Source organism: Ancylobacter polymorphus (assembly GCF_030813495.1).
Classification (GTDB): domain Bacteria; phylum Pseudomonadota; class Alphaproteobacteria; order Rhizobiales; family Xanthobacteraceae; genus Ancylobacter; species Ancylobacter polymorphus.
Map to the genome: position 1 here is coordinate 166,725 of NZ_JAUSUI010000003.1, position 55,371 is coordinate 222,095.

General features: G+C 67.9%; 57 protein-coding genes (1 of these 57 cut by a window edge). 35 read left to right on the plus strand and 22 right to left on the minus strand.

What is annotated here, in order from left to right; all coding sequences use genetic code 11:
- Nucleotides 1-343, minus strand: partial view of a ribulose-bisphosphate carboxylase large subunit family protein gene (locus J2S75_RS08150; RefSeq protein ID WP_307019328.1) — the beginning only. Its footprint begins 917 nt before the window's first position; only the first 343 of its 1,260 coding nucleotides appear in the window; it begins with the start codon at nt 341-343; the stop codon falls past the left edge of the window.
- A gap of 278 nt (nt 344-621) precedes the next feature.
- Between J2S75_RS08150 and J2S75_RS08155 the strand changes: the two genes are divergently transcribed.
- The 10 genes from J2S75_RS08155 (at nt 622) to J2S75_RS08200 (ending at nt 12,754) form a co-directional block, all read left to right on the plus strand.
- Nucleotides 622-2,511: a proline racemase family protein gene (locus J2S75_RS08155; protein WP_307019329.1), complete on the plus strand. Its 1,890-nt coding sequence runs from the start codon at nt 622-624 to the stop codon at nt 2,509-2,511.
- A 41-nt stretch (nt 2,512-2,552) separates the two neighbouring features.
- On the plus strand, nt 2,553-3,428 hold the full coding sequence (locus J2S75_RS08160; RefSeq protein WP_307019330.1) for a transporter substrate-binding domain-containing protein: 876 nt from the start codon (nt 2,553-2,555) through the stop codon (nt 3,426-3,428).
- 85 nt (nt 3,429-3,513) lie between these two features.
- Entirely contained in the window at nt 3,514-4,161 is a 648-nt protein-coding gene (locus J2S75_RS08165) for an amino acid ABC transporter permease (RefSeq protein WP_307019331.1), read from the plus strand.
- 14 nt (nt 4,162-4,175) lie between these two features.
- Nucleotides 4,176-4,997 (plus strand): amino acid ABC transporter ATP-binding protein, encoded by an 822-nt coding sequence (locus J2S75_RS08170; RefSeq protein WP_307019332.1) that lies wholly within the window; start codon nt 4,176-4,178, stop codon nt 4,995-4,997.
- 108 nt (nt 4,998-5,105) lie between these two features.
- Complete coding sequence (gene dapA / locus J2S75_RS08175; RefSeq protein WP_307019333.1) at nt 5,106-6,014, plus strand: 4-hydroxy-tetrahydrodipicolinate synthase; 909 nt, start codon at nt 5,106-5,108, stop codon at nt 6,012-6,014.
- 12 nt (nt 6,015-6,026) lie between these two features.
- Nucleotides 6,027-7,034: a proline racemase family protein gene (locus J2S75_RS08180; protein WP_307019334.1), complete on the plus strand. Its 1,008-nt coding sequence runs from the start codon at nt 6,027-6,029 to the stop codon at nt 7,032-7,034.
- 24 nt (nt 7,035-7,058) lie between these two features.
- Nucleotides 7,059-8,534 (plus strand): aldehyde dehydrogenase family protein, encoded by a 1,476-nt coding sequence (locus J2S75_RS08185; protein WP_307019335.1) that lies wholly within the window; start codon nt 7,059-7,061, stop codon nt 8,532-8,534.
- Between the two features lie 4 nt (nt 8,535-8,538).
- Nucleotides 8,539-10,236 carry a GMC family oxidoreductase gene (locus tag J2S75_RS08190; RefSeq protein ID WP_307019336.1) on the plus strand — a complete coding sequence of 566 codons (1,698 nt, stop codon included), beginning with the start codon at nt 8,539-8,541 and terminating at the stop codon, nt 10,234-10,236.
- 14 nt (nt 10,237-10,250) lie between these two features.
- Complete coding sequence (locus J2S75_RS08195; RefSeq protein ID WP_307019337.1) at nt 10,251-11,261, plus strand: proline racemase family protein; 1,011 nt, start codon at nt 10,251-10,253, stop codon at nt 11,259-11,261.
- 38 nt (nt 11,262-11,299) lie between these two features.
- Nucleotides 11,300-12,754, plus strand: coding sequence for an NAD-dependent succinate-semialdehyde dehydrogenase (locus J2S75_RS08200; RefSeq protein ID WP_307019338.1), 1,455 nt, complete (start codon nt 11,300-11,302; stop codon nt 12,752-12,754).
- 51 nt (nt 12,755-12,805) lie between these two features.
- Here the strand turns inward: J2S75_RS08200 and J2S75_RS08205 are convergent, their stop codons facing one another.
- The 7 genes from J2S75_RS08205 to J2S75_RS08235 all read right to left on the minus strand — a co-directional run bounded on the left by J2S75_RS08205 (nt 12,806) and on the right by J2S75_RS08235 (nt 19,772).
- Complete coding sequence (locus J2S75_RS08205) at nt 12,806-13,909, minus strand: ABC transporter ATP-binding protein (RefSeq protein ID WP_307019339.1); 1,104 nt, start codon at nt 13,907-13,909, stop codon at nt 12,806-12,808.
- A gap of 24 nt (nt 13,910-13,933) precedes the next feature.
- A complete protein-coding gene (locus J2S75_RS08210; RefSeq protein ID WP_307019340.1) occupies nt 13,934-14,734 on the minus strand; it encodes an ABC transporter permease in 801 nt (266 codons plus the stop codon).
- A gap of 11 nt (nt 14,735-14,745) precedes the next feature.
- A complete protein-coding gene (locus J2S75_RS08215; RefSeq protein WP_307019341.1) occupies nt 14,746-15,603 on the minus strand; it encodes an ABC transporter permease in 858 nt (285 codons plus the stop codon).
- A gap of 242 nt (nt 15,604-15,845) precedes the next feature.
- Nucleotides 15,846-16,877 (minus strand): ABC transporter substrate-binding protein, encoded by a 1,032-nt coding sequence (locus J2S75_RS08220; protein ID WP_307019342.1) that lies wholly within the window; start codon nt 16,875-16,877, stop codon nt 15,846-15,848.
- 124 nt (nt 16,878-17,001) lie between these two features.
- Entirely contained in the window at nt 17,002-17,937 is a 936-nt protein-coding gene (locus J2S75_RS08225) for a 2-hydroxyacid dehydrogenase (RefSeq protein WP_307019343.1), read from the minus strand.
- 181 nt (nt 17,938-18,118) lie between these two features.
- Nucleotides 18,119-18,721 (minus strand): HutD/Ves family protein, encoded by a 603-nt coding sequence (locus J2S75_RS08230; protein WP_307019344.1) that lies wholly within the window; start codon nt 18,719-18,721, stop codon nt 18,119-18,121.
- Between the two features lie 106 nt (nt 18,722-18,827).
- On the minus strand, nt 18,828-19,772 hold the full coding sequence (locus J2S75_RS08235; RefSeq protein ID WP_244378352.1) for a LysR family transcriptional regulator: 945 nt from the start codon (nt 19,770-19,772) through the stop codon (nt 18,828-18,830).
- A gap of 89 nt (nt 19,773-19,861) precedes the next feature.
- On the opposite strand from J2S75_RS08235, the gene J2S75_RS08240 reads away from it, so the two are divergent.
- From J2S75_RS08240 to J2S75_RS08270, 7 genes are all read left to right on the plus strand, one after another.
- Complete coding sequence (locus J2S75_RS08240; protein ID WP_307019345.1) at nt 19,862-21,325, plus strand: 4-hydroxyphenylacetate 3-hydroxylase family protein; 1,464 nt, start codon at nt 19,862-19,864, stop codon at nt 21,323-21,325.
- A 12-nt stretch (nt 21,326-21,337) separates the two neighbouring features.
- Nucleotides 21,338-21,829 (plus strand): flavin reductase family protein, encoded by a 492-nt coding sequence (locus J2S75_RS08245; RefSeq protein ID WP_307019346.1) that lies wholly within the window; start codon nt 21,338-21,340, stop codon nt 21,827-21,829.
- Between the two features lie 46 nt (nt 21,830-21,875).
- Nucleotides 21,876-22,298, plus strand: a complete 423-nt coding sequence (locus tag J2S75_RS08250; protein WP_244378347.1) for a RidA family protein — start codon at nt 21,876-21,878, stop codon at nt 22,296-22,298.
- 10 nt (nt 22,299-22,308) lie between these two features.
- Nucleotides 22,309-22,983, plus strand: a complete 675-nt coding sequence (locus J2S75_RS08255; RefSeq protein ID WP_307019347.1) for a DUF1028 domain-containing protein — start codon at nt 22,309-22,311, stop codon at nt 22,981-22,983.
- A gap of 62 nt (nt 22,984-23,045) precedes the next feature.
- Complete coding sequence (locus J2S75_RS08260) at nt 23,046-23,471, plus strand: GlcG/HbpS family heme-binding protein (protein ID WP_307019348.1); 426 nt, start codon at nt 23,046-23,048, stop codon at nt 23,469-23,471.
- Nucleotides 23,468-24,094 carry a glutathione S-transferase gene (locus J2S75_RS08265; protein ID WP_307019349.1) on the plus strand — a complete coding sequence of 209 codons (627 nt, stop codon included), beginning with the start codon at nt 23,468-23,470 and terminating at the stop codon, nt 24,092-24,094. The genes J2S75_RS08260 and J2S75_RS08265 overlap by 4 nt, the downstream gene beginning before the upstream one ends.
- Nucleotides 24,095-24,112: 18 nt before the next feature.
- The gene (locus J2S75_RS08270) at nt 24,113-24,574 is read left to right on the plus strand and encodes a type II 3-dehydroquinate dehydratase (protein ID WP_307019350.1); all 462 of its coding nucleotides are present in this window, start codon (nt 24,113-24,115) and stop codon (nt 24,572-24,574) included.
- Nucleotides 24,575-24,599: 25 nt separating this feature from the next.
- On the opposite strand, the gene J2S75_RS08275 is transcribed toward J2S75_RS08270, so the two are convergent.
- Nucleotides 24,600-25,631, minus strand: a complete 1,032-nt coding sequence (locus J2S75_RS08275) for a 5-oxoprolinase subunit C family protein (RefSeq protein ID WP_307019351.1) — start codon at nt 25,629-25,631, stop codon at nt 24,600-24,602.
- Nucleotides 25,628-26,389 (minus strand): 5-oxoprolinase subunit PxpB, encoded by a 762-nt coding sequence (gene pxpB, locus J2S75_RS08280; RefSeq protein ID WP_307019352.1) that lies wholly within the window; start codon nt 26,387-26,389, stop codon nt 25,628-25,630. Before pxpB ends, J2S75_RS08275 begins: the two co-directional genes overlap by 4 nt.
- An 82-nt stretch (nt 26,390-26,471) precedes the next feature.
- On the opposite strand from pxpB, the gene J2S75_RS08285 reads away from it, so the two are divergent.
- Nucleotides 26,472-27,251 (plus strand): LamB/YcsF family protein, encoded by a 780-nt coding sequence (locus J2S75_RS08285; protein WP_307019353.1) that lies wholly within the window; start codon nt 26,472-26,474, stop codon nt 27,249-27,251.
- Between the two features lie 107 nt (nt 27,252-27,358).
- Here J2S75_RS08285 and J2S75_RS08290 read toward each other — a convergent pair whose 3' ends face one another.
- Together J2S75_RS08290 and J2S75_RS08295 are read right to left on the minus strand one after the other, a co-directional pair.
- Nucleotides 27,359-28,345: a TerC family protein gene (locus J2S75_RS08290; protein ID WP_307019355.1), complete on the minus strand. Its 987-nt coding sequence runs from the start codon at nt 28,343-28,345 to the stop codon at nt 27,359-27,361.
- Between the two features lie 171 nt (nt 28,346-28,516).
- Entirely contained in the window at nt 28,517-28,753 is a 237-nt protein-coding gene (locus J2S75_RS08295) for a hypothetical protein (RefSeq protein ID WP_307019356.1), read from the minus strand.
- A 94-nt stretch (nt 28,754-28,847) separates the two neighbouring features.
- Here J2S75_RS08295 and J2S75_RS08300 point away from each other — a divergent pair, with 94 nt between their 5' ends.
- Complete coding sequence (locus J2S75_RS08300) at nt 28,848-29,768, plus strand: hydrogen peroxide-inducible genes activator (RefSeq protein ID WP_307019357.1); 921 nt, start codon at nt 28,848-28,850, stop codon at nt 29,766-29,768.
- 7 nt (nt 29,769-29,775) lie between these two features.
- On the opposite strand, the gene J2S75_RS08305 is transcribed toward J2S75_RS08300, so the two are convergent.
- Genes J2S75_RS08305 through J2S75_RS08320 form a run of 4 tightly spaced genes read right to left on the minus strand, consistent with a single transcriptional unit; the run spans nt 29,776 to nt 33,231 of the window.
- Nucleotides 29,776-30,615 carry a metal ABC transporter permease gene (locus J2S75_RS08305; RefSeq protein WP_307019358.1) on the minus strand — a complete coding sequence of 280 codons (840 nt, stop codon included), beginning with the start codon at nt 30,613-30,615 and terminating at the stop codon, nt 29,776-29,778.
- Nucleotides 30,612-31,478, minus strand: a complete 867-nt coding sequence (locus J2S75_RS08310) for a metal ABC transporter permease (protein WP_307019359.1) — start codon at nt 31,476-31,478, stop codon at nt 30,612-30,614. Before J2S75_RS08310 ends, J2S75_RS08305 begins: the two co-directional genes overlap by 4 nt.
- Nucleotides 31,475-32,365 carry a manganese/iron ABC transporter ATP-binding protein gene (locus tag J2S75_RS08315; protein ID WP_307019360.1) on the minus strand — a complete coding sequence of 297 codons (891 nt, stop codon included), beginning with the start codon at nt 32,363-32,365 and terminating at the stop codon, nt 31,475-31,477. The genes J2S75_RS08310 and J2S75_RS08315 overlap by 4 nt, the downstream gene beginning before the upstream one ends.
- Nucleotides 32,362-33,231, minus strand: coding sequence for a metal ABC transporter substrate-binding protein (locus J2S75_RS08320; RefSeq protein ID WP_370874109.1), 870 nt, complete (start codon nt 33,229-33,231; stop codon nt 32,362-32,364). Before J2S75_RS08320 ends, J2S75_RS08315 begins: the two co-directional genes overlap by 4 nt.
- A 339-nt stretch (nt 33,232-33,570) precedes the next feature.
- On the opposite strand from J2S75_RS08320, the gene J2S75_RS08325 reads away from it, so the two are divergent.
- From J2S75_RS08325 to mdoH, 3 genes are all read left to right on the plus strand, one after another.
- On the plus strand, nt 33,571-33,834 hold the full coding sequence (locus tag J2S75_RS08325) for a DUF2188 domain-containing protein (RefSeq protein WP_307019362.1): 264 nt from the start codon (nt 33,571-33,573) through the stop codon (nt 33,832-33,834).
- Between the two features lie 172 nt (nt 33,835-34,006).
- Nucleotides 34,007-35,536: an OpgD/OpgG family glucan biosynthesis protein gene (locus tag J2S75_RS08330; protein WP_307019363.1), complete on the plus strand. Its 1,530-nt coding sequence runs from the start codon at nt 34,007-34,009 to the stop codon at nt 35,534-35,536.
- 20 nt (nt 35,537-35,556) lie between these two features.
- Nucleotides 35,557-37,704, plus strand: a complete 2,148-nt coding sequence (gene mdoH, locus J2S75_RS08335; protein WP_370874110.1) for a glucans biosynthesis glucosyltransferase MdoH — start codon at nt 35,557-35,559, stop codon at nt 37,702-37,704.
- On the opposite strand, the gene J2S75_RS08340 is transcribed toward mdoH, so the two are convergent.
- The 3 genes from J2S75_RS08340 to J2S75_RS08350 are packed head-to-tail and all read right to left on the minus strand — an operon-like array spanning nt 37,701 to nt 39,027.
- Nucleotides 37,701-37,838 carry a hypothetical protein gene (locus J2S75_RS08340; protein ID WP_307019365.1) on the minus strand — a complete coding sequence of 46 codons (138 nt, stop codon included), beginning with the start codon at nt 37,836-37,838 and terminating at the stop codon, nt 37,701-37,703. The two genes, mdoH and J2S75_RS08340, sit on opposite strands and share 4 nt — an antisense overlap.
- Nucleotides 37,839-37,896: 58 nt before the next feature.
- A complete protein-coding gene (locus tag J2S75_RS08345) occupies nt 37,897-38,145 on the minus strand; it encodes a hypothetical protein (protein ID WP_307019367.1) in 249 nt (82 codons plus the stop codon).
- A 24-nt stretch (nt 38,146-38,169) separates the two neighbouring features.
- Nucleotides 38,170-39,027, minus strand: coding sequence for a glucose 1-dehydrogenase (locus J2S75_RS08350; RefSeq protein WP_307019368.1), 858 nt, complete (start codon nt 39,025-39,027; stop codon nt 38,170-38,172).
- Nucleotides 39,028-39,173: 146 nt separating this feature from the next.
- On the opposite strand from J2S75_RS08350, the gene J2S75_RS08355 reads away from it, so the two are divergent.
- From J2S75_RS08355 to J2S75_RS08375, 5 genes are all read left to right on the plus strand, one after another.
- A complete protein-coding gene (locus J2S75_RS08355; protein ID WP_307019369.1) occupies nt 39,174-40,118 on the plus strand; it encodes a DUF72 domain-containing protein in 945 nt (314 codons plus the stop codon).
- A 98-nt stretch (nt 40,119-40,216) separates the two neighbouring features.
- Entirely contained in the window at nt 40,217-40,777 is a 561-nt protein-coding gene (locus J2S75_RS08360) for a type 1 glutamine amidotransferase domain-containing protein (protein ID WP_307019370.1), read from the plus strand.
- A gap of 128 nt (nt 40,778-40,905) precedes the next feature.
- Nucleotides 40,906-41,793 (plus strand): non-homologous end joining protein Ku, encoded by an 888-nt coding sequence (gene ku / locus J2S75_RS08365; RefSeq protein ID WP_307019371.1) that lies wholly within the window; start codon nt 40,906-40,908, stop codon nt 41,791-41,793.
- A 5-nt stretch (nt 41,794-41,798) separates the two neighbouring features.
- Nucleotides 41,799-44,366 (plus strand): DNA ligase D, encoded by a 2,568-nt coding sequence (ligD, locus tag J2S75_RS08370; protein ID WP_307019372.1) that lies wholly within the window; start codon nt 41,799-41,801, stop codon nt 44,364-44,366.
- On the plus strand, nt 44,366-44,899 hold the full coding sequence (locus J2S75_RS08375; protein WP_307019373.1) for an MgtC/SapB family protein: 534 nt from the start codon (nt 44,366-44,368) through the stop codon (nt 44,897-44,899). The genes ligD and J2S75_RS08375 overlap by 1 nt, the downstream gene beginning before the upstream one ends.
- Nucleotides 44,900-44,904: 5 nt before the next feature.
- On the opposite strand, the gene ku (J2S75_RS08380) is transcribed toward J2S75_RS08375, so the two are convergent.
- Nucleotides 44,905-45,723: a non-homologous end joining protein Ku gene (gene ku, locus J2S75_RS08380; protein ID WP_307019374.1), complete on the minus strand. Its 819-nt coding sequence runs from the start codon at nt 45,721-45,723 to the stop codon at nt 44,905-44,907.
- Between the two features lie 134 nt (nt 45,724-45,857).
- Here ku (J2S75_RS08380) and J2S75_RS08385 point away from each other — a divergent pair, with 134 nt between their 5' ends.
- From J2S75_RS08385 to J2S75_RS08410, 6 genes are all read left to right on the plus strand, one after another.
- A complete protein-coding gene (locus J2S75_RS08385) occupies nt 45,858-46,175 on the plus strand; it encodes a hypothetical protein (protein ID WP_307019375.1) in 318 nt (105 codons plus the stop codon).
- A gap of 173 nt (nt 46,176-46,348) precedes the next feature.
- Nucleotides 46,349-48,478 (plus strand): VTT domain-containing protein, encoded by a 2,130-nt coding sequence (locus J2S75_RS08390; RefSeq protein WP_307019376.1) that lies wholly within the window; start codon nt 46,349-46,351, stop codon nt 48,476-48,478.
- The gene (locus J2S75_RS08395) at nt 48,475-49,260 is read left to right on the plus strand and encodes an endonuclease/exonuclease/phosphatase family protein (RefSeq protein WP_307019377.1); all 786 of its coding nucleotides are present in this window, start codon (nt 48,475-48,477) and stop codon (nt 49,258-49,260) included. The genes J2S75_RS08390 and J2S75_RS08395 overlap by 4 nt, the downstream gene beginning before the upstream one ends.
- Entirely contained in the window at nt 49,257-49,709 is a 453-nt protein-coding gene (locus J2S75_RS08400; protein ID WP_307019378.1) for a DUF2934 domain-containing protein, read from the plus strand. Before J2S75_RS08395 ends, J2S75_RS08400 begins: the two co-directional genes overlap by 4 nt.
- 167 nt (nt 49,710-49,876) lie before the next feature.
- Entirely contained in the window at nt 49,877-50,083 is a 207-nt protein-coding gene (locus tag J2S75_RS08405; RefSeq protein ID WP_307019379.1) for a hypothetical protein, read from the plus strand.
- Between the two features lie 69 nt (nt 50,084-50,152).
- Entirely contained in the window at nt 50,153-51,514 is a 1,362-nt protein-coding gene (locus J2S75_RS08410; protein ID WP_307019380.1) for an APC family permease, read from the plus strand.
- 12 nt (nt 51,515-51,526) lie between these two features.
- Here J2S75_RS08410 and J2S75_RS08415 read toward each other — a convergent pair whose 3' ends face one another.
- Nucleotides 51,527-52,327, minus strand: a complete 801-nt coding sequence (locus J2S75_RS08415; protein ID WP_307019381.1) for an alpha/beta fold hydrolase — start codon at nt 52,325-52,327, stop codon at nt 51,527-51,529.
- 204 nt (nt 52,328-52,531) lie between these two features.
- On the opposite strand from J2S75_RS08415, the gene J2S75_RS08420 reads away from it, so the two are divergent.
- A complete protein-coding gene (locus tag J2S75_RS08420) occupies nt 52,532-53,458 on the plus strand; it encodes a glutaminase (protein WP_307019382.1) in 927 nt (308 codons plus the stop codon).
- 118 nt (nt 53,459-53,576) lie between these two features.
- Here the strand turns inward: J2S75_RS08420 and J2S75_RS08425 are convergent, their stop codons facing one another.
- The gene (locus J2S75_RS08425; RefSeq protein ID WP_307019383.1) at nt 53,577-53,762 is read right to left on the minus strand and encodes a DUF2735 domain-containing protein; all 186 of its coding nucleotides are present in this window, start codon (nt 53,760-53,762) and stop codon (nt 53,577-53,579) included.
- 442 nt (nt 53,763-54,204) lie between these two features.
- Here J2S75_RS08425 and J2S75_RS08430 point away from each other — a divergent pair, with 442 nt between their 5' ends.
- Nucleotides 54,205-55,239, plus strand: a complete 1,035-nt coding sequence (locus J2S75_RS08430) for a glutamine synthetase beta-grasp domain-containing protein (RefSeq protein WP_244378291.1) — start codon at nt 54,205-54,207, stop codon at nt 55,237-55,239.
- Nucleotides 55,240-55,371: the final 132 nt, after the last annotated feature.

Below are 55,371 nucleotides of genomic sequence, written 5' to 3' on the forward strand. Positions count from 1 at the left end.
CGGAGAACTGCTTCAGTTCGAACAGATTGCCCGCCACCGTCGCCAGCAGGTTCGGCAGCGAGGGACCGAGATTGTCCATCGGCCAGGAAAGGGTGACGCGCGCCCGCTGGATCACCCCGCCTGCGGGATGGCCGGCGCCGGGCAGGGAGGGGGCCTCGGCGGTGCCGACGAGTTCCAGCGCCTCGATGCGGGCGGCGGAGCGCTCCTTCAGTTCCGGCGTCTCGCCGGGAATGGCTACAAAGGTGCCGCTCGACTGTTCGCCCGCCATCGCCTCGGCGGCGCGGCGGGGATCATAGGCGGTTTCGATGAGATAGTCGGCTTCGATCCGGTGGGGCGCGGGCATGCGGCTGTCCTGGCTCGGCACGAAAAGCCGCTCCGCCGCGCGCTTGCGCGCCGCCGCCTCAGCCTTCCGTGCGTTTCCTCAAGCGGTGAGTCTGTGCTCACTCATATCTTGAGATAGTCATTATACCAGTTGCCGAGAGCGCACAAGGGCGACGCTCTCCATTACCGCAACGGCGGGCGAGGGGGTGATTTCCCCTGCCGAACGTCGATTGACTCGTTCAATAAATCCGCATACCGTCTGCGCATGTTCGGTGTTTCTATAAACGGTATGTAGACCGCATGACCCAGCCGGCCGCCCGCTTCCCCTTCTCCATCGGCCATGTCGCCAAGGTGACCGGCATTGCGGTGTCGACCCTGCGCTCCTGGGAAAATCAGGGCCTGCTGACCCCCAGCAAGTCGGCGGGCGGGCATCGTTCCTATGGCGAGGCCGAGATCGAGCGGGTGCGCCGCATCGACCGCATGCGCCGGGTCGACGGCCAGAGCCTTTCCGCCATCCGCCGGCTGCTCGACAGCGAGGAAGAGGCCGCGCCCGCGCCTGAAGGCGAGGCGGCGCCGGTCGCCTTCAACCATCTCGGCGCCCGCGTGCGCGGCCTGCGCCAGGAAGCGGGCATGTCGCTGCGCGAGCTGTCCGAGCGCACCGACATCGCCACCTCGCATCTCTCCATGTTCGAGCGCGGCGTCGCCTTCCTTTCCCCGGCGCGGCTCAACGCCATCGCCGAAGTGTTCGGCCGCACGCTGGCGGAACTGCTCGGCGGCACCAAGGGGCGGGATTTCCCCGTGGTGCGTCGGGGGCAGGGGCGCATCGTCGGCTCCTTCGGCCCCGGCGTCACCATCGAGCAGCTCACCGTCTCGCAGCGGCTGATGGACGCCGAAGTGTGGACCATCGACCCCGACCGCGAGAGCGACGGTTTCTACGCCCATGAGGGCGAGGAACTGATCTATGTGCTGGAAGGCTCTCTGGAGCTCGCGCTCGCCGACCGCGACGCCGAGGTGCTGAACCCCGGCGATGGCGCCTATTTCAACAGCCGCATCGCCCATCGCTGGCGCAACACCGGCCCGGTGCCGGCCAAGGTGCTGTGGATCAACACCGACAGCGACCGCCTTTCCTCAATGAGCTTCGAGCGCACCGACCGCCGGCTCGGCCTCGGCGCCGGCATCGGCGAGGGCATTGGCGAGGGCGCGCTCAGCCTGGAACTGCCCTCGGGCGCGCGCACCTTCCGCGTCATCGAAACCCATACCGAGGGCCATCCGACGCATATTCTCATCGAGCCGCTGGAAGGGCTGGACGCCGACAGCGTCGCCGGCAAGGCCCGCCAGTTTGCCGAGCGCTATGACAGCCTGCGCCCGATGCTGCTGCACGAGCCGCGCGGCCATTCCGGCGCCTTCGGTCTGGTGCCGGTGGCCTCCAGCGCGGCGGATTTCGGCGCCTTCTTCATCTCCTCCTATGGCTATCCGGGCCTGTGCGGTCACGCCATCATGGGCTACACGGCCGCGCTGCGCGCGCTCGGCCGCCTCACCCGCCACAAGCGCTTCACCATCGAGGTGCCGAACGGCATCCTCAGCGTCGAGGTCGGGGTGGACGGCGACGCCGACGCCATCGCCCTCGACATGCCGCCCGCCCTCATTACTGAAGTGGGCCGGCGGGTGGCGATCGACGGGCTGGAACTCGATGTCGCCATCGCCATGTGCGGCGACTGCACCGCGCTCGTCGATGCGCAGGCCGCCGGGCTGACGCTGGAGGCGGGCCATATCGACCGGCTGCTCGCTCTTGGCGAGAGCCTGCGCCGTCATCTCAACGAGGCGCTGCCGCGCCGGCGCGGGGCGCAGCCCAGCGTCGATTCCGTGCTGTTCCACGGCACTGACGAGGCCGGCGCGGTGCGCCAGTTCCTCGCCATTGATCGCCAGAAATTCGACCGCTCGCCCGGCGTCGCCGGCCTTGCCTGCCTGCTCGCCTTGCGCGCCGCCACCGGCGCCGCGCAGCCGGGGGCGCGGCTCGACGCGGTCAGCCTGTTCGGCGGGCGTCTGTCCGGCGAACTCATCACCCTGACCCACGGCGCCGGCGGTGCCGTGGCTGCCACGACCCGGATCACGGGACGCGCGCACCTCAAAGCCGTGGCGACGCTCATCCAGGAGATGGGCGATCCGCTCGGCAGCGGCTTCCTGCGATAGGCCTCGCCTCAACACCAAACCAGAGAACTAGGGAACCGACGATGACCACCGCCTCGTCCCTCCGGCCGTCTCCGGCCGCCGGCTCGCTTTTCCGCTCTTTCGTCCTCATGTTCGTGGGCGCCGTCGTGCTGGCGCTCTCGACCTTCCAGTCCGCCTTCGCCGCCGATCCGAACCTCGTGCTCGACCGCATCCGCAAGAGCGGCGAGCTGCGCGTGCCGGTCATGATCGGCGAGGAGCCCGGCTATATCCGCGACCGCAACACCGGCGCGTGGAGCGGCTTCTACATGGACTGGGCGAACGACATCGCCACGCTGCTCAACGTGAAGGTCGTGCCGGTTGAAACCACCTGGGGCAACCTCGCCGCCGACTTCCAGGCCAATAAGATCGACATTGCCTTCGGCCTGAACCCGAACCCCAAGCGCGGCCTGGTGGTGGACTATCTCAGCGTACCGCTGTTCACCGATGCCTGGGCCATCGTCACCAAGCCGGGCTTCGCCAAGAAGACCTGGGCCGAACTGAACGACCCGTCGGTGCGCATCGTCGTGCAGAAGGGCGGCACGATGCAGGTCGTCGCCGAGGCGCTGACGCCCAAGGCCAACATCATCGTGGTGGAAGACCGCCCGCTCGGCATCATGGAGCTGCAGGCCAACCGCGCCGACGCCATGATCCTCGCCGTGTTCGACGCCATCGACGTGTCCAAGGCGATCAACGGCCAGATCGTGCTGCCGAGCCCGATGCTGCTTAACCCCGCGACCATCGGCATGCGCCGCGAGGAAGGCAATGAGGGCTACGAGAACTGGCTCACCAACTGGGTGAACCAGCAGCGCGCCCTCGGCCTCGCCCAGGGCAAGCTGCGCAAGGCCTTCGAGGCCCGCGGCATCGACCTCTCCGTGCTGCCGGCCGAGTTCAACTTCTGACGTCGTCCCCCTCGTCGACGTTACCTACGGTGCCGGCGCCTGCCGCCGGCACCGGCCTTTCCCTCCCCCGCAAGGTCGCTGCGCCGTGTTCGACTGGTCCGTCATCACCCAAAACGCCCATCTGTTCGCCTGGGGACTGGTCGTCACCCTCGAATACACGGTGATCACCTGCGTCCTCGGCCTGATCGTCGGGCTGCTGATCGCGCTGGTGCAGCTCTCGCCGCTCAAGGCGCTGCGCATCATCGGCATGCTGTTCGTGGAATTCTTCCGCAACGTGCCGCTGCTGGTGTGGCTGCTGTGGAGCTATTACGCGCTGCCGATCTTCGCCGGCATCAATATTTCCAAACAGGCCGCCGGCATTCTCGCCCTCAGCCTCTATGGCGGCGCCTATTACGCCGAGATCCTGCGCGCCGGCATCCAGTCGCTCGACCACGGGCAGGCGGACGCGGCCAAGGCGCTCGGCATGCGCTCCTGGCAGGCGATGCGCCGCATCATCCTGCCCCAGGCGCTGCGGCAGATGGTGCCCCCGCTCGCCGGCCAGACCATCATCCAGATGAAGAACACGACGCTGCTCTCGGTGCTCACGGTGCCGGACCTGCTCTATCAGGCGAGCTACGTCTCCTCCTTCACCTACCGGCCGATGGAGGTCTACACCGTGGTCGGCCTCATCTTCCTCGCCGTTCTCATTCCCTCCAACTATCTCGCGCGCCGGCTCGAGATGCGCCGTCACTGAGAGGGGGCCCCGCCATGACCCGTCTTCCCGCCGACGCCCCCGCGCTGGTCGAAGTGCGCCAGGTGCGCAAGTGCTACGGCTCGCATGAAGTGCTGCGCGGCATCGATCTCACCGTCTATCCCGGCGAGGTGGTGGCGCTGCTGGGCTCCTCCGGCTCCGGCAAGACCACGCTGCTGCGCTGCGTCAACCTGCTGGAACAGCCGACCTCCGGCCGCATCGTCGTCGATGGCTCGGCCATCTTCGACCGGGCGCCGGATGGCCGCGACAATGCCCGCATCAGCGGCCGCGAGGTCGCCGCCATGCGCAGCCGCGTCGGCATGGTGTTCCAGCAGTTCAACCTGTTCCCGCACATGAACGTGCTGGCGAATGTGATGGAAGGCCCCCGCACCGTGCTGGGCGAGGACGACGCCACCAACCGCGCCCGCGCCATGGATCTGCTCGCCAAGGTCGGCATGGCCGAATTCGCCAACCGCATGCCCGGCCGGCTGTCGGGCGGGCAGAAGCAGCGCGTCTCCATCGCCCGCGCGCTGAATATGCGCCCCTCGCTGATGCTGTTCGACGAGCCGACCTCCGCGCTCGACCCGGAACTGGTCGGCGAGGTGCTCAACACCATGATTACGCTGGCCCGCGAGGGGATGACGATGCTGGTCGTCACCCATGAGCTGGGCTTCGCGCTGGAGGTCGCCACCCGCGTCGTGTTCCTGGATCAGGGCGCGATCTGCGCCCAGGGCACGCCGCAGGAGGTGCTGCTGCATCCCACGAATGAGCGCGTGCGCGCCTTCGTCAACCGTTTCCACGCCACCGCCGAGCTGATGCGCCCGCTGCTTCAGACCTGACGCGCCGCCCGGCGCCTTCCGCACCTCAAACGTCCTTTCGCGCGGGGCCGCGTGCCGCGCCACGCCCCCGCTCTGTCCCGACACAGCCTTCCTGAAACGAGACCGCACATGAGCAAGACCAACTGGCAGGGCATCCACAGTGTCCTCGTCACCCCCTTCCTGCCCGAGGGGCCGATCGATTTCCCGCGCTTCGAGGCTCTGGCCGAGGCCAATATCGCCAATGGCGCCGACGGCCTCATCGTCTGCGGCTCGACCGGCGAATTCTATGCCATGAGCGTCGCCGAGCGGGTGAAGCTGTTCGAGGCGACGGTGAAGGTCGCCGCCGGCCGCGTGCCGGTGCTGGCGGGCGTCTCCGATCTTCACACCGATGTGGTGCTGGAACTCACCAAGGCCGCCGAGACCACGGGCTGCGACGGCATCCTCGCTTTGCCGCCGATCTACGCCAAGCCGGACCTGCGCGAGGCCGAGCATTTCTACCGCCGCATCTGCGCCGCCTCCGGCCTGCCGGTCATGCTCTACAACAGCCCGGTGCGTATCGGCGTCAACATCACGCCCGATCTGGTGGCGCGCCTCGCCGAGATTCCGAACGTCGTCGCCATCAAGGATTCCTCCGGCGACATCCAGCAGGTCGCCGAGCTGTGCCAGAAGGTGAAGGGCGAGCTGGCGGTGTTCGTCGGCTATGAGACGATGATCCGCTCCTCGCTGCCGCTCGGCGTGGTCGGCGTGGTCGCCATGGCGCACCAGCTCTCCGGCCGCCTCGTGCGCGCCTATTTCGACGCCTGCGCCGCGGGCGATGCCGCCACCGCCGACCGTCTGGAGCCGGCGCTGTTCGCCATCTACCGCTGCTTCAAGAGCGGCAGCTTCTATGCCGGCATCAAGGCGGCGATGAACGCGCTCGGCCAGCCGGTCGGCATTCCGCGCGAGCCGCTGCTGCCCTTCACCGACGCGCAGCAGGCCAATGTGGCGAAGATCCTCGCCGAGGCCGATGTCGCCGCCCTCATCAACACGCTCGCCTGAACGGACATTCTCATGCGCTCGACCCGCATCATCCAGGGCATCGATTCCCACACCGCCGGCTGCCCGCTGCGCCTCATCACCTCGGGCTTCGGGCCGATCCGCGGCGCCACCATGGTGGAAAAGCGCGCCGACCTGATGAGCCGCGACTGGCTGCGCCAGCTCGTGCTGTTCGAGCCGCGCGGCTCGTTCAACATGCCGGCCGCCGTGCTCACCGAAGCCTGCTCGCCCGACGCCGATATCGGCATGCTCATTCTTGAGCCGGACACCTATCCCCCCATGTGCGGCCACTGCGCCATGGCGGTCGCCACCATCGCCGTTGAGGCCGGCTACATTACCGCGCAGGAAGGCGAGACGCTGGTGCGGCTCGACACCCCGGCCGGTGTCGTCCCGGCGCGGGTCAAGGTGGAGAACGGCCGCGCCGTCGCCGTCACGCTGGAGATGCCGCTGAGTTTCCTCTACCAGCGCGACGTGTTCGTCGAGACCAAGAGCTTCGGCAAGGTGCGCGCCGACATCGCCTTCGGCGGCGATTTCTACCTCATCGTCAAGGGAGCCGACCTCGGCCTCGACCTCACCACGGACAATGCCTGGGCGCTGGTGAGCGCGGCGGCGGAGCTGCGCGCCGGGCTGAAGGACATTCCGGTCCAGCACCCCACGCTCGCCCATGTCAACGAGATCTACCAGATCGAGATCGTCGGCGAGGGTGACGGCGTGAGGTTCGACGGCAAGAATGTCGTGGTGTGCCCGCCGACCGTGATCGACCGCTCGCCCTGCGGCACCGGCACCGCCTCGCGCATGGCGATGCTGCACGGCAAGGGCGAGCTGAAGGTGGGCGACATTTTCCGCCATGCCGGCATTCTCGACACGGTGTTCACCGGCGAGATCCATGGCGAGGCCACCGTCGGCGACCTGCCGGCGATCCGCTGCACCGTCACCGGCTCGGCCTATCTCACCGGCAGCTTCAACTTCTTCCTCGATCCCAATGACCCGTTCCAGCAGGGCTTCCGCCTGACCGGCGTCTGAGGAAACGGGTTCAAGGAGAGGCTCATGTCCCACGATTTCGACCCGAACGGCGTCGCCGTCCTCACCGATCACCTGATCGACGGGCGGCGTCTCGCCGGCGACGGCGCGGAAATCGCGCTCATCCGCCCGTCCGACGGCGCGGCGATCGGCACAATCCGCGCGGCGGATGAGGCGCTGGTGGACGCGGCGATGCGCAGCGCCGCCAAGGCCCGCACCTCTTCCGGCTGGGCGAGCGCCACGCCTCTGGAGCGGGCGCGGGTGCTGAAGGCATGGGCCGATCTCATCGACGCACGGCGCACCGAGCTCGGGCGGCTGGAAGCGGCGACGACGACCCGGCCGGTGGCCGATGTCCTCACCCGCGACCTCGTCCGCGCGGCCGGCGCCGTGCGCTATTTCGCCGAATGGGCCGACAAGATCGAGGGCTCGCTGATCGCCGGGGCGAACAGCGGCACCACCTTCCTCAAGCCCGAACCCTATGGCGTCATCGCCTCGATCGCGCCGTTCAACTTCCCCGCCATCAACGCCATCTGGAAGTCGGCGCCAGCGCTGGCGACCGGCAATGCGGTGGTGCTGAAACCCTCCGATCTCACGCCCTCCTCGGCTGTCATGATCGCCGAACTCGCCATCGAGGCGGGGCTCCCCGCCGGCCTGTTCAATGTGGTGCAGGGCGCGGGGGCCACCGGCTCGGCGCTGGTGCGCCACCCGCTCACGGGCAAGATCACCTTCACCGGCTCCTCCGCCACCGGCGCGCGGGTGATGGCGGATGCGGCGATGACCGGCACCAAGCCGCTCACGCTGGAACTCGGCGGCAAGACGCCCCAGCTTGTCATGGACGACGCGCATGATCTCGACGCGCTCGCCGCCACCATCGCCGGCGGGTTCCTCGCCAATGCCGGGCAGGTCTGCACCGCCGGCACGCGGCTGATCGCGCCGCGCCGGCTGCTGGACGAACTCACCGACAAGATCATCGGCCTCGCGCAGGCGCGCATCGCCGGCCCCACCTGGGACACGCGGGCAACCCTGCCGCCGATCATCAGCGAGAAGCAGGCGGCGCGCATCGACCGCATGCTGGCCGAAACGGTGGCCGATGGCGCCACCGTGCTCACCGGCGGCCGGCGCTGCGCCACTATGAATGCGGGCGCCTATGTCGAGCCGACCGTGCTCGCCGGCGTGCCCGACACATCGGTCGGTTTCCGCGAGGAATTCTTCGGCCCGGTGCTGTCCGTCTACGCCTATGACGACGAGGACGAGGCGCTGGCGATGGCCAACCATCCCAGCTACGCGCTCGCCGCCAGCCTCTACACCACCAGCGCCGCCAAGGCGCTGGCGCTGCCCGCCCGCCTCAACGCCGGCACGGTCTGGGTCAACGGCCATGGCCGCCAGCCCGATTTCGCCACCCCGCAGGGCGGCTTCGCCGGCTCCGGCTTCGGCAAGGAAATGGGGCGCGCGGGGCTTGAGGGCTTCCTGCGCTTCAAGACCGTCTGGCTCAACCACGGCTGAAAAAATGTCCGAACACGCATATGACTACATCGTCGTCGGCGGCGGCGCGGCGGGAGCCGTGCTGGCGAGCCGGCTGTCGGAAGCCTCGAACCTCAAGGTCGCGCTGATCGAGGCCGGGCGCGACACGCCGCCCGGCCTTGAGCCGGCCGACACGCTCGACGCCTATCCGATCGTCGCCTATTTCAACCGGCTCTATCACTGGCAGAACCTGTCCATCCACCTCAACGACCCCAAGCCCGGCGCGGCGGGGCGGCGTTATGAGCAGGCGCGGGTGATGGGCGGAGGCACCTCGATCAACGGCCAGTTCGCCTTTCGCGGCGTGCCCTGGGACTATGAGCACTGGCGCGAGGACGGCGCCGAGGGCTGGGGCTGGGACGATGTGCTGCCCTATTTCCGCAAGCTGGAAACCGACCTCGATTATGGCGACAGCCAGCTGCATGGCAGCCACGGCCCGCTGCCGCTGCGCCGCATCCCGGAAAAGGACTGGTCGCCCTTCGCGAAAACCGTGGCGAAGGTGCTCGACAAGCAGGGTGTGGCCAATATCCGGGACCATAACGGCGTCTTCGACGACGGCTATTTCCCGATGACCATCAACAATGTGGACGGCCAGCGCGTCTCCACCGCCCGCGCCTATCTCACCCGCGAGGTGCGCGCCCGGCCAAACCTCACCATCCTTCCCGAAACCGAGATGACCGAGCTGCTGTTCGAGGGAAGCCGCGTCACCGGGCTGAAGGCGACGGGGCCGCAGGGGCCGGTGATCCTCAACGCGCGCGAGGTGATCCTCTCCACCGGCGCGCTGCAGACGCCGGCCCATCTCCTGCGCGCCGGCATCGGCCCGGCGGCGCATCTGAAGGAATTCGGCATCGACGTGCGGGCGGACCGGCCCGGCGTCGGCCAGAATCTGCAGGACCACCCGATGGTGGCCTTCGCCGCCTATCTGCCGAAAGCCGCGCGCCTGCCCGCCAGCCAGCGCCGCCACATCCAGCTCGGCTATCGCTATTCGTCCGGCCTGCCGGACACCACGCCGGGCGACATGTTCGTGCTGCCCTCCAATCGCGCCGCCTGGCACCCGCTCGGCCGGCGGCTGGCCTCGATCCTCGTCTGCGTCAACCGGCCCTATTCCACCGGCGAGGTGAAGCTGAACGGCCGGGACGCCGCGACCGCGCCCTTCGTTAATTTCCGCCAGCTCTCCGACGAGCGCGATCTCGCGCGGCTGGAGGACGGCATGCACCGGCTCTGGGGCATCGTCACCGATCCGGCGATGGAGGGGGTGATCGAGAGCATCTTCCCCGCCACCTTCTCCGAGCGCGTGCGCAAGCTCGGCGCGGTGAGCCGCACCAACTGGTTCATGACGCTGATGGCCGCCGGCATCATGGGCACCGGGCCGCTGGCGCGCAAACTGATGATCGAAAACGTCATCACCCCCGGCCTCAAGGCGCGCGAGATGATGGGCGACCGCGAGGCGCTGCGCGCCTGGATCCGCGAGAATGCCTGCGGCAGCTGGCACGCCTCCGGCACCTGCCGCATCGGCCGCCCGGACGATCCGCGCGCCGTGGTCGACCGCGCCGCGCGGGTGATCGGCGTCGAGGGGTTGCGCGTGGTCGATGCGTCGATCATGCCGGCTGTCATCAGCGCCAACACCATGCTGACGACGATCATGGCCGGCGAAAAGATCGCCGACACCATCAAGTCCGGCCATTAGGGCAGAGGAACGACATGGCGATCCGCCGCTGGATTTCCACCATTGACAGCCACACGGCGGGCCACCCCACCCGCGTCGTCACCGGCGGCGTGCCGCCGCTCAAGGGCGACACGGTGGAGGCGCGGGCCGAGGATTTCCGTGCCCGCTTCGATTCCCTGCGCACCTTCCTGCTGCATGAGCCGCGCGGCCATGCGGCGATGGTCGGCGTGGTGATGACGGAAAGCACGCGCGCGGATTTCGGCGCCTTCTTCCTCGGCAGCTACAAATATCTTGAGATGTGCGGCCACGCGACGATCGGGCTCGCGGTGACGCTCGACCATATGGGGCTGATCGGCCCCTCCGATGTGCCGCACAGCTCTTTCACGCTGGAAGTGCCGGCCGGCATCGTCACCGTGCATGTGCGCCGCGAACAGGGGCTGGTCGCGGCCGTCACCTTCGAGAACGTGCCGGCCCATGTCGCCGCCTGCAATGTGCCGGTCAGCGCCGCCGGCGTGAATGTCAGCGCCGATGTGGTGTGGGGCGGCAATTGGTACGGCCTCATTGCCGCCCGCGCCGCCGGGGTGGAGCTGGCGCCGTCCGGCGTCTCCCACGCCATGGCCGTGGGCGCGGCGCTGAAGGCGGCGCTGAATGCCGGCATCCACGAGGGGCGCGTGCCGGGCGCCGCCCGGCCGGTCGATTCCATCCTGTTCTACGAGACCGAAGCGGACGATCACGGTCTGGTCAGCCGCCAGCTTGTGGTGCTGGAATCCAACAAGTTCGACCGTTCGCCCTGCGGCACCGGCTCCTCGGCCCGGCTGGCGCAGATGGTGGCGCGCGGCGAACTCGGCCTCGACCAGCCCATCCGCACCCGCAACATTCTCGGCGTCGATTTCACCGCCACTGCGCGGGCGGTCGCCGACGAGGCTGGCGCCCGACAGGCCGGCGCGATCGCGCCGCATATTGTCGGCCTCGCCCATATCACCGGCGAGCACCGCTTCGTGCTCGCGCAAGGCGACCCGCTGGCGGATGGATTCCTCTGCCGCTGACGCCCGCACGCCCTTATTCCGGCCCCCTGGAGACGATGATGACCGACCTTTCCACCTATGATGAAACCATTGAGCTGCTGATCGACGGCACCTGGTGCCAGGGCTCCGAGGGCAAGAGCGAGGCGCTGGAAAACCCGGCGACCGGGGAGACGCTGGCCACCGTGCCGCATGCTTCCGACGCCGATCTCGCCCGCGCGCTCGACGCCGCGCAGCGCGGTTTCAAAGTGTGGAAGGCGATGACCGCCCAGTCGCGCTACACGCTGATGATGAAGGCGGCCGATCTCATCGAGGCGCGCAAGGAGCGCATCGGGCGCATCCTGACGCTGGAAAACGGCAAGCCTCTCGGCGAAGCGGTGCCGGAAGTCCAGTTCGCCGCCGACGCCACGCGCTGGTATGCCGAGGAAGGCAAGCGCGCCTATGGCCGCATCGTGCCCGCCCGCATGGCCAATGTGCGCCAGATGGTGCTGAAGGAGCCGGTCGGGCCGGTGGTGGCCTTCGCCGCCTGGAACTTCCCGTCTTCCAACGTCATCCGCAAGATCGCCGGCGCGCTCGGCGCGGGCTGCTCGATCATCATCAAGCCGGCGGAAGAGACCCCCGGCACGGCGGTCGCCATCGCCCGCTGCTTCCAGGAGGCCGGCCTGCCGGCGGGCGTGCTGAACGTGGTGTTCGGCGCCCCGGCGCATGTGAGCCGCGTGCTGCTGGCCTCGCCCATCCCCAAGGCGGTGACGCTCACCGGCTCGACGGCGGTCGGCAAGGAAATCGCCCGGCTCTCGGCCGATACGCTCAAGCGCTGCACCATGGAACTGGGCGGCCATGCGCCGGTCATCGTCCATGGCGATGCCGATCTCGATCTCGCCGCCCGCACGCTGGTGGCGTTCAAGTTCCGCAATGCCGGCCAGGTCTGCACCTCGCCGACCCGCTTCTTCATCCAGGAGCAGATTTACCAGCCCTTCGTCGCCCGCTTCGTCGAACTGGCCTCCGCGCTGAAGGTCGGCAACGGCCTCGACGCCGGTACGAATATGGGCCCGATGATCGCCCGCCGCCGCCTCGCGGCGATGGAGGAGCTGGTGAACGATGCCGTCGCCAGGGGCGCGAGCCTGAAGCTGGGCGGCACGCGCGTCGGCAATCAGGGGCATTTCTTCGCCCCCACCGTTTTGGCCGACGTGCCGGCCGAGGCCGCCATCATGTCGAGCGAGCCGTTCGGCCCCATCGCCCCGCTCACCTCGTTCTCCAGCTTTGACGAGGTGATCGAGCGGGCCAATGCGCTGCCCTATGGCCTTGCCTCCTTCGTCTTCACCCGCTCCGGCGCGCTCGCCGCCCGCACCGAGGAGGCGCTCGACGCCGGCCTCGTCGGCGTCAACCACATGGCGGTGTCGACGCCGGAGACGCCCTTCGGCGGCGTCAACGAATCCGGCTATGGCTCGGAGAGCGGCATTGAGGGGCTCGACGCCTTCCTGCGCACCAAGTTCGTCACCGAACTCGCCGCGCTCTGAGGCTCTGCTTTCGGGGCGGATCGTCCGCGGTCCGCCCCCTCACGCCCCCGCTCACCGCGCCGCCAGCAGCACGGCCTCGCCGAGATCGAACACCAGCGCGATCGGCGCGCCGACAGGGTGCGTGCCGACAATGTCCGCGCCGGTCACCCGGGTCTCGATCAGGCCGAGCCCCTCCATCTCCACGCGCGTGATGGTGTGCGAGCCCTGATAGATATGCGCCGCCACCACGCCGCGCAGGATGTTGGGCCCTTGCTCCCCCGGGCGCGCCGGGCGCACATGCTCCGGCCGCAGGAAGGCGCGCACCTCGACGCCATGGGTGAAGTCCCAGTGCGCCGGTGCCGCCGCGCTCAGCCGCCCCGCGCCGGGCAGCACCAGCGCCGCCTCGGCGCCCGCGCGCTCATAGCGCGCCACGGGCAGCGCGTTGATCTCGCCGATGAAGGAGGCGACGAAGCCGTTGGCCGGGGTGCGGTAGAGTTCCACCGGCGCCGCCACCTGCTGCACCTCGCCGCGATTCATCACCACGATGCGGTCGGAAAGGCTCAGCGCCTCGCCCTGGTCATGGGTGACGAAGATGGTGGTGAGCCCGGTCTTGCGGTGCAGCTCCGACAGCTCGACCTGCATCTGCGCCCGCAGATTCTTGTCCAGCGCCGAGAGCGGCTCGTCGAGCAGCAGCACCTTGGGGCGGATGACGATGGCGCGGGCGAGCGCGACGCGCTGGCGCTGGCCGCCCGAGAGCTGGCTCACCCGCCGCTCCTCGAAGCCCTCCAGCTTCATCATCGCGATGGCGCGGCGCACCTCGACGGCGATGTCCGCCTTCGGCAGTTTCCGCATGCGCAGGCCGAAGGCGATATTGTCGAACACATTCATATGCGGGAACAGCGCATAGGACTGGAACACCATGCCGATATCGCGCCGGTAGGGCTCCACATCGGTGATGTCGACACCATCGACGACGATCTTGCCGGCGGTGGGGGTGAGGAAGCCGGCGATCATGCCGAGCAAGGTCGACTTGCCGCAGCCGGAAGGGCCGAGCAGCGTCAGGAACTCGCCCTGGCCGATCTTCAGCGACACATCGGCGACGCCGACCGCGCTGCCGAATTCCTTGCGGACGCGGACAAGCTCGACGGCGGCGGGGGCGGGGCTGGTGGCGTTCATAAGCGTCGGCTCTCCGGCAGGCGGTCAGTGCGTGTCGATCGCCAGCACCCGGCGCAGGCCGAAGGCCCGGTCGGCGATGAACATGATGAGCGTGGTGGTGATGATCAGCATCGCCGAGACCGCCGAAACGGTCGGGTCGGCATATTCGCGGATGTAGTTGTACATCGCGACCGGCAAGGTCTGGGTCCGGCTGCCCGTGACATAGAGCGAGGCGGTGAACTCGGTGAGCGAGAGCACGGCGGCGATCAGCCAGCCGCCCGCCATGCCCGGCAGCACCAGCGGCAGTTCGATCCGGGTCAGCACATGGAAGGGCGAGGCGCCGAGATTGGCAGCGGCGCGGGCGAGATCGGGGTCGATGGCGGCGAGGCTGACATAGACCGCCCGCGTCACGAACGGCATCACCAGCACCATATGCGCCAGCACGATCATGGCGTAGCCCTGCTGCAGCTTGAACGCCCCGCCGAGCAGCAGGAAGCCGAAGCCCAGGGTGAAATGCGGGATGATGAGCGGCGACCACAGCACCGCCTCCAGCACGCCGCGGCCGCGAAAGCTGTAGCGATAGACCAGCCAGGCGAAGGCCGAGCCGACGATCAGCGCGGCCGTCGAGGCGAGCGAGGTGACGATCAGCCCGTTCTTGAAGGCGCTCTGGAAGTCGGGATAGGTCAGCGCCTTCTCATACCAGGCGAAAGACACCCCCTCGGGCGGGAAGGCGAGGATCTCGGTCGGGTTGACCGAGGTCATCAGCACCACCAGCGTCGGCAGCGTCATATAGGTGAGGATGGCGACGACGAGGCTCCAGAAGCCGAATGAGCGCAGGCGTGTCACGGGCGTTCTCCTCAGCGCACTGCCAGCCGCTTTTCCAGCCGGCCGGTGAGGGATTTCATCAGCACGAGGCTGCCGAGCGCGGCGATCAGCGCGATCACGCTCAGCGTCGCGGCGAAGGGCAGGTTCAGCACCGAGAAGCCCTGGAGATAGACGAGGTTGGAGATCATCAGCACCTTGCCGCCGCCGATCAGCTGCGGGGTGGAAAAGGCGCTCATCGTCCAGGCGAACACCACGACGAGGCCGGAGAGGATGCCCGGCAAGGTGAGCGGCAGGGTGATGCGCCAGAACACCGCGCCGGGGCTGGCGCCGAGATTGGCGGCGGCCTTCTCGCAGTCGCGGTCGACATGGCTGATGGCGGTGGCGAGCAGGATGATCATGACGGGCATGGAGAACTGCACCAGCGCCACCACCACGCCGAGCCGCGTGTACATGATCTGCAGCGGCAGATCGATCAGCGAGAGCTTGCGCAGCACGGAGTTGATGAAGCCATCCGAGCCCAGCATCAGCATCCAGGAGAAGGTGCGCACGATCTCGCCGGTGAACAGCGGGGTGATGGAGAGCGAGACCAGCAGCGAGCGCACCCAGTCGCGCTTGGCCCGCACCAGCGCATAGGCGACGGGGTAGCTCAGCAGCAGCGAGAAGATCGCGGTGAGCAGGCTGATATAGAAGGTGTCGAGCAGCACCCACCAGTAAATGGGCCGGTTGATGCGGGTGAAATTCTCCAGCGTGAAGCCGCCGACATTCAGCGAGCCGGGCACGAATTCGCGCACGCTGTACTGCAGCACCTCGAACAGCGCCGCCGCCAGGATCACCGCCGTCAGCACGGCGGGGGCGAGAAAGGTGAGGAAGAAGGGGCGGCGCTGGATCATGACTTTCTGCCGTCATCCCGGACGACGCGACGCGTCGATCCGGGATCGTGGGAAATGAGAACGGGGACCTCGAAGGACGCAGGCCCGGCCCGCCCTACCAGATGGCATCATCCCGGACGGCCGGAGGCCGATCCGGGATCGCAGGGGCGTCCGGGCACGCCCGGCTTTGAGGACCATCCCGGCTCGTCGGCTGCGCCTCCGGCCGGGATGACGCCCTATCGGACCGTGCCTGCGCCCGGCCTTTAGTGCATCATGTTCTCGGTGAACCACGCCTTCCACTGCGGCAGCAGGGTGGCGTAGGTCTTGTCCTCAAGCACGATGGTGCCCTTCTCGATCGCTTCCTGGCTGGTGAAGATGCCGGGCAGCTTGGCGATGGCGGGGTCGAGCTTGGCCTCGGCCGTCAGCGGCGAGCATTTGTGGAAGTTGCACAGCTGCGCCAGCATGGCCGGCTCCAGCGCGATGTTGAGGAACTGCAGCGCCAGCTCCTTCTTCTTCGAGCCGGCATTGATGCCCCACACATCGGTGCCCGCCACCGCGCCTTCCTTCGGCACGTCGATCTCGACCGGCATGCCGAGCTTTTCGAGGTGATAGCCATTGATGTTGAGCAGCACCTGCACCGGGGTCTCGCCCGTGCGCATCAGGTTCTGGCTGGTGGCGTCCGACTGGTAGAACGCCTTGATGTTCTTCTTCAGCTCCAGGAGCTTGGGCTTCACCTTGTCCCATTCTTCCGGCTTCACCCCGGCAAGGCGGGTGGCGGCGATGATGATGTGGCTGGGATCGAAATCCGGCAGGCCGAGCTTGCCCACCATCTCCGGGCCCCACAAATCCTCCCAGCTGGTGATCTTGAAGCCCTTCGGCATCAGGTCGGTGCGGAAGGCCGGGGTGTAGACATAGACATAGTCCGCCACCGTGTAGTCCGAGCGCTTGGCCATCGGGTAGAGCTTGGCGGCGTTCGGGATCTTCGACCAGTCGAGCTTCTCCATCAGCCCGTCGGAATGATAGAGATAGCCGACATGGGCGGTGGTGTTGATCAGGTCGGATTCCGGATTGTCGCGCGCCACCTTCGCCTTGGCGAGCCGGTCCAGCGTGCCGCCGGTGATGTATTCCACCTCGACGCCGGTGCGCTTGGTGAATTCCTTGCCGATGATCTCGACGCCGGCCTTCCAGTTGCCGCCCCAGGTGCTGACCACCAGCTTTTCCTGGGCCGATGCGGGAAGGGTGGCCCCGGCGGCCATGACGGCCAGGGCACCCAGTGCAATGCACAGCTTCTTCATGTTCCACCTCTGTGATTGGGGCGGCGGGCCGCCCGGATGTTCTGGCCGCGCGCCTTCAGGCGGGCGCGCTTTGCGCAGTTTCGGGACGCGCGCGAGTGCCGCGCGCGAAACTCGGTCGGCCGGCTCAGTAGCCGCGGCCGGGATCGACCTCGTGCAGCGGCGGCAGCCCGGCCCGCACGCGGCGTATGCTCTCGGCGACATCCCGCGCCGCCAGGACAGGCACGGTGATGCTGGCCATGTGCGGGGTGATCAGAACATTATCGAGGCTCCACAGCGGATGGCCCTTGGGCAGCGGCTCGGTCTCGAACACGTCGAGCGTGGCTTCGCCCACCTGCCCCGAGCGCAGCGCCGCGATCAGCGCGGCCTCGTCCACGACGGCCCCGCGCGAGGCGTTGACGAACTTCGCGCCCTTCGGCATCAGCGCGAATTCGGCGGCGCCCAGCAGGCCGCGCGAGTCCGGTGTCAGCGGCAGCAGGCTGACGATGATCTCGTTCTGGCTTAGCACCCGTTCCAGCCCCGCGCGGCCGGTATGGGAGGCGACGCCGGGTATGTCCTTCGGCGAGCGCGACCAGCCGCTGACCGTGAAACCCATGCTGGCCAGCATGCGCGCCGCCGGCCCGCCGAGTTCGCCAAGGCCGAGCACCGCCACCTTGATCTCGGAGAGGGCGCGCGGGTGGACATACTCCCATTCGCCGCGCCTCGTGGCGCGCTCGAACACCGGGATGTCGCGGGCATAGCGGGTGACGGCGAAGACGACATAGCTCGTCATCATCGCCACCATGCCGGGATCGGACAGGCGGGAGAACTTCACCGGCACCAGATCGTCGCGGCGCACCAGCGCATCGACCCCGGCGCCAAGATTGGTCACGAGCTGGAGATTGGGAAAGCGGGCGAAAAAGCCCTTCGGCGGCAGCCATGCCAGGGCGTAGCGGATCTCGGCCGCGTCGCCGACCTCGGGGTCGACGCGGAAGTCGAGATCCGGCAGTTCGGCGGCGAGTGCCGCGCGCCAGGCCCCGGCATCGTCCACCGGGCTGTAGAACACCAGTGCATCCCGGCTCATCGCAGCGCCTGACGCAACGTCGCGACGCCATGGCCACGCGTGGCCGGCCCATGCCGTCGGGCATGTTCCTGCTTCATCGATCCCGTCTCCGAAGGTCTTGTTGTTTTTCCTGTCAGGAAATGTTGCGCTGCGGCGCTTGGATCGAAAAATACTTTTACCTGTTACATAACATAGGCAAAAACTATGCAGCTTCGCCCCGTGCCCCGGTGGGGGTGAGGAAGGCCACCACCGCCTCGCCGTTCGGCTCGCCGCTGACGCGCAAGGTCTGCGCCTCCCGCGCCAGCAGGGTCTCGCCCGGCCGCACCAGCACCGCGCCGGCGGCGTCGCCCACCTGCCAGGTCCCGGTGACCGCATAGAGCATCACCATGCCGCCCTCGGGCGCGGCGAGCAGCGGGCCGTTGCCGGCGGTGGCCGGCATCACCTGCGCATGCCAGCGCCCGCGCCGCGTCATCACATTCAGCACTTCGGCCGGCCCCTCGGCCAGCACCGAGCGCGGCTGCAGCGCGCTGTCGAAATAGAACGGCTCCAGCCGCGCCAGCGCTCGCGTCTCCTGCGCGAAGGCGAGGGCGAGCGGGTTGGTGCTGAGCCGGGTGATGTGGCGGTCAATGCCGGGGAAGGCGGAGAACGGCCCTTCCTCGACGATGGGCGCCCGGCTGATGCGCACATCGAAATCCGCATGCGCCGCGCCGTCGGGCAGCAGCAGCACGTCCTCGGTGATGCCGCCGCCATTCTTCCACGGCACGCGCCGATACTCCGACGGTCCGATCACCCGCAACGCGCCCATGCCTCGCCCCTCCACTCATCGCCCCAAGCTCTAGAGAGCCGTCGGCCCCGGAGGCAATCGGCGCGGGAAACAGTTTGCGGATGCACTGGATAGGCGGCGCCTATGGCTAGCGCACCGTGGCGCGCGGCGAGAGCGTGCCGGGGGCGAAGATGCCGCCGGGCGCGAACGCGTTCTTCAGATGGCGCGCGAACACTTCCACCGCCGGGCGCGGGGTTTGCCGGCGCAGGCGCAGGCTCACCAGCCGCACGGGGGGAAGGCGGTCGGTGAGCGGCACCGAGGCGACGCGACCGCCATCATGGGTGATCTGCGTGCGCGGCAGCACGTTCTGGATGGTGTAGCCGCGCCCATGGCCGACGAGGCCGCGCGTCAGCTCATAGGCGCGGGAGCGGAAGGCGATTTGCGGCTCCACGCCCACGGCGTGGAACAGGCCCATGAAATAGTCGCGCGAATGCGGCAGGTCGAGCAGGATGAACGGCTCGTCGCGCAGATCGGCGAGGCTGATGCGCTCGCGCTGCGCCAGCGGATGGTCCGGGTGCAGCACCGCATAGGGCGGCAATTCGGCCAAAGGCTCGGCCATCACCTCCTCCGGCCGGGCGAATTCATAGGACAGCGCCATCTCCGTGCGGCCGGAAATCACCGCGTCGAGGATCAGCTGCTGGTCGCCCTCGTCGAGGCTCACCGTGATGCCGGGATGGGTGCCGGCGAAGGTCGAGAGCAGGCCGGGCATGAAATGGGTGGCGATGGTCCAGAAGCAGCCCACCGCGATCTCGCCGCGCACCTCGTCGGCCATGGCGCGGGCGTTCTGGCCGAAATCGCGCGCATGGTTCAGCAGCAGCCGCGCCTCGTTGATGATGCGGGTGCCGGCGATGGTGGTCGTCACGCCTTTTGCATGGTGACGCACGAACACCTGCACCCCGTACTCCGCCTCGAACTGGGCGATGGCCGCCGAGATCGAGGGCTGCGAGACGTTCAGATGCCGCGCCGCCTCGGTGAGATTGCCGAAATCGGCCGTGGCCACGACGTAGCGCAGCGCGCGCAGCGAGATGTTCATCAGGTTTTTCTATGCCGAGAAATGAATCAAAATATTTTACCGATCTACGGGCCCAACGCAATATTTCCTGACAGGAAAAGGATGCTTCAATGATCCGCACAGGGCAGGACTATCGGCAGGGTCTTCAGGACGGCCGCGAAATCTGGATGGACGGCGAGCGGGTGAAGGATGTCACCACCCATCCCGCCTTCAAGCCGATCGTCGATGTGCGCGCCCGCATGTACGACATGGCGCATGAGGCGGCCTATCAGGACCGCCTCACCTATGTCGAGGAGAACAAGCGCAACACCATCTTCTACAAGCCGCCGCGCGAGACCAAGGACTGGACCGACAAGGTCGAGGCGGTCGATCTCGTGATGAAGGACATTGGCGGCGTCGTCACCCGCGTCGGCGACGAGACCATCGGCGAAGTCTGGTCGCTGATCGACGGCCGCGACGTGCTGGCCGAGTTCGACCCGCGCTTCGCCGACAATGTCGACAGGCACGTTCAGAACATCTTCGACAACGACATTTTCCACATCTCCGCCAACACCGATCCCAAGGGCGACCGCTCCCTGCCGCCGCAGGAGCAGGACCCCGACATGATGGTGCATGTGGTCAAGGAGACCGATGCCGGCATCGTCATTCGCGGCGCGAAGTACGAGACCGCCGCCGCCTATGCCGACCAGGCCTTCCTCAAGCCCACCGTCGGCGCCTGGACCAATGAGACGCTGTCCGACTATGCGGTGGGCGGCATCATCTCGATGAGCGCGCCGGGGGTGAAGCAGATTTGCCGCTCCTCCTTCGCCGGCCGCACCAGCCCGCAGGATTACCCGCTGGCGAACAGGTTCGACGAGGTCGAATCCCTCGTCATCTTCGACAATGTGCTGATCCCGTGGGAGAATGTGTTCTTCTACCGCCACACCAAGGCGGCGCAGTACATCCGCGCCACGCTGCACCGTTACTCGGCGTTTCCTTACGTCCATCGCCTGCTTTATGTCGCCGACATGATGATCGGCGCGGCGATGTGGAACGCCAAGCAGACCGGCCTCGACAAGCTGCAATCGGTGCGGGAGAAGCTGGCCGATCTCGTCTGCTACCGCGAGGGCATCAACGCCCATCTCACCGCCTCCATCGCGCTGGCGGAAAAGAGCCCGGGCGGGCTGCTCATGCCCAACCAGTCGCTGCTCTATGCCGGCCGCGTGCATGGCTGTTCCAACCTGCCGGCGATGATGCACATTGCCCGCGAATTGTGCGGCGGGCAGATCTGCGTCACCCCGAACGCGGCTGCCTTCCATAATGCCGGCTCGGGCGACTGGCTGAAGAAGTTCTACACGCTGAACAAGCAGTGGGAGGCGGAAGACCGCCGCAAGCTGCTGGCCTTCGCCCGCGATCTGCTCAATTCCGACTATGCAGGGCACCGGCTGACCTTCGTGCAGTTCGCCCAAGCCCCGCATTTCAACCATCTGAACGCGGTCTATAACGCCTTCGACTTCTCCGGCCCGCTGGATTTCGTCCGCAAGGCTGCCGGCCTGTCGGACAAGGTGACCGGCAAGGTCGCCGGCACCAACTGAGGAGCGATGCCGATGCACGCCATCGACCCCGCCGCCTTTCGCCACGCTATGGGCCGCACCGCCGCGGGCGTGACCGTGGTGACGAGCGACGGGGCGCATGGCCGTGTCGGCGTCACCGTCTCCAGCCTGTCCTCGCTCTCGCTGGAACCGCCCTCGGTGCTGTTCTGCCTGCACCGCGACAGCCGCTGCCTGCCGGCGCTGCTCGCCAATGGCGTGTTCGCGGCGAATATTCTTGCGCAGGGCCAGCAGCGCGTGGCCGACAGTTTCGCCGGGCTGGTGCCGGAACTGCGCGAGGACCGCTTCGGCGCGGGGGAGTGGGACGGCCTCGCCACCGGCGCGCCGCTGCTGCGCGGCGCCCTGTGCCGCTTCGACTGCCAGCTGGCCAATGTGTTCGAGCATGGCACCCACCGCATCGTCGCCGGTAATGTGGTGGCGATGGAAACCCATGCCGAACACCCGCTGGTCTATTCCAACCGAAGCTACCGCCGGCTCGAAGTGGCGTGAGCGATGGACGCCTTCTGCCTTTTCCTCTCCAGCAAAGAGTCCCTTCATGCCGACGCATAAGCGCATCCGCCCCTTCAACACCAAGCAGACCTATCCCGAGCAGAAGCTGAACAACGACCTCTCGCAGGGGGTGGTGGCGCGCGGGACCATGGTGTTCCTGCGCGGGCAGGTGGCGCAGGACCTCGACACGCGCGAGAGCCTGCATGTGGGCGACGCCGGCGCGCAGACCGCCAAGGCGATGGCGAATATCAAGATGCTGCTGGAAGAGGCGGGCAGCGAGATGGGCCATATCTGCCGCATCGTCGTCTACCTCACCGATATCCGCTATCGCGAGGCGGTGTATCAGGAGATGGGCAAGTGGATGGAGGGCGTGTTCCCCTGTTCCACCGGCCTCGTCGTGCCGGCGCTGGCGCGGCCGGAATGGCTGGTCGAAATCGAGGTCACCGCCGTCATTCCCGACGCGGCGTGAGGGCGCGCTTATGACCTTCTCCATCTCCGCCCGCTGCCCCCGCACCGGGCAGTTCGGCATCGCGGTGTCGTCTTCCTCCCCGGCGGTGGCGGCGCGCTGCGCCCATGCCCGCGCCGGGGTGGGGGCGGTGGCGACGCAGAACATCACCGATCCGACCCTGGGGCCGAAGGGGCTTGACCTGATGGCGTCCGGCCTTTCAGCGCCGGAAGCGCTGGCGCGGTTGAAGGCGGAGGGGGCGCATATCGACTACCGGCAGATCGCGCTCATCGACGCCGAGGGCCGCACCGCCGGCTTTTCCGGCGCGAAGACGCTCGGCACCCACCACATCGCCGAGGGCGAGAACGTGGTGGCGGCCGGCAACCTCCTCTCCTCGCCGCTTGTGCCGCAGGCGATGGTCGATGCCTTCTCCGCCGCTCAGGGACCCCTCGGCGACCGGCTGGTCGCCGCCATGAAAGCGGCGCTGGCGGCCGGCGGCGAGGAGGGGCCGGTGCATTCGGTGGGCATGTTGATCGTCGACACGGTGGCGTGGCCGGTGGCGGACCTCCGCGTCGATTGGCACGAGACCGATCCCATCGGCGCGCTGGCCGATCTGTGGGAACTGTGGAAGCCGCAGATGGACGCCTATGTCACCCGCGCGCTCGATCCCTCCACCGCGCCTTCCTATGGCGTGCCGGGGGATGAGTGAGCGCGCCTCGCAGCACGCAGCCCTCTCCGCCAGCCCCCCTCAAGCCAGCCCCGCGAGGCCCCATGTCCGTTACCCGCCCGGCCCTGAAGCTCACCCATGAGGGGGCGCTGAAAATGCTCGCCGCCGCCGTCGCCAAGGCGAGCGCGATGGGCGTGCCGCAGAACGTCAACATCGTTGACGAGGGCGGCAACCTCCTCGCCTTCGTGCGGATGGACGGCGCCAAGCTGCTCTCGCGCGAGACCTCGCTGTCCAAGGCGATCACCGCCGCCTCGCACCGCCAGCCGAGTTCCCGGCTGAACCCGGCCGACGAGATCAAGCTCTCGCTCGCCGCCGGCCAGCGGCTGACCAATCTGGAAGGCGGGCTGCCCATCATCATCGACGGCGTCTGCGTCGGCGGCATCGGCGTCGGCTCGGGCAAGGGGGCGGAGGATGTCGAGGTGGCGCGCGCCGCTTTGGCCGCCATCGGCGCGGAGGACCAGATCCCGTGAAGCTGCTGCACGCTCCCACATCGCCCTTCGTGCGCAAGGTCATGGTCGTCGCGCACGAGACCGGCCTCGCGGACCGTATCGAGATCGTCTTCAACGCCGCCAGCCCGCTGCAGCGCGACCCGGCGCTGACCAGCCTCAACCCGCTCGGCAAGATTCCGGCGCTGCTGCTCGACGACGGCACGGTGCTCTATGACAGCGCGGTGATCTGCGAATATCTCGCCGACCTCGCCGGCGACACCGCGATCTTCCCCACCGGCCCGGCGCGCTGGCCGGCGCTCACCCTGCAGGCGCTCGGCGACGGCCTGCTCGATGCCGCCGTCGGCCTGCGCTATGAGAACGTGATGCGGCCGGAGGCGCTGCGCTGGCCGGATTGGACGCGGGCGCAGATGGCGAAGATATCCGGCGCGCTCGATGCCATCGAGCAGTCTGTCCACACCGGCCCGATCGGACACACTGTCCACCACATCGGCCTCATCAGCCTCGGCTGCGCGCTCGGCTATCTCGACTTCCGCTATGCGGATTTGCAATGGCGCGAGGGCCGACCGGCGACGGCGGAATGGTTCGCGGGCTTCGATGCGCGCCCCGCCATGGCCGCCACCCGCCCGCGCGAGCGCACGGCCTGACATCTTCCGGAAAAGGCGTTGATTATCATGAGCTTGTCGCCCGTCCGCCTATTCGTGCTCAACGGCGCCAACACCAATCTTTACGGCCTCGACCCCACCGGCCCCTATGGCGCGCTGACGCTGGAAGATATCGCGGAAGATTGCCGCGCGCGGGCAAAAGTCCTTGGCGGAACAGTCGATTTCCGCCAGTCGAACCATGAGGGCGTGCTGGTCGACTGGATCCAGGAGGCCCGCACGGCGGCGGATGGCATCGTCATCAATGCCGGCAGTCTCTCCTACACCTCCATCGCCCTGCTCGACGCGCTGTCAGCGGTAAAAAGGCCGACGTTTCAAGTACATGTCAGCAATGTGTTCACGCGCGAGCCCTTCCGCCATCATGCCCCGCTGGCGGCGGCGGTAACGGGATGCATTATCGGCCTCGGCTCGAGCGGCTATGGCGTCGCCGTGGAAGCGTTGATCGCGCATATCCGGCGGAGATAAATCCTGTAATATCAGTGTTATACGCCTATATTCCGCTGACGGCGCCGGAGATCAGGTTGGCGCCGTAGAGCGCCTCAAGATTGAGACCGGCCCCTTCGCGTACCGGCACCATAGAGGCGATCAGCCGTTGCATCTCTGCCTCCGCCGCCCGCCGCGCCGCTTCCGCTTCCGCTACGCTCACCGCCCTGAAGCGCAGGGTCGCGCCCGGCAGCAATCGGCCGGCACGCGGCAGGTCGGCGGAGATGATGGTGGCGATTTTGGCATAGCCGCCAATGGTTTGGTGGTCGGCCAGCAGCAGGATCGGCAGGCCCGAGCCCGGCACCTGAACGGCGCCGGTGACGATGCCATCGGAGGCGATATCGGCGCCGCCACGGAACGTCAGCGGCGTCCCGTCGAGCCGCATTCCCATGCGGTCCGCCTCGCGCGAGACGCGGTAGGGGGTATGGAAGAAAGCCTCCAGCGCCGCCTCGGTGAAGGCGTCCGCCTGCGGGCCCGGCACGGCGCGCAGCGTCACCTCGGTCTCGGCCACGGGCGGGGAGGGCAGGGCAAGGCAGGGGCCCAAGTCTCTGACATTGCTTAGGTTCAACCGATCTCCTGCCGCCAGGGAGCGCCCTTCATGGCCACCGAAACCGCCCTTGAGATCGGTTGACCGCGAGCCGAGGACGGGCGGCACGTCTATCCCGCCGGCAAAGGCAAGCACCGCGCAGCCGGATCCGGCAAGCGCGCCGATCCGCACCCGCGCGCCCTCCGGCACATCGATCGCCCGCCACGCGCCGTAGCGCTGCGTTTCGCCGCCAATCGTCACCTCTGTGTCGGCCGATGCTCCAGCCAGCGCCATCCGCAATGGTCCGCCGGAGACCTCAAATGCCGGGCCAAGCAGGCGAATTTCCAGCGCTGCCGCCCCGGTCGCATTGCCCACCAGCGCATTGGCGAGCCGTAGAGCCATGCTGTCGAGCGCGCCGCATACCGGAACACCATAGGCCTGGAAACCGATGCGGCCGAGGTCCTGCACCGTGCTCTGCAGGCCGGGCTGGAGGATGCGAAAGTGGCGGGTCACGTGGAAAGCCCTTCGGTGTCAGGGACATAGCGTCCCTGCGCCACCGCCTCGGCGATGGCGGCATGGGCGTCGGCATCCACCGGCACGAACCGCACCGCGTCGCCCGGCGCGAACAGGGTCGGCGGCGCCTTGCCGGGGTCGAAGAAGCGCAGCGGCGTATGGCCGATGAGATGCCAGCCGCCCGGCGATTCCACGGGATAGATGCCCGTCATGCGCTGGGCGATGGCGACCGAGCCCGCCGGTACACGCACGCGCGGATTCGTCCGTCGCGGCAGGTCGAGCGATGCCGGCAGGTCACCGAGATAGGCGAAGCCGGGCAGGAAGCCCTGCGCATAGACCCGGTAGAGCGTGCCGGCATGAAGGGCGATCACCTCCGCTTCGCTCAGCCCGGTCGCCGCCGCGACCTCGGCGAGGTCCGCCCCGCTCGCGCCGCCATAGAGCGCCGGTATCCGCCAGATGCGGCCGGCACCGGTGCTTGTCGCCCCGTCCAGTTCAAGGTCGCCAATAAGCTGTTGCAAAGTCTCCGCATTTGTCGTGAGCGGGTCGTAATGCACCAGCAGTGAGCGGAAGCTGGGAACGGTCTCCACCAGCCCTTCCGGCGGGGCGGCGGCCAAGAGCGTGGCGGTGCGGTGGACGAGCGCGTTGATCGCGGGGTCGATGCGCTCCCCGAACTCGACCGCGAAGGCGGTGTCGCCGGCCGGCAGGAAGCGTGCCCGCGCACCCAGCCGCCGTACCCTCATCGCCGTGCCGTCCCCCATTGGTGCCTCCGCCGCGTTCCGCCCTGAAAGGCTCTGTCGTATAAGGACTTCAACGCGCCGGCATCAGCCCTGTGGAGCTTCCGTGACAAAACGCATCAACATCAATGCCGATCTCGGCGAGGGCTACGGGCATTACGCCATCGGCAATGACGACGCGATCCTTGAGATCGTCAAGAGCGTGAACGTCGCCTGCGGCCTGCATGCCGGCGACGCGACGATCATGCGCGATGTGTGCCTGAAGGCGAAGGCGAACGGCGTCTCCGTGGGCGCGCATCCCGGCTTCAACGACCTCTGGGGTTTCGGACGCCGGCAGATCCGCATGAGTGCGGACGATCTCGAATATCTCGTCGCCTATCAGCTTGGCGCCTTGGCCGGCATGGCGGCCTATGCGGGGATGAAGGTCACGCATGTGAAGCCGCATGGCGCGCTCAACAATATGTGCGCGGTGGAGCGGGACTATGCCCGCGCCGTCGCCCGCGCCATCAAGGTGGTCGACCCCTCGCTCTATTATCTCGCTTTGTCCGGCACGGAGATGGAGAGAGCGGCGGTCGATCTCGATGTGCCGGTGGCGCGCGAAGCCTTCATTGACCGGCTCTATGAGGATGACGGCAACCTGCGCGCGCGCGCCCATGGGGATGCGATGATCCGCGATCCCGCCGTCGCGGCGGAGCGTGCCGTGCGCATGGTGCTGGAGGGCGAGATCGTCTCGGTCAACGGCAGGCGCATGCCGACCCGCTTCGATTCGCTCTGCCTCCACGGCGATGAGCCTTCCGCTCTCGCTGTCGCCACGGCCTGCTGCGAGGCCCTGCGTGCGGCCGGGGTCGAACTGGTGACGCTGCCGGAGATGATGCGGGCCGAGTGACACCCAATCGACGTGGCAAAGGCCGGGCGCGCCGCCGCTATGCGGCTTCCGGCCCGGCCCCCTGAAGGCGTCGAGGAAGGCCGGCGCGGGAGCGCCGGCCTTCCTCGTTAGTGCGCGCCAAGCGCGTTCTTGCGGGTCTTCCACAGCGAGAAGACGATGCCGCCGGCAATCATCGCCACCGTCACGCCGAGCGAGATCGCCGGGTCGAGCTTGCCGTAATAGTAGTTCCAGAAGATCTTGCCGCCGATGAATACCAGCACGAGCGCCAGAGCGTATTTGAGGTATTCGAAGCGGTGCACCATGGCGGCCAGAGCGAAGTAGAGCGCGCGCAGGCCGAGGATCGCCATGATGTTGGCGGTGAAGACGATGTAGGTGTCGGTGGTGATGGCGAAGATCGCCGGCACCGAGTCGACCGCGAAGATCAGGTCGGCGATGTTGATGACCACCAGCGCCAGGAACAGCGGCGTCACCCACAGCACCATCTTGCCCGTCACCGGGTGCGGCTGGCGCACGATGAAGCGCTGGCCGTGCAGCTGCGGGGTCACGCGCAGCACGCGGGAGAGCAGGCGCACCAGCGGGTTCTTGGAGATGTCCTGTTCGCCTTCCTTGACGATCAGCATCTTGATGCCGGTGCCGATGAGGAACGCGCCGAACAGCAGCAGCACCCAGTCATATTCCTGCACCAGAGCCGCGCCGACGCCGATCATCAGGCCACGCAGCACGAGCACCGCAATGATACCCCAGACGAGGGCGCGGTACTGATAGATGCGGGGAATGGCGAAATAGCTGAAGATCAGCGAGATGACGAAGACATTGTCGATCGACAGCGCCTTCTCGATCGCATAGCCGGTGAAATACTGCATGCTGGCGTCGGCGCCGCGGGAATACCACACCCAGCCGCCGAACAGCACGGCGACGAGGATATAGAACAGCGAAAGCCTCAGGCTCTCGGCAATGCCGAGTTCCTTCTCGCCCTTGTTCAGCACGCCGAGATCGAAGGCGAGCAGGATGAAGACGACGGCGAGGAAGCTCAGCCAGAGCCAGGCGGGCGTGCCGACGATGTCGGCGGTGATCAGCGCAATCAATGTGTCCATGGGGTCCTCGGTTCAGGCTCCACGGCGCGCGACGGCACGCCGAGCTGCGGCGCCGGGGAAGGCGACGCAGCTCGTTCGTGCGGACATGCGGGGAGCATGGGTGGATTGAGGGCCGACATGGCGGCGGTGCCGTCAGAGGGACCCGGACCTCAGCTGGGGCGAAAGGGAAGGTCAGCGCAGGCGCGGGAGGGCCAGATCGGTGAAGCGCCCGGGGCGGCGCGTGGCCCGCACCTCGGCCCTCTCGCGCCCTTCGCGGCGCAGATAGTCGATCTGGGCGAGAATCTGGCGCTTGATGCGCTTGAGCGCCATCAGGCGTTCGCCATCCGGCTTCTCCCGGCGACGCTCCGCCGCGAGTTCGACATCGAGCAATTGGCTCCGGGTCGTCAACGACTTGAGGAACTGGTCCACGTCAACCTCCTTTCAACGGGGACAAGATGGCGTGGACGCGACCATAGTTCCAATGCATAGTCTTAATAGTATCGATAGCCAGGAGCTATGAGGCTTGGCCTTCCGTCCGACCCATCGCCAGTTGGAATATGCCGTGGCCCTCGCCGAGACCGGTCATTTCGGCGCGGCGGCGCGTCGCTGCCATGTCTCGCAACCCACGCTTTCCGTGCAGATCGCCCAGTTGGAAGCGCAGCTCGGCACCCCGCTGTTCGACCGCACGCCCGGCCGGGTGCAGCCCACCGCCATCGGGATGCGGGTGATCGAGGCGGCGCGCTCCGTGCTGCTGACGCTGGATGACATTGTGGCGGTGGCGGCGAGCGGGGCGCGAAATCTCGGCGGGCTGATCCGGCTCGGCGTGGCCCCGACCTTCGGCCCCTATTTCCTGCCGCATCTGCTCTCGCCCCTGCACGCCCGTTTCCCGTCGCTGCAGATCTACATCAAGGAGGAGCGCCCGGCGGCGATCCTGCGCGAGGTGGTGTCGGGCGCGCTCGACTGCGGCCTGGGGCCGGCGCCGGATTCCGGCCACGCCGTTACCTTCCGCCGGCTGTGCCGTGAAACCATTTTTCTCGGCGTGCCGAAGGATCATCCGCTCGCCGCGCTCGGCCATGTCGATCCACAGGCGCTGCGCGGCGAGAGGCTCCTCACCCTGGGGCGTGGGCATCATCTGTTCGAGCGCACGCGCCAACTCGCGGCGGCCTGCGGGGCCGAGATGCGGGAGGATTATGAGGGCACCAGCCTCGACGCGCTGCGCCAGATGGTGCTGATGGGCATGGGAATGTCGCTGTTTCCCGAGCTTTACGCCCGCTCGGAATTCCGCATGGAGGACGACATCGCCCTGCTTACCCTCGATGGCTGGCCGGCCAGCCGGGAGATGGGCTATTTCTGGCGTGCCGGTAACGGGCGGGCGGCACAGTTCGAGGAACTGGCGCGCGAGAGCGAGGCGACCTGCGCCACGCTCGGTCTCGGTTCCCGGTGAGCCCCGCTCAGCCGGCCTCGCCCGCCTCGATCCGGCGTGTCTTCAGCGAGGCGCGCAGCAGCGCGGCGATGAACACAACGCTCATAAGCAGCACGATGGTCGGCGCCGGGGCGCTGTCGAGGAAGAAGGAGAGATAGACGCCCAGCAGCGAGGCGATCACCGCCACCGCCAGCGCCGCCGCCAGCATGGCGCCGAAGGTGCGGGTGAGGAGAAAGGCGATGGCTCCCGGCGCGATCAGCATGGCGATGGCGAGGATCAGCCCGACGGCGGTGAGCGCGCCGACAATGGTGAGCGAGATGAGGCACAAAAGGCCGTAATGCAGCCACCCGACCGGCAACCCGACGGCGCGCGCCTGCACGGGATCGAAGGCGTGCAGCAGGAAGTCGCGCCACTTCAGCGCGATTACGGCCGCCACCACGGCGGCCACCAGCGCCGTCTCGCCAATATCGCGCCAGGAAACGCCGAGCATGTCGCCGAACAGGATATGGTCGAGATGCACCTCGGACTGGATCTTCACATAGAGCACCAATCCGACGCCGAACATGCCGGAGAACACGATGCCCATCACCGTGTCCTGCTTGATGCGGCTATTGTCCTTGAGATAGCCGGTCGCCACCGCGCAGAACATGCCGGCGGCGAAGGCGCCGAGCGCCAGCGGCAGGCCGACGATATAGGCCAGCACTACGCCGGGGAAAACGGCATGGGAAATGGCGTCGCCCATCAGCGACCAGCCCTTCAGCACCAGGAAGCAGGACAGCAGCGCCATCGGCACCGCCACGAGCCCGGAGATGACGAGCGCGTTGACCATGAAGTCGAACTGGAACGGGGTGAGCAGCGTCTCGATCATGTGGACGCCTCCGAACTCATGGCTTCCGCCGCCCGCCGCCGCGCGGCCAGCATGCCGTGCTTGGGCGCGAAGACGAAGGCGGCGAGGAAAACCGCCGTCTGCAGAACCACGATGATGCCGCCGGTGGCGCCGTCGAGGAAATAGCTGGCATAGGCGCCGAGAAAGCTGGTGCCGGCGCCGATGACGACGGCGATCGCCAGCAGGCGGGGGAAACGGTCGGCCAGCAGATAGGCGGTGGCGCCGGGCGTCACGACCAGGCAGATGACAAGGAAGGCACCCACGGTCTGCAGCGCAGCGACGGTGGACGCCGCCAGCAGGGTGAAGAACAGGATCTTGAGCGCCGTGGGCTTGAGGCCGATAGAGCGCGCATGCGCCTCATCGAAGAACACCGCCATCAGGTCGCGCCACTTCACCAAGAGGATGGCCAGCGAGAGCGTGCCGATGATCGCCAATTGCAGCGTGTCCTCCGGCGTGATGGTGAGGATGTTGCCGAGCACGATGGTCTGGATGTTCACCGAGGTCGGCGACAGCGAGACCATGAACAGGCCCAGCGCGAAGAAGGAGGAGAAGATCAGCCCGATGATGGCGTCCTCCCGCAGCTTGGTGCGCTGGTTGAGGAACAGCATCGCCGCCGCCGCCAGCCCGCCGGAAAAGAAGGCGCCGATGGCGAAGGGCAGGCCGAGCATATAGGCGCCGGCGACGCCGGGCACGATGGCGTGGGACAGCGCGTCGCCGATCAGCGACCAGCCCTTGAGCATGAGATAGCAGGAGAGGAACGCGCAAACCGCGCCGACAAGGGCCGAGACCCACATGGCGTTGCGCATGTATTCGTAACCGAAGGGTTCCGCCAGCAGGGCGATCACGGGGCGTTCTCCCGCGTGCGGGGCGCGCATTCGCCCTTCTCGCCGTAAAACACCAGCGGGCGCTCGTCGTCCGTCAGCACGGCGAGCTGGCGGCTGTCGTCGTCCGCGTGCAGCCCCGCGCCGCTCAGCACGAAATGGCGCAGCACGCCGCCGAAGGTCTTCTCCAGATTGGCCTCGGTGAAGGTCTCGGCCGTCGGGCCATAGGCGAGCACGGTGCCTTTCACCAGCACGGTGCGGTCGCAGAATTCCGGCACGCTGCCGAGGTTGTGGGTCGAGACCAGCATCACCCGCCCCTCGTCGCGCAGCGCGCGCAGCAAGGCGATGATCGCCTCCTCGGTCTTCACGTCGACCCCGGTGAAGGGTTCGTCGAGCAGGATCACCTTGGCGTCCTGCGCCAGTGCGCGGGCGAGGAAGACGCGCTTCTTCTGCCCGCCGGAGAGTTCGCCGATCTGCCGCTTGCGGAACTCGCTCATATTGACGCGGGCCAGCGCGTCCGTGACCGCCGCCCGGTCGGCGGCGCGGGGAATGCGCATGAAGCCCATATGGCCGTAGCGGCCCATCATCACCACGTCTTCCACCAGCACGGGGAAGTTCCAGTCCACTTCCTCGCTCTGCGGCACATAGGCGACGAGGTTGCGCTTCAGCGCCTCGGCCACACTGGCGCCGAGAATGCGGATCTCACCCGAGGCAAGGCGCACGAAGCCCATGATCGCCTTGAACAGGGTCGACTTGCCCGAGCCATTGACCCCCACCAGCGCGGTGATGGTGCCGGTGGGGATGGTGAAGCTGGCGTCGCGCAGGGCGGTGTGGCCGTTGCGATAGGTCACCGAGACGTGGCGGACGGCGAGCCCCTCGCCGGCGCTGGATAAGGCAAGCGGGGCATTCATTGCGACAACCCCTTGGCGAGGCCCTTTTCCAGCGTGCCCGTGGTGACGGTGAGAAGGTCGATATAGGTCGGCACCGGGCCGTCCGCCTCGCTCAGCGAATCCACATAGAGCACGCCGCCATAGAGCGCGCCGGTCTCCCGCGCCACCTGCTGCGCCGGCTTGTCGGAAACGGTGCTTTCGCTGAACACGGCGGGAATCTTGTTGGCGCGCACGGCGTCGATCACCTTGCGCACCTGCTGCGGCGTGCCCTGCTGGTCGGCGTTGATCGGCCAGAGATAAAGCTCCTTCAGCCCGAAATCCCGCGCGAGATAGGAGAAGGCGCCCTCGCTCGACACCAGCCAGCGCTTGTCGGCGGGAATGGCGTCGAGCTCGGCGCGGATCGGCGCGACGGCGGCCTCGATCTTCGCCTTGTAGGCGCTCGCATTGGCCGCGTAGGTCGCGGCATTCGCGGGGTCGTATTTCATGAAGGCGTCGCGGATATTGTCGACATAGATCAGCGCATTGGTGGGCGACATCCAGGCATGGGGGTTCGGCTTGCCGCTATAGGGCCCCTGCGAGATGCTGATCGGATCGACGCCGGCGGAGACGACGACGCTGGGCACACCCTTGAGATTACGGAAGAACTTCTCGAACCAGAGTTCGAGGTTCAGCCCGTTCCAGAGGATCAGCTGGGCGCCCTGCGCGCGCTGTATGTCGCCGGGCGTGGGGGCGTAGTTATGAATTTCGGCGCCCGGTTTGGTGATGGATTCCACCACCGCCGCGTCGCCGGCCACGTTGCGCGCCATGTCGGCGATGACGGTGAAGGTGGTCACCGCCTTGAATTTCGGCGCCGCCGGCGCGCTTTCCTGCGCTGCCAGGCCAGTCATACCGGAGGCAACGATACCGGCCGCCACCAGGCTCCGCAGAACCGCCCGTCTCGACCCGTGCCACATGCCCGTCTCCTCTTGCGAATGAGTTGCAAGATCATATTAGGGCGCGAATCGGAATATGCAACTGCGAATGAGTTGCAGAAATGGGGGCCCGACGGACAAGGGCATCAGGATCGCAGCAGTGTGATTTCCGGTGACACGTTCCGCTGTCATGATCGCAGCGAGCCACATCATCGTTTGAAGTGGAACGATTGGCGGGGCCCCTTCGAGGCATGAAGATCTGGACTGCCGGAACCGCGAACCCGGCTGCTCGGTTAGTTCGCGGGAGGATCATCCATGAGCCACATTCGCTACGAGATCGTCGAGCATGACGGGGGCTGGGCCTACAAGCTCGGCGACGTGTTCTCGGAAACCCATCCGACCCATGAGTCGGCCCTCGCCGCCGCGCGCGATGCCGCAGCACGGCAGTCGATCTCCGGCGAAACCCGGCCCATCGCCTATCAGGACCGCAGCGGGCGCTGGCATGAGGAGGTCGCACAGGGCGGCGATCGCCCCGAGGTGGAAGTCGAGGATACCGCCAAGGATGCCCCGCGCGTCTGAGCCGTGATCGTGGCGGCGGTCCCGCCGCTCGGCTCGCTGCGGAACGGCTTTCCCCTGCACCGCCGCCCGGCCGCGTAAATCTGCCGCACCGCACAAATCCGGGAACCCTTGGCGCCGTTGGCACTTGTCTCGGCGGGAAGGGCGTGCCGCCCTGGAACGCGCGAGGTCAGGCATGCATCGACGTCACCTGTTGCTGGGAATGGGGCTCCTGGCGATGGCGCCGGTGCCGTTCGCCCGCCTCGGCATCAGCGAAGCGTTGTCGGATGAGGAGGACCAGGTCGCGCCATTCGACGCGCAGACCGTCCGACAGCTGGCGCGCGAGATGGCGGCCAAGCCTTATCGGCCCGCTGATGGCCGGTTGCCCCGTCCGCTCGACACTCTCAGCTATGATGATTACCGCAACATCCGCTTCAATGCCGAGCGGACGCTGTGGCGCACGGAGAGCACGGGCTTTCAGGCCCAGCTCTTTCACCGCGGCTTCCTGTTCCGCGACCGTGTGGATGTGTACCAGGTGGCCGACGGCAAGGCGCACCGCATTCCCTACGACCCCGGCCTGTTCCGCTTCGAGCACGGCGTGCCGCAGCCGCCGGACCGGGCCGATCTCGGTTTCTCCGGCTTCCGCCTGCACGGGCCGATCAACCGCCCGGATTATTTCGACGAGATCGCCGCCTTTCAGGGCGCCAGCTATTTCCGCGCCGTCGGCAAGGGGCAGGTCTATGGCTCTTCGGCGCGCGGGCTGGCGGTGAAGACCGGCGATGCCGGTGGCGAAGAGTTTCCCGCGTTCCGTGCCTTCTGGCTGGAAAGGCCGCGCCCCGGCGTCGACTCGCTGGTGATCCACGCCCTGCTTGATAGCCCCAGCGCGACGGCCGCGCACCGCTTCACCATCCGCCCCGGCGACGAGACGCTGATGTCGGTGGAGATGACGGTTTATCCGCGCGTCGACATTGATCAGGTCGGCATCGGCGCGCTCACCAGCATGTTCATGTTCGGCCCCAATGACCGCGATGGCATCGATGATTTCCGCCCCATGGTGTGCGACGCCAACGGCCTCGCCATCGCCACCGGCAGCGGCGAGCGGCTCTGGCGGCCGCTCTCCAATCCGCAGCGGCTGCAGATTTCCTCCTTCGCCGTTTCCGATCTCCGGGGCTTCGGCCTCATGCAGCGCCAGCGCTCCTTCTTCGACTATCAGGACCTTGAAGCGCGCTATGAGCGCCGGCCGAGCGTCTGGGTCGAGCCGATCGGCGACTGGGGCGACGGCTCGGTGATGCTGATCGAGATACCCACGCCCGAAGAGGTGCACGACAACATCGTCGCCTTCTGGCGCCCGCGCGAGCCGCTGCGCAAGGGGCGGGAATACAGCACCACCTATCGCCTGCACTGGGGCTGGTCCGGCCCGGACCGTTCGGATGTCGGCCGGTTCGTCGCCACCCGGGTCGGCGGCAATAGCGACCGTCGTTTGTTCGTGCTCGACGTGGTCGGCGACAAGGTGAAGGAACTGCCAAGGGAGAATCTTGCCGCACGCGTCACCTCCGGCAGCGGCGAGGTTCGCGATGTGGTGCTGCAACAAAATCCCGAAACCGGCGGCTGGCGCATCTCCTTCGTGCTGGAACCGCGCGGCGCCACATTGGCCGAACTGCGCGCCGATCTTGTGCACGGCGAGGAGCGTCTGGCCGAGACCTGGGTCTATCGGTGGACGGCGTGAACCGGCCCGCCTCGCGCGCGATGCCATGCCGCACCGGCGTCGGCGCGGATGCCGCCCCGGCATTGCCGCCGGAATCGCCGCTGGCCATGCCGGTCCAGCCGCTCGGGCGGGTGCCGCGCGCGCCAGCGCCGGGACCGCGCACAGCGGCACTGTTTCTGCGCCGTGCCTTCGTCCTCGGTGGCGCGGGGGCGCTGACCGTGCTGGCGGCGCATGAGATGTATCTCGTGCTGGATGTCGGCGGCGTCACCCTGCTTGAATATCTCGTGCTCTGCCTGTTCGTGCTGCTGTTCGCCTGGATCGGCTTTGCCTTCACCAATGCGGTGCTTGGCCTCTCCAGCCTCCTGCGTCGCGCGGACGGATCTCTCGGCATTGCCCCTGAGGGGCCGCTGCCAGCCCTCAGCGCGCGTCATGCGCTGTTGCTGCCCATCTATAATGAGGAGCCCAGCCGCGTGCTGGCCGGGCTGGAAGCGACCTGTGAATCGCTCGGCGCCACCGGGGCAGGGGCGCAATTCGACGTGTTCATCCTCAGCGATACGACCGATCCCGATGTCTGGGTCGCCGAGGAAGCCGGCTTTCTGGCGCTGCGTGCCCGATGGGGCCTCGACGGTGGCCTGTTCTACCGCCGCCGCCCCCGCAACACCGGCCGCAAGGCCGGCAATATCGCGGAATGGGTGACGCGCTTCGGTGGCGCCTATGAGAGCTTTCTCATTCTCGACGCCGATAGCGTGATGACCGGCGCGTGCATCCTGCGCCTCGCCGCCGCGATGGAGGCCAACCCGCGCGTGGGGCTGATCCAGACCCTGCCGGTCATCGTCGGTGGACGAACCCTGTTCGCCCGGCTGCAGCAATTCGCCGGGAGGCTTTACGGCCCGCTCATCGCCCATGGACTCGCCAGCTGGAGCGGGCCGGAGAGCAATTACTGGGGCCATAACGCCATGATCCGTACCCGCGCCTTCGCCGATGGCGCGGGCCTGCCGGAACTCAAGGGGCCCAAGCCCTTCGGTGGCCATATCCTCAGCCATGATTTCATCGAGGCGGCGCTGATGCGCCGGCGCGGCTGGGGCATGCACATGGTGCCCTGGCTGGAAGGCTCTTATGAAGAGGGTCCGCCGACGCTGACCGATCTCGCGGTGCGCGACCGGCGCTGGTGCCAGGGCAATCTCCAGCACATCGCCGTGCTGCCGGCGCGTGGGCTGCACCCGGTGAGCCGGCTGCACCTTCTTACCGGCATCGGCTCCTATCTCACCGCGCCGCTGTGGCTGGTGATGCTGCTGGCGGGGCTGGCCACGGCCCTGCAGGCGCGTTTCGTGCCGCCCGACTATTTTCCGTCCGGCTTCTCGCTGTTTCCGGCGTGGCCGGCGCAGGATCCGGTGCGGGCTGTTCAGGTGTTCATCGGCACCATGGCGGTGCTGCTGCTGCCGAAACTGTTCGCCTATGGCGCTCTCGTCGCTTCCCGCACCGACCGGCGGGGCTTCGGTGGCGGGGCGCTCACTTTGGCCAGTGTGCTGACGGAGACGCTGATCTCCGGCCTTCTTGCGCCTGTGACCATGTTCACCCAGTCCATGGCGGTGATGGGCATCCTGGCCGGGCGCGACGGCGGCTGGCAGCCGCAGCGCCGCGACGATGACCGCATCGACACAGCCTCGGTGGCGCGGTTCTTCCTGCCGCATACGCTGGCGGGGTGGTTGCTTGGCGCCGCCGCGCTCAGCATCTCGCTGCCGCTGTTTCTCTGGATGACTCCCGTCGTGCTCGGCCTCGCTCTCGCCATTCCGCTGGTGCTGTGGACCGGTGGTCCGCGGGCGTCTCTGGCGGCTTTGTTCCGCACGCCTGAAGAGCGCGAGCCGCCGCCTGTGCTGCGGCGGGCGCGGGAGCTGCGGCAGGCCGCCACGCCCGCCGCTCCAACGGAAGCCGTTGCCCGTCTCGCGACCGCGCCGGAGCTGCTGGCTTTCCACCGGGCCCAACTCACCGATGGCGAGAGGCGGCGTGGCGACTACACGCCGGAACGGCTGATCGCCTTGGCGAAGATCGCGGATGCGGAAAGCCTTGAAGCCGCGCTCGCGGCGCTTACCCCGCGCGAAAAAGCGGCGGCGCTTGGCGATTTCCGCGCGCTCGACGCGTTTCTGGCCTTGGCTGGCAGCCCCGGCCTGCGGGCCGGCGCCGTGCTTTAAAGCGGGCTCTTGCGGTCGACCTTCTCTTCGGGAAGTTCGATATCCTTCGCCTGCCGGCGGCGCTTCGACTGGTTCATGGCATAGGCGAGGGCGCCGAGCAGCAGCAGCACGCCGATTCCGAACATGATCTCCATTGCAGAACCTTTCCGGTGAGGTGAAGCGGCGCCGGAACGACCGGCGCGCGCCGCTCTGTCAGCCTTCGGCCGGTGACGGCCGGGCGGTGTCCTCGACGCCGAGCATGCTGCCGCCCGCGCCCGGCACCGTGATCGTCACGTCATAGCCGTCGCGAATGGCGTTGGTGGCGGCGGCGACCGCCGCCTCGAAGGCGGCTTCCTTGCTGGCATAGGCCATTCCCGCCTCGCCGTCGGTTTCGACCCGCCACGCGCCCTCGCTGCCGCGCAGGACATAGGTGGCGGAGCCCGTGGCATCTTGCGTCTGCATCGCGCTCTCCTCCGTCAGTGTGGGTCAGATCATCGGCGCGCCGCCGGTCACCGCGATGGTGGCGCCGGAGACGTAGCTGGACAGCGGATCAGCCAGCATCACATAGGCGGTGGCGAGCTCCGCCGGCTGGCCCGGGCGCTTCATCGGCACCTGCTCGCCGAACGCCGCCACCTTCTCCGCCGGCATGGTGGCGGGGATGAGCGGTGTCCAGATCGGCCCCGGCGCTACCGCATTGGCGCGGATGCCTTTTTCCGCCAGCAACTGGGCGAGCCCGGCGGTGAAATTCTGGATCGCGCCCTTGGTAGTGGCATAGGCCAACAGGCTGGGATTCGGCTTGTCGGAATTGATCGACGCGGTGTTGATGATGGCGCTGCCGGGCTTCATGTGCGGCACCGCCGCCTTGGTGAGATAGAACATCGCGTGGATGTTGACCTTGAAGGTCAGGTCCCATTCCTCGTCGGGAATCTCGGTGATGTCGTCGAAGGTCGCCTGATGCGCGGCATTGTTGACGAGGATGTCGATACGGCCGAAGGCCTCGACCGCCCCGTCCACCAGCGCGCGGCAATGGTCGGCATGCTGGATGTCGCCCGGCACCAGCACCGCCTGCCGGCCCGCCTCGCGCACCAAGGCGGCGGTCGCCTCGGCGTCCTCATGCTCATCGAGATAGGAGATCAGCACATCCGCGCCTTCGCGGGCATAGGCAAGCGCGACGGCGCGGCCGATGCCGCTGTCGGCGCCGGTGATGAGCGCCTTCATCCCCTCCAGCCGGCCCGAGCCCTTATAGCTCTCCTCGCCATGGTCGGGGCGCGGCGACATCGCCTCGGTTCGGCCGGGCATGGGCTGCTGCTGTTCCTTGAACGGCGGGCGCGGGTGATCGAGCATGGACGGCTCCTCCTGCTGTCATCGGTGATGAGTGGTTTGAGGGCCAACGAAGGCGGGCCGCGTTGGTTCCGGGGCGGGCAGCGGAACCGGGGGCGGGGCGAAGGGCTTGGCAGGGGGCTTGGACAACCCCTTGCGAGCAAAGGCCCATGTCTGCGACACGCGCGCCTGAAAAGCCCGGTGCCGGCCCCACCCGCCCTCGCGCGGCGATCCGCATCGGCGTCTCCGGCTGGACCTATGCTCCCTGGCGCGGCCATTTCTACCCCAAGGGCCTGACCCAGGCGCGCGAGCTCTCCTATGCCGCGCGCCAGTTCCCGGCGTTGGAGATCAACGGCACCTTCTATGGCCTCCAGCGGCCGGAGGTGTTCGAGCGGTGGGCGCAGGCGACGCCGGACGTTTTCGTCTTCGCGGTGAAGGGCTCGCGCTTCATCACCCACACCAAGCGCCTGCGCGACGTGCGCCTGCCGCTGGCGAACTTCCTCGCCTCCGGCCTGCTCAATCTCGGCGCGAAGATGGGGCCGCTGCTGTGGCAATTGCCGCCGACGCTGCGCTTTGATCCCGCCCTGATCGGCGACTTCCTCGCCCGACTGCCGAAGGACACCGCCGCCGCCGCCCGGCTTGCCAGCCAGCATGATGCACGGGTCGACGGCCGCGCCGTCGTCCATACCGACGCGGCGCGCCCGCTGCGCCATGCGGTGGAAATCCGCCATGAGAGCTTCCGCACGCCGGCCTTTGTCGATCTGCTGCGCGAACATGGTGTCGCTCTCGTCTGCGCCGACACGGCCAAGTGGCCGCGGCTGATGGATCTCACCGCCGAGTTTGCCTATTGCCGCCTGCACGGATCGGCCGAGCTCTATCGCTCGCGCTATCCTGACGACGAACTCGCCCTGTGGGCGCGGCGCATCGCTGCCTGGGCCGAGGGGAAGGCGGCACCGGACGGTGATTTCGCCGGGGCGCCGACACAGGACCGCCGCCGCCGCGAGGTGTTCGTGTTCTTCGACAACACCGACAAGCGGCACGCGCCCGAGGATGCCCGCCGCCTCATGGAGATGCTGGGCCTGCGCTTGGAGGCGGGGGAGGAGCCTGCGGGCTGAGCGGCCCCTGCGGCCGCCTTGGTGGGAACCTCGGGGGGAGGGCGGACGTTCGCTCCCTGACGGGCCTGGGGGCGACGACACTGCAAGGAGACATTCCCATGGCGAAAATCGCCGAAGCGCGCATCCTCATCATTTCCGCCAACGGTTTCGAACAGTCGGAACTGATGGTGCCGCGCGACGAATTGCGCGCCGCCGGCGCCCGTGTCGAAGTGGCGAGCCCGGACGGCAAGACCATTCGCGGCTGGAAGGGTGAGGATTGGGGCGAGAGCGTCGAGGCCGACACCGCGCTCGGAGCGGTGAAGCCGCAGGACTATGACGCGCTCGTCATTCCCGGCGGCCAGATCAACCCGGACCTGTTGCGGGTCAACAAGGAGGCGATGGCGATCGTCCGCGCCTTCCTCGACAGCGGCAAGGTGGTGGCCGCCATCTGCCACGGCCCGTGGCTGCTGGTGGAAGCCGACGCCGTGCGCGGGCGCACCGTGACCTCCTACGCCTCGATCCGCACCGATGTGAAGAATGCCGGCGGCAACTGGGTCGACCGCGAGGTGGCGGTGGACAAGGGCATCATCACCAGCCGCTCCCCCGCCGATCTCAAGGCCTTCGTCGCCAAGATCATCGAGGAGATCGGCGAGGGCCGGCACGAACGCAAGGTGGCGTGACCTTGCCCGGATGAGGATCGACAGGCGGGCGCTGCGGCGCCCGCTTTGCTGTGTGGGGAGGCGGAACGCGCGGGCGCAAGCGGCGTTAGTCGCCAGGCACCGCACCCTTTTTGGGCAGAGAGGCAGGCATGGCTGCGCGCGCGACATGGAAAGGTTATCTCCGGCTTGGCGAACTGGTGTGCGGCGTCGGGCTCTACACGGCGGTGAGCGCCAGCGACCGGGTGAGCCTGCACATGGTCAACCGCAAGACCGGCAACCGCCTCTCCCGCCGCTTCGTCGATTCGGACACCGGCGAGGTGGTCGAGCGCGATGAGCAGGTGAAGGGTTACGAGGTCGATTCCGGCGATTTCGTCGTGCTGGAACCGGACGAGATCGCCGAGGTGACGCCGAAGGGGGACAAGGCGCTGACCATTGAGAGCTTCCTGCCCTGCCATGAGGTCGACGACCTCTATTTCGACCGTCCCTATTATCTGCGCCCGGTCGACGGCGCCTCCGAAGCCAGCTTCGCGGTCATTCGCGAGGGGCTGCGGAAGAAGAAGGTGGCGGCGGTCGCCAGCGCCGTGCTGTTCCGCCGCCCGCGCAGCCTGCTGATCCGCGCCTATGACGAGGGCATCATCGCCACCACGCTGCATTACGATTACGAGGTGCGTTCGGCCGAAGAGGCGTTCGAGGACATCGCCGAGATCAAGATGGAGCCGGAAATGCTCGATCTTGCCCGCCACATCATCGACACCAAGTCCGGCCGCTTCCAGCCCGAGACCTTCGACGACCGCTATGACGACGCGCTGGCCGAACTGGTGAAGGCGAAGATGGAGGGCCGCACGATCGCCCCGCCGAAGAAGCCGGCTGCCAAGGTGGTGAGCCTGCTCGACGCGCTGCGCGAGAGCGCGGGGCTTTCGGGTGACAACGCGCCCGCGGGCAAGAAGAGCGGCGCCGGAAAGGCCGCTGCAAAGGCCGAGCCGAAAAAGCGCGCCGCCCGCAAGACCACCCGCGCGCCCACCCGCAAGGCCGGGTGAGCATCATGGCGCTGGAGGTCTACCGCCGCAAGCGCGACTTCACCCGCACGCAGGAGCCGGAGGGCAGCGAAAGCGCCAGTGCCGGCCATGCCTATCTGATCCAGAAACATGCCGCCCGGCGCCTGCATTACGACCTTCGGCTGGAAATGGACGGCGTGCTCAAGAGCTGGGCCGTGACCAAGGGGCCGAGCCTGGTCCCGGGCGAGAAACGCCTCGCCGTGCATGTGGAAGACCACCCGCTCGACTATGGCAGCTTCGAGGGTACGATCCCCAAGGGCGAGTATGGCGGCGGCACCGTCATGCTGTGGGATACCGGCAGCTGGGAGCCGGTCGGCGATCCCGCGCGCGGCTACAACAAGGGCCATCTCGAATTCGCGCTGCACGGCGAGAAGCTCAACGGCCGCTGGCATCTGGTGCGGATGGGCAAGCGCCGGGGCGAGAAGGCGGACAATTGGCTGCTGATCAAGGCCGAGGACGCGGCCGCCCGGCCGGAAGGCGCGCCGGATATTCTTGAGGAAAGGCCGGACTCGGTGAAGACCGGCCGATCCCTCGACGCCATCGCCAAGGGCGAGGCGCCGGCCGATCCGCCCGGCGCTGCCGAGCCGAAGGCAAAGCCGCGAAAACCCTCCCACGCCCGCATCGCGTCCAAGCCTAAGGCGGCGCCCCACGCGAAGATTACCGTGGCGGCAGGGAGCCCAGCGCCGCCACCCGCCTTCGTCGAGCCGCAGCTGGCGACGCTGGTGGCCAAGGCACCGGTGGGCAAGAGCTGGATCCACGAGATCAAGTTCGACGGCTATCGGCTTCAGGCGCGGATCGACAAGAGCGCCAAGGGCAAGGGGCGGGTGAAGCTGCTCACTCGCTCCGGTCTCGACTGGAGCCCGCGTTTCGGCCCCGCTCTGGTGGCGGCGCTGGAGGCGCTGCCCGTTAAGGACGCGCTGATCGACGGCGAACTGGTGGTGGAGAACAGCGCCGGCGTGTCGAATTTCAGCCTGCTGCAGAAGGATCTCGCCGAGGGTCGCACCGACCGCTTCGTCTATTACGCCTTCGACCTGCTGCATCTCGACGGACGCGACCTCACTGGCGACCCGCTCAGGCGCCGCAAGGAGATGCTGGAACAGTTGCTGGCCGAGGCCGGGGACGGCCTGCGCTACAGCGAGCATCTGGCGGAGGATGGCGATGCCATGCTGCGCCATGCCTGCCGGCTCAGCCTGGAGGGGCTGGTATCGAAACGGGCGGACGCCCCCTATCGCCCCGGCCGCGGCAAGGAGTGGGTGAAGTCGAAATGCGCCTTCCGGCAGGAATTCGTCATTGGCGGCTTCACGCCTTCCACGGCGCAGAAAAATGCCATCGGCTCGCTCGTGCTTGGCGTCCATGAGGCCAGCAAGCTCGTTCCCGTCGGTCGGGTCGGCACCGGATTCTCGCGCGATCTGGCGCGCGACCTCCATGCCCGTTTGGCAAAGATTAGCCGCGACCGCAGCCCTTTTGCCCAGAAGCTGACGGCGGAGGAACGGCGCGGCCTCACCTTCGTCGTGCCCGAACTCGTGGCCGAGGTGGAGTTCCGCGGCTGGACCGGCGACCAGCATCTGCGCCACGCCGCCTTTCGCGGCTTGCGCGAGGACAAGCCGGCGCGCGAGATCGTCCGCGAGACCCCCGTGGAGGGCGAGGCCATGGCTGCGAAAAGCGACGCGCCGCGTTCGCGGGTGAAGCTGACCCATCCCGACCGCATCTACTGGCCGGCGGAGGGCATCACCAAGCAGGGCCTCGCCGATTACTACGCCGAGATCTGGCGCTTCATCGCCCCCTTCGTCGTCGCCCGGCCGCTGGCGCTGCTGCGCTGTCCGGATGGCATCGAGGGACAGGCCTTCTTTCAGAAGCATTCCTGGCGCGGCATGAACAAGGCAATCAAGGTCAGCAAGGACAAAGACGGCGAGGAGCTTCTGCATATTGACGATCTCGACGGGCTGATCGCCCTCGTCCAGTCTGGCGCGCTGGAAATCCATCCCTGGGGCGCGCCGCTCATCGATATCGAGCGGCCGGACCAGCTCATTTTCGATCTCGACCCCGGCGAGGCCGTGGGCTGGGACGGCGTGGCCGCTGGCGCACGCGAAATCCGCGCCCGGCTGGAGGCGCAGGGCCTGCCGGCCTTCGTCAAGACCTCCGGCGGCAAGGGTCTGCATGTGGTGGTGCCGCTGGAGCCGAAGGCCACCTGGGAGACCGCCAAGCCTTTCGCCAAGGCGCTGGCCGATGCCCTGGCCGCCGACGACCCCGACCGCTACATCGCGGTGGCCACCAAGGCCCGCCGCAAGGGGCGCATCTTCATAGATTACCTGCGCAACGGGCGCGGCGCCACGGCGGTAGCGGCCTATTGCCCGCGCGCGCGGCCCGGCGCCGGCGTTTCCATGCCGGTGGCGTGGGATGAACTCGATGCGCTCACCGGCGGCGCTCAGTTCACCCTCGCCGAGGCGCCGGCCCGGCTCGCCAATCTCGACATCGACCCCTGGGCCGATTTCCGCGCCGCGGCCGTGCCTCTTCCGGAGGTCCGCGCCGGCAAGGGCCGGGGGAGGAAAGCCTGATGGAAAGGCTGCCGCAAGCGCTCTGGCTGACGCCGGAGGAGATCGAGAACCTGCTGCGGCTGATGGCGGCCGCCGCCTGCGGCATGATCGTCGGTATCAACCGCGACCTGCGCGGCAAGCCGACAGGCATGCGCACGCTCGGGCTGGTGGGGCTTGGGGCGGCGCTCATCTCGCTGTCCGCCCTGCAGGTGGAGGGGATGGAAGGCCATCCGGACGCCACCAGCCGCGTCGTTCAGGGCATCGTGCAGGGCGTGATGACCGGCATCGGCTTTCTCGGCGCCGGCGTCGTGTTGCGCGACCGCACGCGGCTGGAAGTGCACGGGCTCACCACCGCGGCCGCCGTGTGGGTGACAGCGGCGCTCGGCGTCGCCTGCGCGATCGCCTCCTGGCATCTGGTGTTTCTGGCGCTGGCGACCACGATCGGGCTTCTCGTCACCATGCTGCCGCTGGAGCGGCTGGTGGAATCGCGCAGCCCGCCACCCCCGCGCCGCGCGCGCCCGCTCTCCGAGGAAGACGACGAACCCCCACGCTGACAGGCCTAGCGGGTCCGCTTGGCGCTGCCGCTGCCGCGCTCGGCGGCAAGGCTTTTCTTCAGCGCATCCATGATGTTGACGACATTGGTCGGCGTGTCTTCTTCGTCCGCTTCGGTGCGACGGCGCCGTGCCGGGCGCTTTTTCTTCTTCGATGCGATCAACTGCTTGAGATTGTCCTGCAGCGGGTCATGCACCAGCGCGGCATCCCAGCCTTGCGTGCGCTTGTCGATCAGCTTGCCCACCAGGGTGACGAGATCGCCATCGGCGTTTTCGTCGATGTCGTCGAAATAGCCCTCCGGCCGGCGCAGTTCGTCGGAATAATGCAATGTCCACAGCACGATGCCGCGCCCGCGCGGCTCCAGCATCACCGGGCGCTCGCGCCGGTGCAGCACCACGCGCGACAGCCCGACCTTGCCGGTGGCGACCATCGCCTCGCGGATCACGGCGAAAGCCTCCTCGCCGACGGGATCGTCCGGCATCAGGAAATGCGGGGTATCGTACCAGATCCACTCCACGGTATCGGCGGGCACGAAGGTCGCGATGTCGATGGTGCGGTTGCTCTCCAGCGCCACCGAGTCGAGGTCGTCATCGTCGAGAATGACATAGCGGCCCGGCTCGCGCTCATAGCCCCGCGCCTGGTCGTCGGCCTCCACCGTCTTGCCGGTCTCGCCATCGACATAGACCCCTTCCACGCGGTTGCCGGTCGCCCGGTTCAGCGTGTGGAAGCGGATGCGCTCGGCGGCGCTGGTGGCAGGGGCCAGCACCACGGGGCAGGTGACCAGCGAGAGCTTGAGATAGCCTTTCCACAGGCCGCGCGGCGCCACTGAACGTCCCCCGATGTGTGGTGTCTTCGCCAACAATCGCTGGGCCGCTCCGAGGTTCCGGCGGCTGAACCGATTACGTCGCGGTGCGTTGATCGTCGGACGCCGACCATTGTCCGGCGCCCAAGGAGACGATCATGGCGGAGACCGAGCGCCTGCGCGGCGATATCGACGCGGGCCGGACCCACGACAAGGTGCCGTTTCCCGATCCGGCGGCGGCACCGCTCGGCACGGATGACGAGGCGGCCGGGGCGCCGGCCGGGCGTGAGCGCCGGGCCATGGCCGCCCAACCGCAAGGGGCTTCCAGTGCCGGCGGCGGCACGGATGAGCGCGGCCGGCCGTATGACGACAAGGGCACGACCGTGCCGGGCATTTCCTTCGTCACCGCCGTGGTCGGCCTGCTGCTGGTGGTGGTGCTGGGCGCCGGTGTCTTCGCCGCCATGATGATGGGCTGAGCCTTCTCCGTCGGCCCGATCCCGCCCCGGCCTACCTCCCTCCGGGAACCGCAGGGGCGCCTCCTCGGTTAGCGCAGGTTATTAGCCCCCGAGAATGCGAGCCGATGTCCGTCAGCCAGAACCTGCGACAAGACGTGCGCCTGGACCAAAATCCCGAAGCGATCGAAAGCGCCATGGCCGCCCAATCCATGCCGGAAGGGCCGAACTCGCCCGGGCGGCAGGGGTCCGGTCCGGTGCTGGAGGTCGGGCGCAATGTCTGGCGCGTGGCGGAGGCCGAGCGCGCCCGCGTGCTGGTGGACGGTGCTGCCTATTTCGGCGCGCTGCGGGCGGCGATGCTGGAAGCGCGCGAGACCATCCATATCGCCGGCTGGGACCTCGACAGCCGGATGAAGCTGGTGGGCGAGAACGGCACCGCCGAGGACGGGCTTCCCGAGACGCTGTCGGCGTTTCTTTCCGCTCTCGTGGCCCGCAACCCGCGCCTGCGCATCCGCCTGCTGCTGTGGGATTATTCTGTCATGTTCGCGCTGGAGCGGGAACTGGCGCCGATCCTGTCCTTTCTCTGGGCCACGCCGAAGCAGATCGAACTGTGCCTTGACGACGAACTGCCGATTGGCGCCTCGCACCACCAGAAGATCGTGGTGATCGACGATTCCCTCGCCTTCTCCGGCGGGCTGGATATCACCGGCCATCGGTGGGACACGCCCGCCCATACGCCCGGCGACGCGTTGCGGCGCGACCCGCTGGGCGCGCTCTACGAGCCGTTCCATGACGTGCAGATGGCGGTGGACGGCGAGGCCGCCGCCGCGCTTGGCGCGCTGTTCCGCGACCGCTGGCAGCGCGCCGCCTCAGAGCGGCTGAACCCGGCGCGGGCGCGCGGCGATCGCTGGCCGCAGATAATGTCGGTCGACTTCACCCATGTCGCCATCGGCATCGCCCGCACTCTGCCGGCCTATGACGGCGCGGCGGGCGCGCGTGAGGTGGAGACGCTGCTGTTCGACATGATCGACAGCGCCGAGCGCATGATCTATGTCGAGAACCAATTCATCACCTGCGAGCGCTTCACCGAACGGCTGGTGGCGCGGATGAAGGCGCGGCCCGAACTCGAAGCGCTGATGGTGACGCCGAACATCTACCGCTCCTGGATCGAGCAGCAGGTGATGGGCGTGCCGCGCGAGCGGCTGCGGGCGCGGCTGGAGCAGGAAGGCTTGTCGGAACGCGCGCGGCTGGTCTTCCCGCAGGTGACCGCCGGAGACGCCACGGTCGAGGTTTTCGTCCATGCCAAGGTGCTCATCGTCGACGACCGCCTGCTGCGCATCGGCTCGGCCAATATCTGCAACCGGTCCATGGGTTTCGACAGCGAATGCGACCTCGTCATTGAGGCCCGCAATGCGCGCGAGCGGCAAGGGGTGGCGGCGATACGCGACCGGCTGCTCGGCGAGCATATCGGCCGCGCGCCGGAACAGGTGGCGGAACTTCTCGCCCGCGAGGGGCTGATCGCCGCCTCGCGGCGGAACACGGCGGGCCGGTGCCTTGTGGACCTGCCCCCGGTCGCCGCCGATCTCGCCCTGCCTCAGATCAGCGCGCTCGCCGACCCGCCGGAGCCGCTCTATGACGAGCGCGCTTCCGAAGGCGGCACGCGGCGCAAATGGCCGATCGCCGCCGCCTTGGCGGGCCTCGCCGTCCTGGCGGCGCTGGTGATCGCCTGGGCCAACTCCCCCTTCTCGGAGCCGGACCGCATCATCTCCGCCCTCGACAACATGGCCGACCGCCCCTGGGGCGCGGCCATCGTCGTCGGCATCTATGTACTGGGCGGGCTGGTAGTGTTCCCCGTCTCGGTTCTGATCGTCGCCACGGTTGCGGTTTACGGCGGCTGGACCGGGGCGCTGCTCGCCGGCCTCGGCGCGCTAGCGAGCGCGCTGGTGACGTTCCTGATCGGTCGGCAACTCGGCGCCGGCGTGGTCCGCCGCTTCATCGGGCCGCGCATCAACCGCATCCGTCGCGGCCTGGCCAAGCAGGGCATCCTCACCGTGGCGACGATGCGCATGGTACCGGCGGCGCCGTTCACCTTCATCAATCTCGTCGCCGGCGCGGCCGGGTTGCGGCTGGTGGATTTCGTGCTCGGCACCGCGCTGGGTCTCTTGCCCGGGCTGGTGGTCCTGAGCGCGCTGGGACATCAGATCGTCGAGGTGATGTCCAACCCGACGCTGGGACGCGTGGCGCTGCTGATCGGCTTTGTCGGGCTATGGATCGCCTGCTCGCTCGGGCTGCAATTCCTCGTCGCCCGCCTGCGGAGGCCGGCGTGAACGCGGCGCCGCCCGCGCGCCTGCGGCTGATGACGTGGAACATCCATGGCGGCGTGGGGCCCGACCGCCGCTTCGACCTCGATCGCATCGCGGCGCTGATCGCCCGCCACCAGCCGGATATCCTCGCGTTGCAGGAAGTCGATACGCGCGGGCGCGGCATTGCCTGCCTCGCGCCATTGGAAGGGCTGGGCATCGGTCATTTCGCGGAAGCGCGCACGATCGCCGTGCCCGACGGCCATTACGGCCATGTGCTCTATTCGCGCTGGCCGACGCACGACACCGTGTTGCACGACCTCTCCGTCCGTCGCCGCGAGCCGCGCATGGCGATCGAGACCCGTGTAGACACGCCGCAGGGGCCTTTACGCGTGGTTGCCGTGCATCTTGGCCTCGCGCTTGGCGAGCGCTGGCGGCAGGCGGCGCGGCTTGCCCGGCTGGCCCGCGACGGCTGCGGCGCCCCCACCGTGATGATGGGCGATTTCAACGATTGGTTCGCCTTCCGGCCGGTGCGGCGTACGCTGGCGCGGGTGCTGCCTGAGAGTACGAACCTCCGCAGCTTTCCCGCCTTCTGGCCGCTGCTGCGGCTCGACCGGCTCTATTGCAGCCGGCCGGGGATGCTGGTGCGCAGCTTCTCCGATCCGGAGGCGCGGCACGCCTCCGACCATTTGCCTGTTATCGCCGATCTCGATCTGCGCCCGCCTCTCGCCCCGCCACCTGCGTTCGTCCGGCCGGAACAGGCGTCGCGGCGGGGCGTTGACCTCGTGGAACAGGGAGAACGTCCATGAGCCTCAACGACGACGACATCAGGGCCCGCGCCCATCGGCTGTGGGAAGCCGACGGACGCCCGGACGGGCAATCCGACCATTATTGGTTCCTCGCTCGCGACATGCTGGTGGCCGAAGGGCGGGCCATGGGCGATGGCGCGTCCGGCGCCTTCCGGCCCGTGGATGCGGCCGAAGCACCGCCGGAGCCGATAGGCGCGGCCGACGGACGCCCGGCGCCTTCCGCCGAGGGCGGGATCGAGAGCGCGGAGCGCCCGCCGCTGCCGCTGTCTCCGGCGGCCGATCCCAATGCCGCCATCGACCCCGGCCAGGGCGGTAACGCGCCGGTGAGCGAGATCGACACCATTCGCCGCACGCTGGAAGTGCCGCCGAGCCGGCGCGGCTCCGGCGCTCCGGCCGACGACCGGGCGGGGGCGATGAGCGGCCTTGCCGGCAGCCGCAAGCGGCGCTGAGGGGGTGCCATGCGGAACTGGCTCGTTCAGTTGCTCGTCGATGTGGGCCTCGTGCGCCCGCGCGACGAAGTGGAGGGTGCCACCGCTGCGGAGCCGCGCCCGGCCGCCGCGCCGCAGTCTGCGGCGCCCCTCGAAAAACCTAACCAACATTCGGATAGGAGAATGCCATGATCATTGCCGACCAGCACGATAAGGGGCCGGCGAAGCCGGGCGACCGCCGCGTCGAGAAGAAGGACCGCGCCCCTGACGAGGCCGGCCACGCCCGCAGCGCCAATCCGCAGCAGGACGACAAGGCGGGCGAGCGCGAGCGCAAGCCCGAGGGGCGCGACGCCCATTACGTGCCTCCGGCGGCCTCGGACGAAGGCACGCGATAAGACCAAATTTAGCCGTTGCCAGCCTTTTACCCGTGCCGGATAAACCGGCGCGGGTAAAAGGATGCACCAATGGCGAAGACGGGCGGCGGGCTGCGGCGTGAACTCGGTCCCGTGGAGGCGGTGGGGCTCTCGCTCTCCGTCATCGCGCCGACCATGGGCATGGCGCTCAACGTCACTCTGGCGGTCGGCGCCGCCGGCGTTGGCGCGCCGCTGGGTTTCGCGGTGGGTACGCTGGTGGTCGGTCTCGTCGGCCTGTCCTTCGTGTTCTTCGCTAGCCGGGTGACCAGCGCCGGCTCGGGCTATGCCTATATCGGCCAGACCTTCGGCCCGCGCGCCGGTTTCATCGCCGGCTGGTGCATGGTGCTGCTTTACATTGCTGGCGGCTCGGGCAGCGCGGCGCTTGTCGGCAATTTTCTCAGCGCGGCGCTGGACGATCACGGCGTGCATCTCGGCAGCTGGTGGCTACCGGTAGCGGTGGCCTCGCTCACCGGCGGAACCTTGCTCGCCTGGCGCGACGTGCGCCTTGCCACGCGGGTGATGCTCACGCTGGAGCTCTCCTCCATCGCCGTCATCATCTATCTCGGCCTGCGCATCCTCTCGGCGGTGCATGCGGAAGGCGGGCTGAGCCTCGCCCCGTTCCATCCCGACCCGACGGTCGGCTGGTGGGGCATCGGCTATGCCGTCGTGTTCGCCGTGCTCTCCTTCGCCGGCTTCGAGGCAGCGGCGACGCTGGCTGAGGAAGCCGGCCAGCCGCGCCGCACCATTCCCATTGCGCTGGTCGGTTCGGTGGTGGCGGCGGGTCTGTTCTTCGTCTTCGCCTCTTACATCCAGGTCATCGGCTTCGGGCTCGACAATATGAAGGCGCTGGCGGCGAGTGAGGCGCCGCTGAACACGCTGGCGCTGAAATATGGCAATGTTCACATCGCCACCGCGCTCGACCTCGCCGCCTGCGTGTCGGCGGTGTCCTGCGTGCTCGGCACGCTTTCCGCCGGCGCCCGCATGCTGTTCGTGCTCGGCCGGGGCGGGCTGTCGCCGACCCTCGCCAAAGTGCACCCGATTTATGGCACGCCCTCGGTCGCGGTCGGCATCGTCGCCGTCACGATGCTGGTGGGGCTGATCGCCTGGGCGCCGTTCATCGGCCCGGCGAGCTACTATGACAGCGTCGGCACGATCGGCGTGCTGGCGCTGATCGTCGCCTATCTCGGCGTGACCGCCGCGGCGGCGGTGCATGCGGTGCGTGCCGGCAGCCATCTCTGGCTGGTCCTCGGTGCGCTCGGCACACTGGCCATGCTGTGGCCGCTGTATAATTCGGTCTATCCGGTGCCATCCTTCCCGGACAATCTGTGGCCCTACATCGTCGCGCTGTGGATCGCGCTCGGCGGCGCACTGATCCTGCTGAAGCCGGCCATTGGGCGGCAGGACCCGGGCTGACGCCGGGACCGGTCATTTCGTCGCCTTGCCCAGTTCCGCCGCTGCGTGCTCGATCACGGCCGCGACCTCGCGCGGATGCGATTCATAGATGGAATGGCTCGCGCCGGGGATGGTGGTGATCGGCGCCCCCGCCCGCTCGTAATAAAACCGCTCCAGCGCCGGGCTGATGATCTGGTCGGCGCCCGCCACGATGCCCCAGCTCGGCTTGGACTGCCAGGCGGCGGCGGTCAGCGGGGTGCTGAACACGCTGGCAGCGGCCAGCACCTGGCCGCGCGCCTCGAATTGCGCCCGCGCCAGCGGCAGGTCCGGCGCGAACAGCTTGGGGAACAGCGCGGGGTCGAGATAGGTGAAGCCATCCGGCGTCTTGGCGATGGCGCCAGCGGTCATCGCCAGCACGCTGGGCATGGACTTGCTGAGCGCGGCCTCGTCCTCGCCGACATCGGGCGCAGGGGCGGCGACATAGACGAGACCAGCAACCTTCGGGTGTACGCCCGCCTCGGTGATAATCGAGCCGCCATAGGAATGGCCGACCAGCAGGGTCGGCCCGTCCTGCAGGTCGAGCACGCGCCGGGTGGCGTCGACATCGTCGGCGAAGGAGGTTTCCGGCTCCTGCACCATGCTGACGTGGAAGCCGTCGGCGACGAGATGGTCGTACACCGCCTTCCAGCCCGAGCCGTCGACCCAGGCACCATGCACGAGCACAATGTTGCGGACGGGCGGTTTCGCGGTGTCGGCCGTGGCCGGGCCGTGGGCGAAAGCGAGGCTGAGAGCGCTGGTAAGCGCCAGCGCGGCGCGAGTGGAATGGCGGGGCACGGCTTTACTCCCTGGATGGAGGGCGGCGCCGCGGTCGCCCAGGACGGTTCATGCTCCCATCCTTACCCGGATCGATGCTACGAGCTTCTCAGAACGCCGCTTCGCCGCCGCCCTGTCGGCACCCCGTTTGCACGGGCTGGCCTTTCCCCGCCTCGCCGCGCTAAAGGCGGGGGCCGATGCGACCAGCCAAGGTGACCGAAGCCCGTGCCCGATCTCGACAGCGTCGTCCGCGACATCGCCGAAGAAATGCGCGCCCGTCCCGATCGGGGCGAGGTCGCGAGCTACATTCCCGAACTGGCGCGCGCCGACGCGCAGGCCTTCGGCATCGCTGTGGTGGACCGCGAGGGCCGTGTGGTGACGGGCGGCGATGCCGAGGTGCCGTTCTCCATCCAGAGCGTGTCCAAGGTCTTCACCCTCACGCTGGCGCTGGGCAAAGTGGGCGACCGGCTGTGGCGGCGGGTGGGGCGCGAGCCCTCGGGCAGCGCCTTCAATTCCATCGTCCAGCTGGAAGCCGAGCACGGCATTCCGCGCAACCCGTTCATCAATGCCGGCGCCATCGCCGTCACCGATGTCATTCTCTCTGGCCACCAGCCGCGCGAGGCGCTGGGCGAGATCCTGCGCTTTCTCCAGTTCCTCGCCGAGGATCCGGCGATCGGCATCGACGAGGCGGTGGCGGCTTCCGAGCAGCGCACCGGCTTCCGCAACCGCGCGCTGGCCAACTACATGAAATCCTTCGGCGTGCTGGAAAATCCGGTCGACTTCACGCTCGGCGTCTATTTCCACCACTGCGCCATCACCATGAGTTGCCGCCAGCTGGCCATGGCGGGCCGCTTCCTCGCCCATAATGGGCGCAACCCGGCAACGGGCTTCAGCGTGGTGTCGCCGGAGCGGGCGCGGCGTATCAACGCCATCATGCTCACCTGCGGCCATTATGACGGCTCGGGCGAGTTCGCCTATCGCGTTGGCCTGCCGGGCAAGAGCGGGGTGGGGGGCGGTATTCTGGCGGTGGCGCCGGGCAAGGCCTCGATCGCCGTGTGGTCGCCGGGGCTGGACGCCAGCGGCAATTCGCATCTCGGCCGCATCGCGCTGGAACGGCTGACGCAGCGCATGGGCTGGTCGATCTTCGGCTAGGCGCGGGTCCGGATATGACAAGAGGGCCGGACGGTCAGTCGCGGCCCTCTTGGTAGGCACCTGGGTGATTAAACGCACGGGGCATGGTCAACGTCCGAAGCCGAAACACGGACGAGGCTCAGTTGCTGCGCCCGCCGTCTTCCTTGATCGCCTCTTCATGATACCAGCTCCCGATGACGACACGGGGCGATACTTTCAGGGCTTCGGAAGACAGGGTGTCCGGACGACGGCCGGCGAGGCCGGCACGCCCGCCGACGGGGAAGGGCACGATCTGCGCGCTCTCGCGCTGAGTATGGGCATTCATGGCACGTTTCTCCTTTCCGGCTGCGCGTTCATGCGCCAGCCTTTCATTTACATATAACAGCTTTTGCTCGGCGTTTGCGCAAGATGCACATTTTACAATCACAATGAGCTTAGAATATGTGCACCGCCGCACGCGCCCGCAAGCCCTGCCGCTCTAACGGCGTCGACCCCCGGAAGGTTGCAGCCGCGGTTGCACTGCGGCATCCCGGCGCCGCCCGATCCGCCGCCGCAAGTGCCGCAGGATCAACGCGAATCGCGCCGCTTCACGTCTTCAGCCGGCTTCGTTTCGCCCTCATCGCCTCCCTCGCTGGCGGGCCCCTGGCGCCCGCTGCGGGCCAATTGGCACAGCATATGCTTGTGTGAGGCTAGCCGTTGGCGGTCGCACGGCCGGCACAACGACCAGGGCAGTTCGCCGCCCGGTCTAAAGTGATGAGAGACACGCGATGACGAAGTACAAGCTCGAGTATATCTGGCTCGACGGTTACAAGCCGACACCGAACCTGCGTGGCAAGACGCAGATCAAGGAATTCGACCACTTCCCCTCGCTCGAGGAACTGCCCCTGTGGGGCTTCGACGGCTCGTCCACGGAGCAGGCCGAAGGCCGCAGCTCCGATTGCGTGCTGAAGCCGGTCGCCCTTTATCCCGACCCGGCCCGCAAGAACGGCGTTCTGGTGATGTGCGAAGTGATGATGCCCGATGGCGTCACCCCGCACCCGTCCAACGCCCGCGCCACCATTCTGGATGACGAAGGCGCCTGGTTCGGCTTCGAGCAGGAGTATTTCTTCTACAAGGACGGCCGTCCGCTCGGCTTCCCCGAGCATGGCTATCCCGCGCCGCAGGGCCCGTACTACACCGGCGTCGGCTTCAAGAATGTCGGCGACATCGCCCGCGAGATCGTGGAAGAGCATCTTGAGCTCTGCCTCGAAGCCGGCATCAACCACGAAGGCATCAACGCGGAAGTCGCGAAGGGCCAGTGGGAATTCCAGATCTTCGGCAAGGGCTCCAAGAAGGCCGCTGACGAAGTGTGGATGGCCCGCTACCTGCTGCTCCGTCTGACCGAGAAGTACGGCGTGGACATCGAATTCCACTGCAAGCCGCTCGGCGATACCGACTGGAACGGCTCGGGCATGCACTGCAACTTCTCCACCAAGTTCATGCGCGAAGTGGGCGGCAAGGCCTATTTCGAGGCGTTGATGGCGGCGTTCGAGAAGAACCTGCACGACCACATCAACGTCTATGGCCCGGATAACCACATGCGCCTGACCGGCAAGCATGAGACCGCTCCGTGGAACAAGTTCTCCTATGGCGTGGCCGATCGCGGCGCTTCCATCCGCGTTCCGCACTCCTTCGTCCGCAACGACTATAAGGGCTATCTGGAAGACCGCCGCCCGAACTCCCAGGGCGACCCCTACCAGATCGCTTCCCAGGTCCTGAAGACGATCTCGGAAGTCGACACCACCGCCGTTGCCGCTGCGTGAGGATCACGGCGGCGGGTTACCCCCGCCGCCTGCCTCGGCTGAAACACACATCCCGGGGCGGGCTGTCCGCCTCCTTCAAGCCAGTCCCGTCGCCGGGGCTGGCTTTTGTTTTGGGGCGCGGCGTTCCGCGCC

What these genes read in the sequence shown, in the direction of transcription:
- J2S75_RS08200 (WP_307019338.1), top strand. Translation starts at nt 11,300, where the DNA reads ATGACCGACCTTTCCACCTATGATGAAACCATTGAGCTGCTGATCGAC.
- J2S75_RS08340 (WP_307019365.1), bottom strand. Translation starts at nt 37,838, where the DNA reads ATGGAGATCATGTTCGGAATCGGCGTGCTGCTGCTGCTCGGCGCCCTC.
- J2S75_RS08160 (WP_307019330.1), top strand. Translation starts at nt 2,553, where the DNA reads ATGACCACCGCCTCGTCCCTCCGGCCGTCTCCGGCCGCCGGCTCGCTT.
- J2S75_RS08430 (WP_244378291.1), top strand. Translation starts at nt 54,205, where the DNA reads ATGACGAAGTACAAGCTCGAGTATATCTGGCTCGACGGTTACAAGCCG.
- J2S75_RS08235 (WP_244378352.1), bottom strand. Translation starts at nt 19,772, where the DNA reads ATGAACATCTCGCTGCGCGCGCTGCGCTACGTCGTGGCCACGGCCGAT.
- J2S75_RS08320 (WP_370874109.1), bottom strand. Translation starts at nt 33,231, where the DNA reads ATGACTGGCCTGGCAGCGCAGGAAAGCGCGCCGGCGGCGCCGAAATTC.
- mdoH (WP_370874110.1), top strand. Translation starts at nt 35,557, where the DNA reads ATGCCATGCCGCACCGGCGTCGGCGCGGATGCCGCCCCGGCATTGCCG.
- J2S75_RS08225 (WP_307019343.1), bottom strand. Translation starts at nt 17,937, where the DNA reads ATGAGCCGGGATGCACTGGTGTTCTACAGCCCGGTGGACGATGCCGGG.
- dapA (WP_307019333.1), top strand. Translation starts at nt 5,106, where the DNA reads ATGAGCAAGACCAACTGGCAGGGCATCCACAGTGTCCTCGTCACCCCC.
- J2S75_RS08305 (WP_307019358.1), bottom strand. Translation starts at nt 30,615, where the DNA reads ATGATCGAGACGCTGCTCACCCCGTTCCAGTTCGACTTCATGGTCAAC.
- J2S75_RS08260 (WP_307019348.1), top strand. Translation starts at nt 23,046, where the DNA reads ATGTCCGTTACCCGCCCGGCCCTGAAGCTCACCCATGAGGGGGCGCTG.
- J2S75_RS08350 (WP_307019368.1), bottom strand. Translation starts at nt 39,027, where the DNA reads ATGCTCGATCACCCGCGCCCGCCGTTCAAGGAACAGCAGCAGCCCATG.
- J2S75_RS08355 (WP_307019369.1), top strand. Translation starts at nt 39,174, where the DNA reads ATGTCTGCGACACGCGCGCCTGAAAAGCCCGGTGCCGGCCCCACCCGC.
- J2S75_RS08315 (WP_307019360.1), bottom strand. Translation starts at nt 32,365, where the DNA reads ATGAATGCCCCGCTTGCCTTATCCAGCGCCGGCGAGGGGCTCGCCGTC.
- pxpB (WP_307019352.1), bottom strand. Translation starts at nt 26,389, where the DNA reads ATGGGGGACGGCACGGCGATGAGGGTACGGCGGCTGGGTGCGCGGGCA.
- J2S75_RS08390 (WP_307019376.1), top strand. Translation starts at nt 46,349, where the DNA reads ATGGCCGCCCAATCCATGCCGGAAGGGCCGAACTCGCCCGGGCGGCAG.
- J2S75_RS08170 (WP_307019332.1), top strand. Translation starts at nt 4,176, where the DNA reads ATGACCCGTCTTCCCGCCGACGCCCCCGCGCTGGTCGAAGTGCGCCAG.
- J2S75_RS08155 (WP_307019329.1), top strand. Translation starts at nt 622, where the DNA reads ATGACCCAGCCGGCCGCCCGCTTCCCCTTCTCCATCGGCCATGTCGCC.
- J2S75_RS08325 (WP_307019362.1), top strand. Translation starts at nt 33,571, where the DNA reads ATGAGCCACATTCGCTACGAGATCGTCGAGCATGACGGGGGCTGGGCC.
- J2S75_RS08180 (WP_307019334.1), top strand. Translation starts at nt 6,027, where the DNA reads ATGCGCTCGACCCGCATCATCCAGGGCATCGATTCCCACACCGCCGGC.
- J2S75_RS08385 (WP_307019375.1), top strand. Translation starts at nt 45,858, where the DNA reads ATGGCGGAGACCGAGCGCCTGCGCGGCGATATCGACGCGGGCCGGACC.
- J2S75_RS08230 (WP_307019344.1), bottom strand. Translation starts at nt 18,721, where the DNA reads ATGGGCGCGTTGCGGGTGATCGGACCGTCGGAGTATCGGCGCGTGCCG.
- J2S75_RS08345 (WP_307019367.1), bottom strand. Translation starts at nt 38,145, where the DNA reads ATGCAGACGCAAGATGCCACGGGCTCCGCCACCTATGTCCTGCGCGGC.
- J2S75_RS08240 (WP_307019345.1), top strand. Translation starts at nt 19,862, where the DNA reads ATGATCCGCACAGGGCAGGACTATCGGCAGGGTCTTCAGGACGGCCGC.
- J2S75_RS08405 (WP_307019379.1), top strand. Translation starts at nt 49,877, where the DNA reads ATGATCATTGCCGACCAGCACGATAAGGGGCCGGCGAAGCCGGGCGAC.
- ligD (WP_307019372.1), top strand. Translation starts at nt 41,799, where the DNA reads ATGGCGCTGGAGGTCTACCGCCGCAAGCGCGACTTCACCCGCACGCAG.
- J2S75_RS08215 (WP_307019341.1), bottom strand. Translation starts at nt 15,603, where the DNA reads ATGATCCAGCGCCGCCCCTTCTTCCTCACCTTTCTCGCCCCCGCCGTG.
- J2S75_RS08360 (WP_307019370.1), top strand. Translation starts at nt 40,217, where the DNA reads ATGGCGAAAATCGCCGAAGCGCGCATCCTCATCATTTCCGCCAACGGT.
- J2S75_RS08245 (WP_307019346.1), top strand. Translation starts at nt 21,338, where the DNA reads ATGCACGCCATCGACCCCGCCGCCTTTCGCCACGCTATGGGCCGCACC.
- J2S75_RS08250 (WP_244378347.1), top strand. Translation starts at nt 21,876, where the DNA reads ATGCCGACGCATAAGCGCATCCGCCCCTTCAACACCAAGCAGACCTAT.
- J2S75_RS08220 (WP_307019342.1), bottom strand. Translation starts at nt 16,877, where the DNA reads ATGAAGAAGCTGTGCATTGCACTGGGTGCCCTGGCCGTCATGGCCGCC.
- J2S75_RS08410 (WP_307019380.1), top strand. Translation starts at nt 50,153, where the DNA reads ATGGCGAAGACGGGCGGCGGGCTGCGGCGTGAACTCGGTCCCGTGGAG.
- J2S75_RS08400 (WP_307019378.1), top strand. Translation starts at nt 49,257, where the DNA reads ATGAGCCTCAACGACGACGACATCAGGGCCCGCGCCCATCGGCTGTGG.
- ku (WP_307019371.1), top strand. Translation starts at nt 40,906, where the DNA reads ATGGCTGCGCGCGCGACATGGAAAGGTTATCTCCGGCTTGGCGAACTG.
- J2S75_RS08290 (WP_307019355.1), bottom strand. Translation starts at nt 28,345, where the DNA reads ATGGACACATTGATTGCGCTGATCACCGCCGACATCGTCGGCACGCCC.
- J2S75_RS08205 (WP_307019339.1), bottom strand. Translation starts at nt 13,909, where the DNA reads ATGAACGCCACCAGCCCCGCCCCCGCCGCCGTCGAGCTTGTCCGCGTC.
- J2S75_RS08375 (WP_307019373.1), top strand. Translation starts at nt 44,366, where the DNA reads ATGGAAAGGCTGCCGCAAGCGCTCTGGCTGACGCCGGAGGAGATCGAG.
- J2S75_RS08425 (WP_307019383.1), bottom strand. Translation starts at nt 53,762, where the DNA reads ATGAATGCCCATACTCAGCGCGAGAGCGCGCAGATCGTGCCCTTCCCC.
- J2S75_RS08195 (WP_307019337.1), top strand. Translation starts at nt 10,251, where the DNA reads ATGGCGATCCGCCGCTGGATTTCCACCATTGACAGCCACACGGCGGGC.
- J2S75_RS08330 (WP_307019363.1), top strand. Translation starts at nt 34,007, where the DNA reads ATGCATCGACGTCACCTGTTGCTGGGAATGGGGCTCCTGGCGATGGCG.
- J2S75_RS08190 (WP_307019336.1), top strand. Translation starts at nt 8,539, where the DNA reads ATGTCCGAACACGCATATGACTACATCGTCGTCGGCGGCGGCGCGGCG.
- J2S75_RS08255 (WP_307019347.1), top strand. Translation starts at nt 22,309, where the DNA reads ATGACCTTCTCCATCTCCGCCCGCTGCCCCCGCACCGGGCAGTTCGGC.
- J2S75_RS08185 (WP_307019335.1), top strand. Translation starts at nt 7,059, where the DNA reads ATGTCCCACGATTTCGACCCGAACGGCGTCGCCGTCCTCACCGATCAC.